Source organism: Pseudomonas sp. FSL W5-0299, from assembly GCF_005930655.1.
GTDB lineage: Bacteria > Pseudomonadota > Gammaproteobacteria > Pseudomonadales > Pseudomonadaceae > Aquipseudomonas > Aquipseudomonas mandelii.
Window position 1 is genome coordinate 166,380 of sequence record NZ_RXHX01000002.1, and the last position, 53,893, is coordinate 220,272.

Here is a 53,893-nt window from a genome sequence, read left to right on the forward strand (position 1 = left end):
TTGTGTCTGCGTTGCAACCTTTGCAATGCCTGTGATGGCTTCGGTCGCTTGAATCACCAGCGCTGCAATACCGGCCGAAAACTTCTTCGGCGTGATCATGGTGGTGTCGTCGACGCCCGAGTTTGTTTGCGCCTGAGTAGCGACTTTCGCCCAGCCGAACAGCGCTTCCGTCGCCTGACCCACTACCTTGGCGATGGCTTGAAATACCCGCAGCGGGGTCATAGGGAGTGTGTTGTCGGCGCCAGTTTCAGCCTGAAGCTGCGTCGGCAGCGTGATGCCATAACCGCCCAGCGTCGTTGGGCTGGTGGCCGCAATCACCCGGCCGTATTTGTCCACCGTCACGCTGGTGTAGGTTCCAACGGCCACTCCCGTGCGTCCAGCTGCCATCTCAAACACCAGGTCAGTGGTGCCCAGAACGATTGGGCCGTTGGTCACTAGTTGCCAGATGCTGTCTCCGAGTGTCGCGCCGCGTTCGACGTGCACCAGGAGTCCAGGCGTTACCTCGATACTGATGTCCGCGTCCTGGGCTCGTACCCAGACGCCGTTGCCGGCGACGTAAATGCCATTTTCCTTTGGCAGAGCCTGGTTTTTCACCAGCACTCGGGCACCTTCAGCAATGGACTCGCCGTCGATCGGCGGCAGGCCGTTTAGTGCAATCGGCGCGGTGGTGGCCACATAGACGGAAAACTTGAAATCCTGCTTGTTCAGCTCGTCGAGAACCTTTTGATCAACGTATGCCCGGGTTGCCAGAACAACGCTCGGATCGATCTTGAGTTCAACCGTGGCACTGTTGCTCACGACCAGGTTCATGCGAACAACCTGCGTGCGACCAGAGCCCTGCGTGAGCAGGGGCTTGAAGGAAGGTGCGCAGTTGGCAATGGCCACCAGATCGTTGTCGGCATCGTACAAGCCGATCTCTCGGATCCACCAGCCACCGACCTCGGCGGGGATGACCTGCTCGGCGATGATGACCGCGCTGTTGGCAGGGTCGACCTTAAGCTGATTCAGTGGAGCCCGACGTCGTTCATTGATCAGCGCTGTTTGCGTGGCTGAGGGGATTGGGTCCGCACCATTGGCGTCCCCTACACCCATTTGCGTGATCTTCCAAGGGATGCCCAGGGCATCGGCGTTCGCCTGCTTGGCGGCGCCGACGTTGGTGAGGATGGCGAAGAACTGCGAGGTCTGGTCGATCATGGGTAAATTTCCAGGGTGTCGATTGTGTGGTCACGCCCACCGCGTCCGATAACCCCTGAGACTTCGATATCTCGCGGCACTGGCGGGTAAACGTCGATTTCGTCGCCTTCATGCACCGCTGCGGCAAGGTGAAAGCCGCCCGAGGATTCCAGGCTGATGGCTAAACCTGTCAGGTGCCGGCTGACTGGTTTGGCGTCATCGATCAGCCGCTCCAGCTCTTGATACATTTCTTCGGTGATGCCCGTATCCAGCACACCCACTTTCAGCGCGAACGTGCCTGGTATGCCGTTTGGCGCGGTCTGCCACCACTCCAGGACATCGATCAGATAACCCAATGGCTCGACCACGCGCCTCAGCGCTCCGATCGTTCCCTTGCGTGAGTGGATGAAGTACGAGCCTTTAATGACTTGGCGCTTCGTTGATTCCGACCAGGTGCTGTCCCAGCGGTCGACGGAGAATGCCCAGGCCAGATAAGGCAGAAGCTGTACCGGGCATCGATCAGGGTTCAGCAGATCCCTGATCGGAACCGGCACGCGGTCGATTTGCGCGAGTGCCTCGGCCGCTAATCGCTCAAGCTGTTTGGCATTCGGCGGCAACAGGCTCGTCATGACAGTGCACCAACGGCCACGCTGTATCCGGTGCAATAGGCTGCCTCGGATTCGCTCGGGATGATGTCGGTCCAGTTGCTGAGCACCACCTTGCGCACGCCCTCGACATGCAGCGCGGCATGAATGGCCGACTCGGAAATCTCTACGCCGAGGCGTCGGCGCTGGGTGATGAACGTGACGAGGCGGGCTTGCGCCGCTTCGCGGATGGGCTCCGCCTCAGGCCCGGTTGTGGCGAGATAAATAACCGCGTCGACGTGGTACGGCAGGACAGTCGCCGATTGCACGGTTAGCCGATCGGCAACCGGACGACGGTCATCGTCGCTGAGATATCGGCTGACGACATCCAGCAACGCCTGGTCGACGCTTCCGTCCCCGACCAAACCCTGAACAGTGACGACGACCTCCGCCGGCGACGGGCTTTCAGCCGTTGCATCGGCGACGCGGCCGTCTGCGCTGCGCGCGTGCAGGATGTAGCTATTACGGGGCCCTGCCGTCGAGAGGCCTTCCCATGCCATCTGCGCTCGCTCGCGCAGCGAGTCGTCCGATTCCATTACCGCGACGATGGGCGGGACGGCTGCGCTGTTGCCCGGGGTCACGACCAGGCGCTCGACGTTGACGTTGCCGGCGAGTTGCTCGAGGTCTTTGCCCTTGGCTTTCGCCAGCATATTGGCCAGGGATGCTTCGTTCACGCGTTGGCGCAGCAGCATTTCGCGATAGGCATTCTCCTGCAGGAGCTTGGTCAGAGGCTCCGACTCGACGGCCAATGTCGCGGCGACAGCGGGTTGCTGCTCGACCGGCCAGAGGCTGACCGCGTAGGCCTTGCGTTCGGCGAGGATCTGCTCGTAGTCGATCTGCTCGACGACGTCAGGATCCGGAAGCTGAGCCAGGTCGATAGGGGTAAAGGTTTTCATGCTGTTGCTCCCAAGCTGAGAGGAACGCGCAGGCTCAATGGCTCGTTGGTGTCCACCAGGCTGCCTTCGATGTCGAGAATCGCCTGGCCGGCAATATCACCCAGGGTCAGCTGTACGCGACTCAGGCGAATCCGCGGTTCCCAACGCATCAGCGCGATGGCTGTGGCCGCATAAGCCTGCAGCCGGGTTGCGTTGTTGAGCGGCCAATCGATCAGGTCGGCAAGCTGACTGCCGTATTCGCGCCGCATAACGCGGGTTCCAATGGGTGTGGTCAGGATGTCGGCGATCGATTGCACCAGGTGCGCGTCGCCGTCGATGGTGCGGCCGGAGCTGCTGTTCATGCCGATCATGGGATTGGTCCCTGGGACGTGCCGTTACCTGCCTGAACGCCGGAGGTGCGGTGATTGACCAGGCTGATATTTTGCGGGCCTGCGACGACGTCCTGGGTGACTGTCACCAGGCCATCAATCACAACGTCACCGGTGACGTGAACCCCACCAGGTGCGATGAGATTGGCCTTGCCGCCATCTGGCAACGTGGCGCTCAGCGTGTGGGTTGCGGTGTCGTAGTCGACGATGGCGCCGTCACGGTACCGGCGCCGGCGGCGGGTTGGCACGTTGTCCGGAGCAGGGAACCGATCGCTGTACACACCGAAAATGACGAAGCCATGAGCCGGGTTGCCGGAAGGCGAGAGCACCAGGCACTGCTCGTCCACGCTTGGCGGGTCCCAGTCGCTGTCCTCGCCGGCACGCAGGGCGAAGAACGGCAGCCAGTCAGTCAGCAGGCCGCCGGTTTTCACACGGCAACGCGGCTTCACCGGGTCGAGCTCGGCGATGGTGCCGGCTCGGATCAGGTTTTCAAGGCGTCGGGTCAGTTCAGTAAGAGAGTCCATGCCGCCGATGTTGCAGGTCGCGCGTGCGAGCTGCATCGGCGGTGGGCTGTAGCGCGAGTGCGTACAGGTGACGGTCAGCCTGCGAGGTGATCGATGAGCAGATTCCGGATGTTGTCCAGCTCGTCGCCGCTGAATCCCAGCAGCTGACGTGTTTCGTATTGCACATCCGCTTGGCCACGTTCCGGCCGATCCTTGAGGCCGTACTGGTGAACCCGGGCGATACGGCTCACACGTCCTACGAACCCGACCGACATGCCGTTTGCTGTGCTTTCGGTGCGCAGATAACGGGCCGTTTTCAACTTGCCGAACATCTTGCTTTTGATCCGGCCTTTTTTTCCACGCAGGTCTTTGGGCTTGCGTGGTGCGAACGCTGAACCGTCGGGATTGCGTTGCGTCGTGATGCGTTTCGACTGGCTTCGACGTAGATCCCGGGCAACGGCGCCAAGCAACTTGCGGCGCTCGCCCTCGTCCAGTTTGGCCAGCAACACGGAGACCCATGTTTCCAGGGCTTGCAGGTCATTGCTCACGGTTTTTCCCACCGTGCAATGAACTCGCCGGCGGCCGTCCACAGCTCCAGCCCAGGCATGGTGAATGGATCATCATCGACCACAGGTTCCGGCGGATGATTGACGACCAGGTTGCCGTCGTCCTGGCGTTTGACGATCACACGTTCTGTGAGCGGCAATTTGATCGACAGGTCGACCTTGCTGTTGTCCAGGAGATCGGCTTCGAAGGCGACGGCCGTTTTGCTGCGGTCGACGTTCTCCATCAGCTCCCGTTGGTTCACCAGGATCCAGGCGAACAGGGGAATGGCGATGGCGTCGGGATGGCCAGCGTAATCCGTGAAGATCAGGTTCAGCGTGTAGCTGTATTCGAACGACAGACCAAAGGCAGCCGTGCTGCGCATGGTGCCTTTGTCGATGAATACCATCATGCGGTCGGGGTTCTTCTTTAACTCCGGTACCGAGGCGAGCAGGTGAGCGCGTAGCGATTCTGGTTTGTTCATGGTTTGCCCGCCTGGGCCTGCTGATGCTGGTAGACCATATCGACCTGCGCAGCGCATTGCGCCCAGTCGCTCTCGGTGACGTCCTGGTCGTTGAGCAGGGCGCCGTTCTTGTCTGGTTTAGTCGCCGACAGAGTGCAGGGCACCACGGCCGGACAACCAGTCGCGATAAGCAGCGGCTCCGGTGATGGCGGGGCGCTCGCGCATCCGGCGAGCAGCATCAGGGAGAGGCTGATCAGCCCAAAAGCGAAGTTCGGCATTCTCACGTTTCAAGTCCTCGATCGTTCGTTGGCGGGCGGCAAGCCCTTGGCGCAATTGGTTTTGCACGCTGCGCAATGCGGTCTGGGCGGTTCGTTCTTCCTGCAGAGATGCCTGGAGTGCAGCGGACGTCTCCTCGCTGCGCGTCGCCCGAGCAAGCGCAGCCTCAGCGGCATCTTGCGCCTGGCTTGTTTTTTGATCTGCGACCTCGATCCGCTGGCTCTGAGCCCAGATCAGCAGCGCGATCGAGGCGAGCAGGGCGAACCCGTACAGCGCCTGGCGCAGCGTGCTCACGCGCGGTACCAGCCGGCTGCATTCATCGCCGCCGTATCGAGCTTGCGCACGTCGCCGCAGACGACTACAGCCTTTACGCCAGGTTTCGCGACTGCGATCGCTTCACCGAGTGCCCGAGCCAGTTCAAAGGGAGAGCCCGCCGGCAGGAGAAAAACGTCGCCATCGATGGGGCTGAGCTTGCGGATCTGTTCTTGGTCAATCATGCGGCCTCCGGAATGGGGCAGCCTGCAGCGTGACGCTGATAGGCGCGCTCCAGCTTTGTGTCGTACAGGTTGCGAGCGTAGTTGGGGCCGTTATAGGCCTTGGCGAACGCCGCCCATTTCTTGCCCTTCAGCGCCTTGAGCAGCGCCGGGTCAGCTTCGATAAAACGCACGAAGGCTTCGAATTGCTCGTTCTCGCTCCGGGCCATCCGTTCGGTAAAGTCCGTCACGCTGGCGTATCCGAGGCGCACGGCGTGGTAACCCATCACCTGGAAGGCGCCCCAGCTGGCCGACTCCAACGCGCAAAGATCGTCAATCAGTCGGGCATTCGCCAGGCGCTGATGCTCTGCCGTTCCGCCGGCGTAACCACCTGCTTTCGGATTGACCAGGTTGGGTTGGAGAACAGCCAGTTGGTCGGCGTTGGCCTTCAAATCGTCTGGATCATCACCAGGTGCGCGCGGGGTGCTGAGCTGGCGATACATGATGTGGCGTTCGAAAAGAATCTTCGGCTTACCGTTGTCCAGGAAACCGCTGCCTTCGCTTTCGACTTCGTTGACCGCCATGACTGCCGCGAGCTCAACGCCAAGGCGCGCAGCGGCTTTCACCAACTGGGCGTGCTGCAGCAGGTTCGAGCAATCCGCGCCGGCCAGTGCCAGAGTGGTTTTCGAGCCGGCGATACCGTCAATTACCAGCCCAACCTTGCGTTGGTAATTACGCACCGCGGATTCGGTGGCATCTCCGAAATCGCCGTCCGGGTCCAGTCCAGCGCCGTGCAGGTTCAGGCGCTGTTGCAGTGTGCGGACCTCTTGCCCGCGATCGCCATGGCGCAAAACATTCATAGCTGATCCACCTTGCGGTTGAAGAATTGCTTGGCCAGGGCGCGGGTGCCCTCAACACCGAGCAGTCCGATCACACCGCCGAAGAACGGTCCGGTTGTCGCGGGAATTCCCAGCAGAAAGAGGCCGTGGCTTGCCGAAAGCGCAAGGGTGCCGCACAGCGGTGCCTCAAGAAGAACTCGGCGCCATGTGCCGCCGCCGTAGATGATCCGTAGCGCAGCGATCACACAGGCGAGTCCGCCCGAGTAGATGGCTGGCCAGTTCAGTTCGAGCCAGGCAGCGAACCAGGCCCATGTATCCGGTTTGTCAGGCATGCGCGTGATTCCGCTGTCCAAAGTTGAAGGTGGTGGAGCGTCTGTTTGGGTTGTTCGGGGGCTCAATCCCATAGGTTCACCATTTGCAGCTCGGGGGCTTGTGGTGCGATATCCGGAAGCGCCACCAGGGTGCCGTGCGGAATGATCGTGCCGAAATCTGATAGCCCCGGGTTTGCCTCTAGCACCGCCTCAGTGATGCCGGCGGTACGGCCGTAGATCCGCCAGCAAATGGCATCGACGGTGTCGCCCTGGGCGGCATACACGGAGGCCTTCATCAGATGAGCTCCACGGTGGAATGACCGACACCCAAAAGATCGCGAATGGCGAAGCGGGCGTCGCGGCGGTATTCATCGACCGAAGGCGTCAGTTCGTCCGCGTTCTTGTTGCCGTCGACGCTGGTGTCGTAGCTGCGATATCGCTCAGCAAGCTCAGCTCCAACGCTGCAATAGATCGAACGGCGGTAAAGGTGGATGAAGTGGCTTTCGCCATTGACTTCGAACGCCGGCACAGCCGCGATGGTGGTGTATCCGTTCGCCACATGATTCAGCTTCACCTTGGCCAGTTCGCCGTTCACCTGGATCAACGCGTTGACGGTCACGACTTCAATGCGTGCGTCAGTGATGCTGCCATCCAAGCGAATAGCGGATCGCAGGTGTACGACATCGATGTCAGGCCAGAACCCGTCATTGGTGATGACAAAAGGTTCTTCGGTGCTGCCGGTGGCAATAAATCCGCTCATGGTTCAGCCCTAAGTCGGCGGTGGCCGGGGCGTCACAGCAAGGAAAGGAGAGAAACCTGCTGTTCAGCCCCGGGCCGCCGGGGTTGCGGGGTACGCTCGGTCAGCTCCCTGGAGGGGGAGCAATCTTTTTCAGGAGGCGTTCGGCGCCTTCCAGATCCTTCTTGCCGCCGCAGCTGTTGTTCAGCTCGATGGCGCGTTTGAGCAGTTCAATACCTGCCATTACCTGACCGGGTTGGCCCGGGTTATCGGCACTCAGACCGGCCACGGTGGCGCGTCCTGTAGCGAGGTACAGCTTGGCCCTGGCTTCATCCGGCATGTCCTGTTCGGCAGTCAACTCCATCGTCCGGTGCAAGGTGGCCAGGTCGAATCCACCACCGGTTTTCTGTGAGCTCAACGCCGCTTCGGCGACTTCTTCGGCGACCAGGCAGCCGGTGGTCCGTTCGAAGCGATCGGGCATCAATAGGCTGTGCTGCAACACGTAGGCCGCGATGTCGAGCGCGCCGCTGTAATCGGAAGCATCGATCCGCCAGATCATGATGGTGGTGAGGACTTCGTCTTGAGCGCCGTTGCCCGTTGCCAGAACACCGTCGACGTAAGGCACGTAAGCCGGCAAAAGCTGCAACTTGAGGGCGGCTTTGCCTTCGTTCGACTGGATCTGTTTCAGGCGCAGACGATCCTGCAGCAGTTGGGCCAGTTGCATTTCGTAGGCCGTCCCGCCCGCCATCGAAACGGCGGGCGAAGCGGCAGCAGCCTCCTGCGAGGCAAGCGCCTGCAGCCGGTGACGTTGAGCGAGGGAGAGGGCCATTATTACGCGGCCTCTTCGATGTTTTCGACCAGGGCGCCGAGACCGAAGTCTTCGATCACGTAGTCCTCGTTCGACGATTGATAATCGGCGATGCGATCACGCTCCGGCTCGTCCTTGGTCATGCGACGACGGCTGCTGATCTGGAAGTAGATCGACAGGTTCTTCAGCGTGGTGATCATGATGCCGCCGTCAATGAAGAACGGTGCGTCTTCGATCGGCAGGCCGCCCAGTGTGCCGTTGGCAAGGATTCGCGCAGCTGCCAACTCGTTTTCGTTGTCGGCGGCGCCTTCGATGTTGGCCAGGAATTTCGCGTGCAGCAGGTTGCGATCGACCAGGACGACCAGATCCGGACGTTTGCGGTGCCATGGGTCCAGCAGTTGGATGGCGTCGTAAACCAGACCGTCGAGGGTCTTGTAGTCGCCGGTCGGGCCGATGGTGACTTTGCCGGCGACCTTACCGCTGCTCAGCACTCGCTCTGGCGCCTTGGTGCGGTATTTCTCCAGCCAGCCCACGTTTACGTCTTCCAGCAACGGATGTGCGGTCCGATCGGTAGTCGCCGCAACGCTGGTGCCGTTGAAGCCGATCATGATGCGGTCGAGCGCCTGACGCTCGACGATCGCGCCGGACAAGCGAGCCTGGAAGTCCGGAAATTTCGCCCAGGCATCCAACAGCGCGTAAGGGATCGCGGTGTCGAAGTCAGTTTTCTTGCAGCTGTAAGTGTCGTTCTTTAGCGAGCTCACGCCGCGAGGGTTTCGGGCGGCTTGGCTGGTGTCAGTACGGCCGGCAATGGTCGATCCGACCCCGAGAATCACGGCCTCGCCGTCTTTCTCGTCGACGCCCAGCACGTTGATTTTTTTCAGGAAGTCGCTGGATTCCTGAATAGCCGTTTCCAGCTTCTGCTGGACAGAAGGGGTGACGGTGAATTTTTCCGCCACCGACCCGACGGAGTTGATCGATGCAACTTGTTTGGTGAAGCCGTTGAAGGCAAGCCGTGTTTCGTTACGCATGGTGTTCTCCTGGGGAGCTTGTAAGGGGCGGTGTGATCAGTAGGCAGTCAGCACAGCGCCGTCGCCGCCAGGCATTGGTGGGCGGTTGGGCTGGCTGTGGTCCTGGGTTTCGCCCAGGCGCTTGATCAAGTCCGCGAAGTCGGAGGTCAGCTTTTCGTGTTTGCCAGTGAGGGACTTCAGCGCGTCATCGGCTGAGGCGACGACTTTGGCCTGATCGGCGGCGTGACCGGCCAAAGCCTCGACGGCTTCGTTCAATTCGGAAAACTGAGCTTCGTCCTTGCTAGCCTTGGCCTTGCTGCGGCCGAGCAATTCGGAAACGCGGGAGAACAGGCCATCAATCACGCTCGGGGTTTCAACGACTTCATCAAACTCCAGCTGCGCTTCGACGAGCTCCGAGAACAAGTTGTCCGGTTTGCTCTTGCGCGCCTTCAGCGGTGAGGCGTCAGGGTTTTGCGCGCTAAATGTGAGCATCTCGGTGCCCAGGCTCGCCGGCGAATCGGTGACAGCTAACCCGTCAAGGTAAGCGCGGCCGGTGTCGGCAAACTTCGGCGAGATCTCGATGCTGGTGTACAGCTTCTGGCGCGCCTTGTTCATGGCGATAAGGTCGTCGGTCGGCTCGATCTGAACGAATAGGGCCAGCTTCTTTGCACCGTTGACGTCGACTTCTTCAGTCTTCGCCGCAAGCACGTCGCCGTAAGCACGGAACGGGCTGTCCGGCAGGACGCTGCGGTAGTGCTCAACCCAGACGCGAGCGCCATAGGTGTTCGGGTTATAAGTTTCGGCAGCATCGACCAGCCATTGGCGCTCGATCTGACGGCCATCGGTAGTCGCACCTTCTACGGCGACGCGGAACCATTTGGAGCGAAACTTTTTCTTCATGGAGCGGATCCTCAAAGCGGTGCTGCTGGGTGCAGTTGCGTTGAGGTACATCGTCGGCAGTCGCGTGATTGCGGGCAATCAGCGCCAGTTGTAGACCCATGCGCTACATGGCACATCGCTACGCCTTCACGCGCGCGAGGCGTCAGCATCGCCGCCATGACTACAACCGACGCCACTCCCATCCGCGATAACCGCCGTCAGGCCAAGTTCCTTTACTGGACTGGTCTGCGGATCTGCGCGATCGCAGAAATGCTGGATGAAAAGGAAAAGACCGTTCATGCGTGGAAAACGCGTGATGAATGGGACCGGGCCGACAACGTCGAGCGCATAGGCGGTGCCCTGGAAGCACGCCTGGTGCAACTGATCCTCAAGGACGGCAAAACCGGCGGCGACTTCAAGGAGATCGACCTGCTGCATCGCCAGTTGGAACGGCAGGCGCGGATCGAGCGTTACAAGTCCGGCGGTACCGACACCGACCTCAACCCCAACCTGGCCAAACGCAACGACGGTCCGAAGAAGAAAGCGGCTCGCAACGAATTCAGCGAGGACCAGATCGAGCTGCTCACCGAGGCCTTTAAAGACGGTTGTTTTGGCTATCAGTTGGACTGGTACCGGGCGAGCAATCAGCGCACCAGGGCAATCCTGAAAAGCCGGCAGATCGGCGCCACCTACTACTTTGCCCGGGAAGCGTTCATTGATGCCCTGGTCACCGGGCGCAATCAGATATTCCTGTCCGCGTCGAAGAATCAGGCGCACATCTTCAAAGCCTACATTCAAGGCTTCGCCCGCGAGGTTTGCGGCGTCGAGCTCACCGGTGACCCTATCATTCTGGCCAATGGCGCCGAGCTGCATTTCCTCGGTACCAACGCCCGAACCGCTCAGGGTTACCACGGTAATTTCTACTTCGACGAATTCTTCTGGACGTTCAAGTTCAACGAGCTGAACAAGGTCGCCAGCGGCATGGCGATGCAGAAGCAATACCGCCGCACCTACTTCTCGACACCATCGAGCATGGCGCATGAGGCGTACACATTCTGGACCGGCGAGCGCTTCAACAAGGGCAAGCCGGTGGCGCAGCGGCTGAAACTCGACGTTTCGCACGACGCGCTGCAACAGGGCCGGCTGTGCGAGGACCGGATCTGGCGCCAGATCGTCACCATCCTGGATGCCGAGCAGCGCGGATGTGATCTGTTCGACCTGGAAGAGCTGCGCCTCGAGTACAACGCGGACGCCTTCGCGAACCTGCTCATGTGCCAGTTCGTCGACGACGGTGCGAGCATCTTTCCCCTCAATGTCCTGCAGCCCTGCATGGTCGACAGCTGGGTCGAATGGTCCGAGGACTACAAACCTTTCGCCGCGCGGCCGTTTGCCGATCGGCAGGTGTGGATTGGCTATGACCCAGCGGAAACCGGCGACAGCTCCGGTCTGGTGGTTGTGGCCCCGCCGGCTGTTCCAGGTGGCAAATTCCGCGTGCTCGAGCGCCACCAGTTCCGTGGTATGGACTTCGCCGCCCAGGCGGAGGCGATCCGCCTGGTCACGATGCGTTACTGGGTGACCTACATCGGAATCGACATCACTGGCATGGGCTCTGGCGTGGCGCAGCTGGTGCGCCAATTTTTCCCCAACGTGACGACCTTCAGCTATTCCCCCGAGGTCAAGACGCGCCTGGTGCTTAAGGCTTACGACGTTATCCACAAAGGGCGCCTGGAGTTCGATGCCGGCTGGATCGATATGGCCCAGTCGCTGATGGCGATCCGCAAAACCATTACGGCCAGTGGCCGGCAATTCACCTACACGGCAGGCCGCACCGACGAGACCGGGCACGCGGATCTCGCCTGGGCGCTGTTCCACGCACTGCAGAACGAACCGCTTGAGGGCCAAACATCAACGAATACCGGCTTCATGGAGATTTATTGATGAGCAACAGCCGCAGCGATACCACGCAGATGTCCACATCAGCCCCGGCTGCGATCGCGGACCAGGTGCTGCCGGCAACGGGCGGCAAGATGGAGGCGTTTACCTTCGGAGACCCGACGCCTGTGCTCGATGAGCGCGGAATTCTCGACTACCTGGAGTGCTGGCTGAACGGCCGGTGGTACGAGCCGCCGATGTCCCTTGATGGGCTGGCCAAGTCCTCCCGGGCCAGCGTGTTCCTGCAATCGGGTTTGAATTTCAAGCGCAACATGCTTGCCCGCACCTTTATCCCCCACAAGTTGCTGTCCCGTCAGACCTTTGAGCAATTTGCCCTGGACTTCCTGTGGTGCGGCAACGGCTATCTGGAAAAGCGCGAAAACATGCTGCGCAGCACGCTCGGCCTGCAACCCGCCCTGGGCAAGTACATGCGCCGTGGTGTGGATCTCGAAACCTATTACCAGGTGCGCGGCTGGCGAGACGAGTACGAATTCAAGCGCGGGACCGTTTACCACCAACGCGAAGCCGACATCAACCAAGAAATCTACGGCCTTCCTGAGTGGCTCCCTGCGTTGCAAAGCGCGCTGCTCAACGAGTCCGCGACTTTATTCCGGCGCAAGTACTACAACAACGGCAGCCACGCCGGTTTCATCATGTACATGACCGACACCGCGCAGAACGAAACGGACGTTGCCGCGTTGCGCAGCGCGCTCAAGTCGGCCAAAGGACCAGGAAATTTCCGAAACCTGTTCATGTACGCCCCGGGCGGCAAGAAGGATGGCATTCAGTTAATCCCCGTCAGTGAGGTCGCGGCGAAAGACGAATTCGGCTCGATCAAGAACATCAGCCGCGACGACATGCTCGCGGCGCTACGTATCCCCCCTCAGTTGATGGGCATCGTGCCGCAAAACGCAGGCGGTTTCGGCTCGATCAAAGAGGCCGCACAGATCTGGGCAATGAACGAGCTCGAGCCCATTCAGGCACGCCTGCAGCAGGTCAACGAATGGCTGGGCGAAGAGGTAATTCGCTGGAGGCCGCTGGAGCCAGTTTCCGACAAATGATCAGCCCCGGGCGGCCGTTTATCAGCGTTCCGCCCTTTATCAATCCGAAGTAAGGACGACCAATGCCTGCACCGATTTTCCCTTGGATGGGCGGCAAGCGCCGAATGGCGAAACACATCCTGCCGGAGTTTCCAGACCATGATTGCTACGTCGAACCGTTCTGTGGCGGGGCGGCTCTGTTCTTCATGAAGGAGCCCAGCCGGGTGGAGGTGATCAACGACTTTGATGGCGAGGTGGTGAATCTTTATCGGGTCGTTGCCAATCACCTGGAGGAGTTCGTGCGCCAGTTCAAATGGGCATTGGTGAGCCGCACCATGTTCGAATGGGCCAAAGAGCAGGCGCCGCGCACGCTGACCGATATCCAGCGCGCAGCGCGCTTTTTCTACCTGCAGAATCTATGTTTCGGCGGCAAGGCAAAGGGCCGGTCTTTCGGGACCGCGACCACCTCAGCGCCGAGGCTCAATCTGCTGCGTATCGAAGAAAAGCTCAGCGACGCCCATCTGCGCCTGGCGCGGACCACTGTCGAGCATCTCGACTGGAAGGAGTGCATTCGCCGATACGATCGGACCCACACGCTGTTTTATCTGGATCCGCCGTATTGGGAAACCGCCGGGTACGACGCTGGGGATTTTGGCTTTGAGCAGTTCGAAGCCATGGCGGATCTGGCGCGATCGATCCGGGGGAAGATGGTGATATCGGTGGGTGACCATCCGAAGGTCCGCGAGGTTTTTGCGGGCCTGCGGCTGAAGGAGGTGCCGTTCCGGCATACCGTGGGCGGCAACGGCGGCATTGAAGTGAACGAGCTCGTTTATTTCAATTGGTGAGATGGCCGAAAAACAAGCGGCGCCCCGAACTTTCGGCTTCGGCTTCGGCTTCGGGTTCAAGGTTTGGTCGACGAGGGTCCATGCTTAGGACTGATCCTCATCCAGGCTCGCAGGTGACCCCAAATGCGAACGACCAGGCTCCGACTATAAAATCTCTGCCCCGTGGCCACTTCGATGTACGCGCCCAGGGGCAGATGCACATTGCGGTTCATATAACCCTCACTCTGCGGCCTCAAATAAACAGCCGTAACATCTCTCGGGTCGATTCGTCGTTTAAGCGGATCCTCACGCAATAGTGATTGCCTTCCGCCTCGCGCTTTCACGGTCCCCATATCCACGACGGTCACGGCATGGGGGCTGTTATTTGTTAGCCACAAGTAATCGCCATCCTGATCGCAGGCGACATAAATACTGACGGAATTTCTATTTCTGGCGAGGGTATAGATCGAAAGGAGTAGTGCGGCTGTTGAGACTATTAAAGCCCCACCAGCAGTGGTGAATTCGAAATCAGCCATAAAATCCTTCCTCTACCTGCGCGAGTTCTTTCCTGGATGGGTGATTGATAACAGCCCGCCTGCTTTGGTGCAATACGCCCAGTGGCGCTATGCGCAACAACCTTCTCATGCAAAACTACTGTTCGCCCGTACAGTATTGGTTGTTTTTTATGGCTCGCCATCTGCCTCCATTCCGCCCTGTGACGAAAGCGGAACTGCGCTACTTCTGGAGCAATCATCCCGAAAGCCGGCGGCTGGTGCTCGAAATTGAGCGCTACCGTCGTGTGTTCGCAGAAATCGACGGCTTGTACAAGACCACGCACCAGGCGTGGCGCGATCACTTAGGCGGCAATCTGACTGCCTTGCATCTGCTCCAGCAGGTGATGACCGTGGAACGCGAGCGGCTACCTACGGAAGTCGCTGACAGGGATTGAACCCAATAAAAAGCCCCCACGCTCCGATAGAGGGTGGGGGCCGGGTGAATGTGACGGCGAATCAGCCCGGGGCATAACCGGAGCGTGCCAAGACATCCTGCAGTTTATCGAAAGCCTGTTTCATCAAGTGGGCCTCATCGTCGCCTAAAGCATTGCTGGTAAATTCGAACCATCCCACCCGCTTGGCGAATTGTGCGAGAGCCAAGGTTTCAGCGTCGGTCAAAAACTCGCTTTCGGTGGCACCTGCTGAGGTAGTGATGGTTAGTGTATTTCCGTCGCGGCTATCTGGTGTCTCACTCATGTTCGTAGTCCCCATGCTGTTAAGAAGTGAAAGCTATCGCCCTTACCTTCTGCTTACCAAGACGGTAAGGGCTGCCTTCACCTTATTGGGCCTGGATTTGGGCGACCTTCTTGAACACCCAGCACTTGGTCGTGGTTTTGCGAATGATGCTGTCCACCGCCTTTTGCCCCAAAAACTGTGGCTCGGTGCAGCGCTTCAACGCGTTGGTGACGTCGGTACCGATGATGGTCTGAATGCCATTAGCAGCGAGCAGTTCGATCAGGTGCGGCATGTTCAGCGCGATCAGTTGCGAGTCCTTGGAGTGGTTGTAGGCGATGCCCTTTGTGTCCAACTGCAGGAGCGCGCCCCAGAACTCTGCGACCACGTCAGCTTGTGGCGGCTCGACGGTTCCTATGGCGTCCAGATCCGGAACGGGCAGGCCCATGGCGTTAGATAGATGTGTGATCTCAATGCCGAGCATGTCCCGCATCGATCGATTACGGCTGCGCATCAACTCTTTCAGCAGCGTCAGGCGATGTTTCGAAAGGCTGATCTGCTGGGTGATGGTGATGGTGACAGCACCAGGTCGAACGGCCGCGCCTTGTGTCCAGTAGTTCCAAAGCACCTCGTCGCACTCTTCCTGGTATTGGATGATCTTGTCCCGCAGCTCGGGCGCTACCTTGTTCGGGCTGATTGAGTAGAGCCAGGCTGCAAGCTTACGCAATGGGATGCAGGTCATCGAGCGCAGCTTGCCATCTTCAGCAACGGTGGAGATTTCCTCCACAGTTGAACTGAACTTCTCCACCAGCTTTGTACGTTGACCGTTCCAGTCGATGCCCATGTTCGTGACGATGGGTTTCATCGCTACATATGGTTCGTTGTTCTGGCCAACTAGCACTACGGTGTCGCCGTGAAACGGAACAGGCATAAGTTGAGCGTTCATGTGCTTTCTCATATGGCACCGCCATGCGTTTCCAGAACGCGCACCTGGTGCATGTGATGGTTGTAGCGCTTGAGGCGGGTTGAGAGGGAGGAGTTAGCGTGCAGCGCGGCGAGAGCCATGCGGCGATGGGCAAGTGCACGGATTTTGGACGGAATGAAGGCGGTCATATGCAGTTCCTTTCTGAGTTGGAGCTGCGGCCTCGTCGCCAAACGAGGGTGGCAGCTGTACGCAGGTTGGCGAACCGGGGAAAGGTACCCGGCAGACCCTAAGGTCTCCCGCGCACAGCCGCCATAACACGGAACTGCGGGCACAAAAAAAGCGCCTGCTGTCGTGATGGGCGCTTGTGCGCCTTTCTATCCGGGTCGCCAAACCCGTTCGCTGAATTGGCAGCGACGACCACAATCTACTGGCGTACCGAATACTGGTCAACCATTTGTTTACAGGTATTCGAGCCGACACAACGAAGATGTGTCGCAGTGCGGCCGAAAATAACCCATCACAACATATCACTAGCCCCTAGTCCCGTCCATCAATCACTGCCCGACGACCCAGTAAACGCGGGGCGCGCGGGCCAGCGAAGGGGCGGTGTGGTCGCGCAGTGTCGATGACCTGGGCAGACCTCGAACGGGGCAGCAGACGCGCACCCTTTTGGGGCGGTGCCGGTCGGGCTGGGTGGGTCTTCACCTGGCGCGCGCCGTCGTCCCCCCGCCACGCCTGCGGGCTAAATCGGTCTCAATTTCTGCACCCCTGCACCCATCCTCCGGCAGCGCCTGCTGGGCCTCTCCTGAGCGAATAGAGGTCGAGAAAACCCTACAGAACCCTGCACGCACCCCTTGTTTTCCGAACAGCCGGGAGCGAGATCCGGAGGCCCTTTTTTCAGGTGACCCATGGGAAACAAGTAATTTAGGTATGAGCAGGTGAGGAATCGGCTGTAGCCCGCGTGCGATGCGGTTTTGAGCACTTACTTTGCAGTAGCTTTTCTGAGTAATTGGGGGAGTAATTTTTCTATAACTATATGATTTATATAGATATTTTATTTTCGATTTCTGACCTAGGTAAAAGGTAATGTTATTTCTATATATTACTTAAAACTTACCTAATCCAATAATCTAGAAGCCTTGTGGTTTAAGGCTTTCAGAGCGGTCCCGGAAAAACTTACCAAAAATACCGGTTTCCCATGGGTCAACATAAAAATCGAAATCGGCTATAGGGGGGGCGGCAGGTATTCGCGCGCTTTCCCGCTGCAGCTGTCGCACTCGCATGCACGCTCTACGGCAGCTGCGCATGCATTCGTAAACAGGCGCATTGCGCGCTTATTACGTCCCTTATTACGTCTAGGGCAAAAAACAAGGGCCTGCATCACTGCAAGCCCTTGATTTGTATGGTGCCGGCACCAGGAGTCGAACCCGGGACCTACTGATTACAAGTCAGTTGCTCTACCAACTGAGCTATACCGGCGTGTTAGGGCGACGATTATAGCGATTGGGTTGGTTCTGTAAACCCCTGAATTCAGACTATTTTTGCGCAGGTGTCAGGTCAGGCGCGAAGCAGGGTTTTCTTGAGTTTCTGAAGGGCTTTCCAGGTGCGGCTGTTTTGCATCGCACGTAGCTGTGCTGCGGCCTGTTCGGCGCGTTGCAGGGCGGCGGCGAGTTGGTGTTCGGCGTCGCTGACGGGGTGGCTGAAGTTGTGGCCTTTGCAGAACTGGAACTCGTCCAGGTTGCACGGCGGGATGTCGAAGGCGGGTTTGAGGTTCAGGTGTTCGTTGGCCAGGTAGTAGGTGTTGATGCCGTCGAACAGGATGGATTGATAGCCGGCGTCGGTGACGAGGGTTTCCCAGGCTTGGTCGCGGTCCCATGGGGTTTCGATGAGGATGACCCACGGTCGCCATTGGCTGAAGTCCATGCCGCGCAGGACGGTTTCTTCGTGGCCTTCGACGTCGATTTTCAGAAAGTGGATCTCGCGGCCCTGGGCGTGTTCTTCGCAGATGGAGGTCAGGGTGCGGGATTGGACGGTTTGGCTGCGCACGTCCATGCCGGCGTCTTTGTGCATTTGCGCCATGGTCGGGTCGAGGGTGGAGAGGCCGGTACCGGCGATGCCATAGAAAGTCAGGTCGTTGGCGCTTTCACCGGCCACGCATTGCAGGTTGGTGTCTTTGGCGCGTTCCTGGCACAGGGCTTCGTAATAATTGGGCATCGGTTCAACGTTGATGCCGGTCCAGCCACGGTCATAGAAAGCTTTGGTCACGGAGTCGTGAGTGGGGTGGTTGGCACCGACGTCGATATAGAAGCCGTTTTCGACGGTTTTGAGGGCGCGCCACAGGCGTATGTCTTCGAAATTCTGTGCGTAAGAAATGAACGTCACTGTGGCTTCCTGTCTGTCAGAGATTTCTTGTTCGTGGGCGCACTTTGGCGCTCTTGTCTGCCTGTATAACAAGGGTGATCGCGGCACGCAATTTTCCGCCGAGCGCGACCGGGTTTCGGCGGTTATGTCCTTTTCGTCGGACGCTTATGCACAACGGCCGCACTCAGGAGTGGCGCTCATGACTTTTTTGTGGACCCATTCTCATTTGTGCGCAAATGCCTGTTTTTCTCGGTTTTTTATCATGTGTACGAAAATTGAACAGTAGCGTTTCACCCCTGAAACAGGCGGTTATATTGGATCCATGATAATTCCATCAACAGAGTTATCCACAGGCTGTGGCTTTTTACGGACGTTCTGCCAGGAGCAGGAAATTGCGCGGCGTGAGCGGGGTTTTGCAGAAGGTGCCGAGGCGAACGGTGTAGCCCTGATCGGCCAGGAAAAGTGCCCGATCGAGCACCAGCCAAAGCTCCAACGGGCGTCGAAATAGGCCTCGCAGTAATTCCAGATTGCGCACTTCGGCAAGTCGCTGCCAGCCAGCGGCTTCGAGTGCTGACCAATCTTGCGGGCCGGTTGTGGATAACTCTTTCAACGCGGCCAAATGATGGCAGTAGTCGGCGAAGGATTTATCCAGCCAGGCACTCGGTAGGGAGGGAGTTGGCAGGTACTCGTCAACGCCACGCAGTTGTCTTTGCAGCAGGTCGAAGCCGAGGCGCCGGGCCATGGAAGTGTCGCGCTGACGTCTGACGCGAGCCCCGGCGGTGACGGTTTCGCTCATCGGCAACGAGAGATCGTCGAGGGAGAGTTGTAGGTCGGATCGCAAACCGGCCGGGGAAAGCGGTTGGTACGCAGTAAGGCTGATTCGGTTATAGCAGCAGGGCGCGATCGCCAATTGTTTGCAGCCTGCGGCGCTGGCCAATTGAATGAGCCGCACGTGCAGATCACCACAAGCATGCAGCGCAACGGGCGTGTGATCGGCATTCAACATCGCAATGGTATCCGCCGCGAGCACATCCTGTTCGACATGCAGCGCATGCAGGTGATGGCGTTGACTGAGCGCCTGGCCGCTGGCAACCAGCGCAGGGTCGTATTCCAGGCAGGTCAGTTGTTGGCCGTGTTGCAGCAACCGTCGACCCAAATGGCCCTTGCCTGAACACCAATCCAGCCAATGCCTGGGCGGCGAGGTAAACGACAAACGACTGGCGAACGCTTCAATCTGCTGCCACTTACGGCCCGGCACATCGACATTCAATCGATGCCCGGCCGCTTCCAATGCATGCGCCGGCAACTCGCCCACCGAATCCAGCTCAAGGGACAGCGCCGCCAACGCAGCAAATGGCTGCGGCGCATCCAGCAAACCGGGTTGGTTATGGCTGCTTTCCGCATCCTCCAGCGACCGGCCGCGTAGCCACGTTGCCAGTTCCGGGTAGGACGCTTCCCAAGGAAGTTGCAGATGAGTAAACGGACGAGGTTTCCACAACGCCTGATGCTTTATCAGAAAAGCATCCAGCGCCGTGAAACGGGCGAGCAGAGCCTCGCCCGTCAGCACAGGAGAATCAGCGCCCTTGGCAGGCATCGACGCGCAGCCAGCGCTCCAGCAGCTTGAAGCCACGCACCAGCACGTAAGCCATCAGCAGGTAGAACATGCCCGCGGCGAAGAAGATCTCCACCGGCAGGTAAGTCCGGGCAATGATGGTGCGGGCCATGCCGGTCAGCTCCAGCAGGGTCACGGTGCTGGCCAGCGCGCTGGCCTTGAGCATCAGGATCACTTCGTTGCTGTAGGCCGGCAGGCCGATGCGCGCGGCACGGGGCAGGATGATGTAGAACAGCGCTTTCGGTCGGGACATGCCCAGCGCCCGCGCGGCCTCGATCTCGCCCGGCGGGATCGCCTGAATTGCACCACGCAGGATTTCGGCGATGTAGGCCGCCGTGTGCAGGGTCATGGTCGCCGTGGCACACCAGAACGGATCGCGCAGGTACGGCCACATCGAGCTGTTACGGACCGCATCGAACTGCGCCAGGCCGTAATAGACCAGGAACAGCTGAACCAGCAACGGCGTGCCCCGGAAAAAGAAGATGTAGGCGTAGGGAAATGCCCGCACGTACCAGAGCCGCGATGAGCGCGCGATGCCCAGCGGAATGGCCAGCAGCAAACCCGCAATGACGGCGATGGCCACCAGTTCCAGGGTCAGTGTGGCGCCCTGGGCCAGCTTCGGCAGCCACTTGATGATGACTTCCCAGTTCATTGGGTGCTCCTCGCGAAGCCGCGAGCGGCGCGTTTTTCCATGAAGTACATGCCCGTCATGGCCAGAATGGTCAGGCCCAGGTACATGAACGCGGCCACCATATAGAAGGTGAACGGTTGCTTGGACACGGTCACGCCAATTTGCGCATGACGCATGATTTCTTCCAGGCCGATCACCGACACCAGTGCCGTGTCCTTCATCAGGATCATGAACAGGTTGCCCAGGCCGGGCAGGGCGATGCGCCACATCTGCGGCATGATCAACCGGGTGAAGATGCGAAACTTCGACAGGCCCAAGGCGACGCCGGCCTCACGGTGACCTTTGGGAATCGCCAGGATTGCACCGCGGAACACTTCCGTGGCGTAGGCGCCGAAGCACAGCCCCAGCGCAATCACCCCAGCGGCGAAGGCATTGAGTTCGAGGTCGGGATTGCCGAAAAACTCGCCCAGGGCACGCATCAGGTTGACCGTGCCGAAGTAGATCAGCAGCACCCACAGTAATTCCGGGATGCCGCGAACCAGTGTCGAATAAGTGCCGCCAAGCCATTGCAACGGCTTGTACGGGGAAGTCTTGGCCAAGGCGCCGAGCAGACCGAGCACCAGCCCCAGGCACAGGGCCGAGAGTGCCAGTTTCACAGTCATCAGCGCGCCAGCGGCGAGTGCCGGGCCGAATCCGTAGAGATCGATAGTCATGGATTTCTTTTCAATGTGCAGCAGGCAATGCCAAGGGCTGGCGCCGTCAAAGAACGGCGCCGGCCAGGCAAGTCAGAATCAATAGATGCTGAACGGGAAGTACTTGTCGTTGATCTTCTTGTAAGTGCCGTCTTCGACGATTTCTTTCAGGGCAAGGTTCAGCTTCGCGCGCAGGGTGTCGCCTTTACGTACAGCGATACCAATCTTGTCGCTTTCTTCCACCGGGTCGCCCTTGAATTCATACGAACGACCGGCGTCGCTTTTCAGCCATTCGTAGTTGACGTATTTGTCGGCCAGGATGCCGTCCAGGCGCCCGGAGGTCAGGTCCAGATAAGCGTTTTCCTGGGTGTCGTAGAGTTTGACTTCGACGTCTTTCATGTTGTCTTCCATCCAGGTGCCGGCGAGGGTCGCACGTTGTGCGCCGATCACTTTGCCTTTCAGGGAATCCTTGTCGGTTTTGAACTCTTTGTCTTTCGGCGCGATGAACTGCAGTTTGTTCGAGTAGTACGGCTCGGTGAAGTCGACCGCTTGCTTGCGCTCGTCGGTGATCGACATCGAGGAGATCAGGAAGTCGAACTTCTTGGCGTTCAGGGCCGGGATGATGCCGTCCCAGTCGGACGTGACCACGGTGCAATCGACTTTCATCTTGGCGCACAGGGCGTCGCCGATTTCCTTGTCGAAGCCGACGACATTGCCACTGGCATCTTTATTGTTGAACGGCGGGTAGGCCGCTTCGATGCCCATCTTCAGGGTTTCAGCCATGGCACCGGCGCTGAACGCCAGGGTGACGGCGGCAGCCAGGAAGACTTTTTTGAAGTTCTGCATGCGGGTAGCTCCGTTAGCGGTTGCTGGACATGAATTGTTTGCAGCGTGCTGAAAGCGGGTTTTCGAACACCTGCTGTGGCGATCCTTGCTCTTCTACCAAGCCCTGGTGGAGGAACACCACCTCGCTGGACACCTGACGGGCAAAGCCCATTTCGTGGGTGACCAGCAGCATGGTGCGGCCTTCTTCGGCCAGTGCGCGGATGACATTAAGTACTTCCTGGACCATTTCCGGGTCAAGGGCGGAGGTGGGTTCGTCGAACAGGATCACCTTGGGCTGCATGGCCAGCGTGCGGGCGATGGCCGCGCGTTGTTGCTGGCCACCGGACAGTTGCGCCGGATAGGCGTGACGCTTGTCAGCGATGCCGACCTTGGCCAGCAGGGCTTCGGCGACTTCGATGGCTTCGGCCTTGCTCTGGCCGAGCACCCGGCGCGGGGCTTCGATGATGTTGTCGAGCACGCTCATGTGCGGCCACAGATTAAAGTTTTGAAACACAAAACCAATCTCGCTGCGCAGACGGTTGATCTGCTTGCCGTCGGCAGCCACCAGTTCGCCGTTCTTGGCGGCTTTGAGCTTGAGTTCTTCACCGGCCACCAGGATCTGGCCCTGGTGCGGGTTTTCCAGCAGGTTGATGCAACGCAGGAATGTGGACTTGCCGGAACCGGAAGAACCCAGGATCGAGATCACGTCGCCGTCGCGGGCGGTCAGCGAGATGCCTTTGAGCACCTCGAGCTGTCCGTAGCGTTTGTGCAAGTTGCGAATTTCAAGCGCGGGCGTGGCCTCAGCCATGTGCGTTCCTCATAGTGTTTCGCTCCTGCTGTTGGTTGGCCTTCCTGGCGAGGCGGCCAAGCTAGCATAGCGTTCGAATGGCAGCCAACAGCGCTACGGGCGGTAAACGGGTGGCATGTGGCAGGTTGTCGCATCGGTACAGCAGACTGTCGCGCTGCTATCAACCGAACAGCCGTTTGAACCAGCTGCCCCGCGGGTGTCGCGTAAAAAAGGGCGCGATGTTGCCAGCTTTGACGGGGTGTTGGAAGCGCTAACCGGCCAAACGTTCCTGATCTGCACTTTTATTGTGCGTCGACACATTTTCAGGTGTGTTTCTGGTGCGTTGTTTCGTTCTCAAAGTGGGTCGCAGGGTAACGCTCTGGCGAATTGCCATTAATCTCAATGACTTGCGATGACTGTCTGGTCACGCCGCAGGCCCCGTGCTTCGGGAGTTTGAAACATTTTGGCGCAATTATTGCGTGCAGAATATGGAACGCCCTGTTGGTTTCTTTTTACGAGAAGGAACGCCGGACGGGATGGATGCAAATCGCTTTCCCTTACAAAGGTAGTTTCAATGAGCAGTACCCCAAGCTCCAATGGCCTCGAACAGGGGCTCAAACCGCGTCATGTGACCATGCTGTCGATCGCCGGGGTTATCGGCGCCGGCCTGTTCGTCGGCTCCGGCCACGCCATTGCTGCCGCAGGCCCGGCCGTGCTGTTGGCCTACGCCGCCGCCGGTGCTCTGGTGGTGCTGGTCATGCGCATGCTCGGCGAGATGGCTGTCGCCTCGCCAGACACGGGCTCCTTTTCGACCTACGCCGATCGCGCGATCGGTCACTGGGCCGGTTTCACCATCGGCTGGTTGTACTGGTGGTTCTGGGTATTGGTGATCCCGTTGGAGGCCAATGCCGCCGCGACCATCCTGCATGCCTGGTTTCCCAACGTGGCGATCTGGGCCTTCACTTTGGTCATCACTTTGCTGCTGACAGTGACCAACCTGTTCAGCGTGAAGAACTACGGTGAATTCGAATTCTGGTTCGCCCTGGTCAAAGTCATCGCGATCATCGGTTTCATCGCACTTGGCATCATGGCGATCTTCGGCTACCTGCCGAACAGCCAGGTCAGCGGCGTTTCGCATTTGTTCGACACCCAGGGCTTCCTGCCAAACGGCATGGGCGCGGTGTTGGGCGCTATTCTGACCACCATGTTTTCCTTCATGGGTACCGAGATCGTGACCATCGCGGCCGCGGAATCGAAGAACCCGGGCCAGCAAATCTCAAAGGCCACCAACTCGGTGATCTGGCGGATTGGTTTGTTCTACCTCGTGTCGATCTTCATCGTCGTGGCCCTGGTGCCATGGAATGATCCGGTACTGGCCGCTGTGGGTTCCTACCAGACTGTGCTTGAGCGTATGGGCATCCCGAATGCCAAGCTGATCGTCGACATCGTGGTGCTGGTCGCTGTGACCAGCTGCCTGAACTCGGCGCTCTATACCGCTTCGCGCATGATGTTCTCCCTGGGCAAGCGCGGTGATGCGCCGGCCGTTTCCCAACGCACCAACAAGAGCGGCACGCCGTACTGGGCCGTCATGTTGTCGACTGGCGCAGCGTTCCTTGCCGTGTTCGCCAACTACGTAGCCCCGGCTGCGGTGTTCGAATTCCTGCTGGCCAGTTCCGGCGCCATCGCGCTGCTGGTGTACCTGGTGATCGCGATTTCGCAGCTGCGTATGCGCAAACAACGTATGGCTCGCGGCGAAAAAATCGCCTTCAGCATGTGGCTGTTCCCGGTCCTGACCTATGCGGTGATCATCTTCATCGTCGCGGCCCTGACCATCATGCTGTTCCAGGAAGCCCACCGCGTCGAGATCCTCGCGACAGGTCTGCTGAGCTTGTTGGTCGTGGCTGCGGGCTTGTTCGTAGCGCGCCGTCGTCGCAACGAGCAGTTGATCGCAGCGGTTGCGCGCTGAGTGTTCTGACACTGTAGAAACACAGAAACGACCGCCATCAGAAATGATCGCGGTCGTTTTTGTTTTCATTCAGACGAGTGATCGGGCGTTTACCTGATGGACACAGTGATGGCTAGATAGTAGCCTTCTCGCCGAATGTGTATCTCGCTGTTGCGGGGTGCGATGGAGTTTCAGGACACGGATTGTTCGACGCCCCCAGCCTTCCTGGCTAAAGCCCCGACCCTTTCTTGCCTGCTCCCTCATCTGACGCGAGTCACAGATGCATTTGCGTGTGCTTGCCGTTTAAAGCGCTGCATGGAGAGCCCGGCCATCCAGCCAATCCATTGGGGCATCAAGGAGACAGGCATGGCGTTTACATCGGTTGTGTTCAAAAACCCTAACACCGGAGCCATGAAAGAAGCGCCAATCGGCTTCTCGTGGACCGTGTTTTTCTTTGGCTTTTTCCCGGCTTTGTTCCGTGGTGATTTCAAGTGGGCGGCGATCATGTTCGTCGTGGCCTGCTTCACGTTCAGCCTCAGCAACCTGGTGTTCATGTTCATCTACAACAAGCTGTACGTTAAGGACCTGATCGATGCCGGCTACAAGGCTCAGTCCATCGCCAAAGGCGAACTGGGTTATGCCAGCGCCAAGCTGGGTTTTGATATTCCGCGTCTGGAAGGTGTTGCTGCCTGATTGTTGTTTGAAGGTTTAAAAAAAACGGCCGCGGTCAGTGATGACAAGCGGCCGTTTTTGCTTTCAAGGGCGAGTATTTATTCGCTCTTTTCTTCCTGCGCATCCAGCGACTGACGATAGCTGTCCAGCGCATCGCCAAAATCAGTGATGAACTGCGGATCGGTCAGCCACGCCTGTGCGGCATCGCGGTCCATGCCATCGGTCCACATGCGGTAGTCGATCAGCATGTCGGCGGCCAGGTGAGTGGCGGCCATGGCTTCGTTGTCGGCGTTTTCCATGTCCAGCAGTTCTGGGTGGTCGCTGATGATTTCGGCGAGGTCCGACAGCAGGGCCTGCAGCATGTCGTTGCGGCTGATGGCTTCGGCGTCGCGCATTTTGCTGAACATCGCCAGGGTGTATTCCGGGATCGGCTCGCCGATTTCGCCCAGGTCATCGTCCAGTGCGGCGGGTTTGCGGCCATGGATGTTGATTTGTTTGGCTTTGATCTTGGCCCGCTTGGCGCGTTTTTGCTGTTTGTTCAGGGATGCCATTAAATTCAGTTCGCTTTCTGTTGGGTTTGGGCCGCAATGACGTCGGACGCCGCGACATAGTCAGCCTGGAAGGCTGGCGATTCGATCCACGCCAGGGCGCCGGCTTCATCGACTTCGGTGGACCATTGGCGATATTCGATCAGCGCTGCGAGGATGAAATCCATCGCACCTTCTTCGCCTTCCTGCTCGTACACCAGTTCCAGCAGCGGGTCTTCGAGGAAGGCCATGCACATTGCTTGCTGGCTGATTTTTTCGGCGTCGATCATTTTTTTGAACAGTTCGGTCAGGTCCACCGATTCGAAGTCGATGCGATCGTCATTCGGGTCCAGTTCCACCGGCGCGGCGGCCCGTTGGGTGCGGTTCTGCTTGGCCTTGGCTTTGGCGCGTGTGGCGCGTTTTTGCTGCTTGTTGGCGGAGGCCATGGGGGTCGTTCCGTATTTCGTTGAGTGGGCAAGTCCATCAGCTGCGTGGCACGCGCCGCCCGGGTGTGTCGGGGGCCAGTTCGCCGGTCCGCAGCCAGGACAATGCAATGGGCCATAGTGTGGCTTGGTATGCGCTGCGAAAAAAGGCGAAATGTCCGACTTCTTCTTCGCCGATGTCTTCGGGGGCGATTCGCAGGTGGGTATTTGTGCTGTGGGTGAAGTAGCCGAGCAGGCGCTCGATGGCGGCAATCGTACCGTATGGGTCGTCGCTGATGCTGATGGCCAGGGTTTTTGCGGTGACTGATGCAAAGGGAAGCCGGCCGGTTTTTGCGTGCATGAGGCGACCACTGGGCCGCGTTTCGTAGCGCGCAGTGGGAGTGCTCCAGTCGCGAACCACCGCAGCGGGCGTGTCCTCCAGCCAGCCGAGGCGTTTGCCGGGGAAGTAGCCGTAAAGCAGGGTCATCAACGGCATCACCACATGCCACTTGCCGAACATCCGCCAGCGATGGGCGGGCGCATAGTCGCGCCAGTAAGCGAATTGCGCGCCGACTGTCACCAAGTGCCGAATCAAATGCCCGGACGCTCCCAGACCCGCTGCACAGCCTCCAAAGCTGTGACCGACGACATCAATGGGCTGGCCTGGGAATTCGCGCTGCGCGCGCTTGAGCATCGCCTCGAAATCCAGCGCGCCCCAATCGGACCATGACGCCTGCAACCCTTTCAACGACGTTGGGCGCGACTCGCCGATGCCGCGGTAGTCATAGGTGATGACATCGAAATCGTTGGCGAACAAGTAGTCGGCGAAGCGCGAATAATGCCGGCAACGAACCGAGGTGGCCGCGTTGATGATGACGACCGGGCGCGCGCGGTCCTGAGAGGCGTGCCGCCAAGTGAGGCCGCCGAGGATGAAGGCGTCTGCGGCGGGCTCCTTGAACGGTTCGCCCGCAGTATCGGTGGTCAGCGACAATTCGATCTGAGTCGGTGCCAGTGAAGGCATGTCCTGCAAATTCATCGGCTTTGGACCTTTGCGGGTTAGTTGCCAACGATAGTCCTCACACCGCGTGTGAACAATCCGCCCGTATTTATCAGGGGATCAGATCAAGCAGTCGCTCCTCGATTGCCGCCCGTTCTCGATCCAGCTCAGCACGTAGTTCATCTTCGCTCGGCAGCACTAGTTTGTATTTGCTGGCGAACAGTTGGTCATTGCCCTGTAACACTGAGTAGCGCACCACTGACTCGTTTTTTTGAGCGCAGAGAATGATGCCGACGGTTGGACCATCTGCTTCCTTGCGCTTAAGGTCGTCGTACATGCGTACATACATGTCCATCTGTCCGACATCCTGATGGGTTAATTCGCCGCGCTTCAGGTCGAAGATGACGAAGCAATTGAGCAAGTAGTTGTAGAACACCAGATCGATATAGAAGTCTCTGCCTTCGGTGCTTATTCGTTGTTGTCGAGCGATAAATGCAAAACCTTTTCCCAGCTCAAGCAGGAAGCCCTGAAGTTGCTTGATGAGTGCTTGTTCAAGTTCGGTCTCCAGTATCACCCCGGTATCGGGCAAACCAAGAAACTCCAGCATCACGGGATCTCTAACGAACTCCCTGGGATTGTCGTTCATCGCGTGGATATTCGTAATGGCTTCTGTCATGACGGCAGACTTGTCCCGACTCATAAGCAGGCGTTCGTAGTAGAGGGTGCTGATTTGGCGTTCCAGGGCGCGGCTTGACCAGTTTTGGTTGGCAGATTCGTCCATGTACCACTTGCGCGCCTTATCGCTGTCGACTCGCAGCAGCCTGCGGTAGTGGGTCCAGCTCAATTCGAGACGCAGTGCGTCTCGAATTGGAAACGCCTGATAAAACAGGCGCATTTTTCGCAAATTGGTTTCGTCAAAGCCTTTCCCGAACTCCGCTGTCAGTACCTTCGCCAGCGTAGACAGCAGCTGTTTGCCATAACCCGCCCGCCGAGCCCCCTCCTGCTCAAACTCGACAATATGCCTTCCAATCTGCCAGCAGGTTTGCACCTGAACGGTATCGACCGCTCGCAACACCTTCTGGCGTGCCTGACGTTCAGTTCCCCAAGGTTTCCCACCAGAGAGGCGAGTTGGGGATCTTTAGTGATTTCGGTTTTGACGATGCTCATGAAGTCTTCCGCGGCTTGGAGAAACAGGCGAAAGAGCATGCCAAGAGAAGGCAGGGCGGTGATGCAGGGCGCGGCTGGAAAGGAAGAAGGAAATGCCGGATTCGTTTTGCAGGAGCAATCCGACTGAAATGCGTGCTTGAGGAATACAACGTGTAGTCCATTTCGCAGTGAGCCCAAGTACCAATCAATCTAAAACTTGAGCATCCAGCGAGAAATCCAAAAGGAGTAACGATTGGGTTCCGTGGAACCCGGGAGCCACCATCATGAAGTCCATCCATTCCCTCATGTTTTCCATCGCCACCATCGGTGTGCTGATGTTTCCCGCCATGTCAGAGGCCGCCAGCCTCGATCCCATCGACAGCACAGGCGTGCAGATTCAGCGCCAGGAACAGAACGGGATTACCTATCTGTCCGGCGGTATTGGCGAGGATGAAGCGAAGGCCATTCAGCAAGCGACCGGCTACAATCTGCACATGACCTTTTCCATTGGGCCGGAGGGCAAATATGTACCGGATGTTGAATTGGTTATCCAGAGTGCTCAAGGTCAATCAGTGCTGACACTCAGTCAGGCAGGGCCTCTGGTTTACGTCCAGTTACCGGCCGGCAAGTACACCGTGGTCGCCACCCGTAATGGTGAGGAAAAGCGTGACACGACAGATGTCGGCAGCGCTGGGGTGCGTAATCTGGTGTTCAACTGGAAGGGTGATGAGTGACGGTGGCAGTCCTTCGAGACTGCCCCTCGCCAGTTGATCAGGCTTGCGTCGTCTGGCCACGCAGGATCAGTTGTTTACGCTGCTCTTCAGGCAAGTCGTTGATGCAGTAGTTCACGTAAAAAATGTTCAGGAAGAAGGTATAGAACCCGTTCATGCGCAGGTCGATTTTGTGCTCGTTGAGGGCGTATTCCGACAGTGCGTTTTTTGCCTTGAAGGCCCATACGATGTACAGCGCGTTCAATGCGATCAGCAAAATGCCGGAAAGCGAGTCGAACAACACGTCGCCCAGGTTCGACAACGCGCCGCTCCAGCCAAGGCAGACGGCGACCCAGATGACGTAGGTGTCGTCGACCACTTTGATTTTCGTGGTTTCGTTGATCTTCTGGTTGCTCTTGTACAACCACAACAGCAAGTAGATCCCGGCGGTCGCAATCGACAGCAGGACCATGTTCAAGGTTTTGGTGTTGATCTTGTCTTTCAGTTCATTGATGTCAGACATAACTGTTCCATGTTCAGGACTTTCGAGAAGGGAGCGTGCCTGGAAGGCTGGCTTCGTGTCGTCGAACAGGGGAGGGCAGTGTTTTGCGGGGAGGGGTGAAATGCACGCACTCCTTGCGCTGTCTCTCTCCTGTATCGGCTGATTCGGATGCGGGGCATCGGGATCAATGTCGGCTTTATTCCATGCACGGGGAAAATAATAGCATGGTGCCATCATCGAGGCGGCGTACTAAAGCGTGATTGTTTTCCGGCAGCTGTGCTGCGGTGGATTGTCGTTATCAAATCCCAGGCATAAAAAAACCCTGAATCTTGCGATTCAGGGTTTTCGGTATTTGGTGCCCAGAGACGGAATCGAACCGCCGACACGGGGATTTTCAATCCCCTGCTCTACCGACTGAGCTATCTGGGCAACGGGGCGCATTAAACGGGTTTTTCAGGGGGTCGTCAAGCAAGTTTTCAAAAAAAATTTAACTATTACCGTCGCTTACGTTCCGACCCCCGATAAATCGGGATTATTCCGCCGGCGGAACGTAGCCGTCAGCCTTGGCGTATTCCTCGCCAGAGAAGTACTTGTCCATCTCGCCCTGAAGGTATTTGCGGTCTTCGGCGTTCATCATGTTCAGGCGTTTTTCGTTGATCAGCAGGGTCTGGTGTTTCTGCCAGTCGGCCCAGGCCTTGGCCGAGACATGGTCAAAAATGTCCTGACCTTTGGCGCCCGGGAATGGAGCGCGCTCCAGGGCGGGCAATTCTTCTTTGTACTTGCGGCACATGATGGTGCGGGTCATGACAACTCTCCTGCGTTCAATACGGCGGCCGCGCGTTCGAGCAAGGTTTTGACCGGGGCGGCAAGGCCCAGGCGCGGCGGGGTGGCGAGGTTATACCAGAGCCAGTCGGCCTCGGCCACGTGATGGCCAGCCTCCTGGACCTGAACCAGCCAGGGTTCGATGGACAACTGGAAGTGGCTGAAGGTGTGGACCAGACTCGGCAGCGCTTGTTGCGTGCCCAGTTCCAGCGAGTGCTGCGAGGCCAGATGTTGCAGGTCGTCGAGGTCATCGAGTTCCGGCAGGCTCCACAAACCGCCCCACAAGCCCGTAGAAGGCCGGCGGTAAAGCAGAATCGCGCCTTCGCCGTTGGCGAGCATCGGCATCAACGTGCGCTTCTGTGGCACGGTCTTGCGCGGCTTCGGGATCGGGTAGCGGGTTTCCAGGCCAAGCATGTGCGCTTCGCAGCCCTTTTCCAGCGGGCAGAGCAGGCAACTCGGTTTGCTGCGGGTGCAGAGCGTGGCGCCCAGATCCATCATCGCCTGGGTGTAGGCGTTGACCCGATCATGCGGCGTGAAGCGCTCAGCGTTCGCCCACAGCTGTTTGGCGACCTTCGGCTCGCCCGGATATCCCTCTTGCGCGGTAAAGCGCGCCAGCACCCGTTTGACGTTGCCATCGAGGATCGGCGCCCGCAGGCCCATGCTCAGGCTGGCGATGGCGCCAGCCGTGGACAGGCCGATGCCCGGCAACTCGACAAGCTTTTCGACATCTCGCGGAAACTCGCCGCCGTACTCGGCCACAACGATCTTTGCGGTTTTCTGCAAATTGCGTGCGCGAGTGTAGTAACCCAGGCCGGTCCACAGGTGCAGCACTTCGTCTTCCGGCGCGGCGGCCAGGGCCTCGACCGTCGGCAGCGAAGCCATGAAACGGTCGAAGTAATTCAGCACGGTGCTGACCTGGGTCTGTTGCAGCATGATCTCCGAGACCCACACCCGATACGGCGTGATGCCTTGTTGCCAGGGCAAATCGTGGCGGCCGTGGCGGTCGTACCAGTCCAGCACCGCCGTTGAAAACTGCTCGGCTCTCATCGCTTGAACAGCCCCTTCAACGCATTTTTCAGTTCAGGGCTGACCTTGTCGCCAAGCTTCTCGTCGATTTTTTCACTGATCCGCTCGCCCGCCAGTTTGCTGGCGACCTCGCCCATGCGTTCATTATCGAGACGGCACGCCTTGGCGCCCAGTTCCAGCGGGCCACGGCAGCGCAGCGGCCACTCGATGCCGACAAACTTCTCGCCGACCTGGCAGGCCGGGTCCGGCATGTCGCTCTTATCGCCTTCGACGATCACGCCCACGCGATAATCCATGCCCAGTACTCGCAGGTCGACGTCGCCGTCACCTTTGACGGTCATGCCCGGGATGCGCACTTTCAGGTCCGGGTTGCTGGCCACGCCGTTACGGAAGGTCAGGTTACCGTTGAGTTCCTGGAACGGTGTGTCCTTGCCCCGTGGCTCGCCGCTGAGGCTTTTGCGGTTGAGTGTGGCGATGCCTTTGCACAGTTGTTGTTCAAGGTTGGCGTTGAGCAGCACGCCGTTGTTGATGACGAAACTGGCGTTGCCGTTGAGCGTCTCGATCAGCGCTTGCTGGCTGTTGCCGCTGCCGGTCAGCGCGCTGTTGAGCGTCACCAGGCCGTTGACCGGTGGATTCTTCCCTTGGCTTTCAAGGATTTTTTCCACGGGCACTTTGGTGATGCGCGTCTGCATGTTCAGCGCCGGTACTTCCGGGCGCACGTCCAGGGTGCCCTTGGCTTCGAAGTTGCCACCGTACAGGTCGCCGCGCAGTTCCTCCAGAGTCAGCAGGCCGCCTTGGCCAGCGGCCTTGAGCGTTGCGTTCTGAATCGGCAGTTTGTCGAGGGTCAACTGGCCGAAGGTCAGGTCGGCCTGCACGTCGAGTTTGCGCAAGCGTTCTACCGGCAACAGGCGTTCAGTACTCCACGCAGTTTTGGTCGGTGCGGCGGGCAACGGTGTGCTGCCGGCGCCGGCCATGGCGTCGGCTTCGGTGCTGGCGACTTCGGCCTGACGCACTTGCGTCGCGCTACTGGCTTCGGCGGACTTGGGTGGCAGATAGCGGTCAACGTTGAAGGTGTCGGCCTTGAGGGTTGCGCGCAGCGATTGCTTGGCGAAGTCCTCGACGGCGATGCGGCCACTGAAGCTGCTGTCGTCGACTTTCAGGTTGATGTTGTCGAGCGACAGGCTCGCAGGCGTGCCCGCCAGACGGCTGACCAGCTCGACCTTGCTCAGGCTGCCTTCGGCCATGGCCGGGAGTGTCTGGCCGATGCTGTCGACGAATTTCGCCAGGTCGAACTGAGCAATCGAAATGCCGCCGCTGATTTGCGGCGTCTTGTCGAGGTCGTTGACCTTCAACTCGCCCAGTGCGCGCAATTGGTTGGCAGAGATCTTGATACCGGTCCATTCGGCGACGTTCGCGGCTTTATCCAGCAGCAACTGACCTTGGGCGGCAAAGGTCATGGTCTTGCCTTGCAGCGGATCGCCGGCGACTTCGCCGGAGAGCTTCATGTCCTCGAATTTGTAGCGCTGCAAGGCGCGTTCGAAACGCAACTCGCCATTGAGCTCGGTGCGTACCCGCAGGACCGGCTGATTGGTGCCGAGGAACGCGGTGAGTTTGACCGGAATGTTGGTCGAGTCGTGGACCGGGCCGGTGCTCAGCTGGATGCTTTCGGCGCTGAACTGCTTGCCTGTCTTCTCGTCGTTGTATTCAACGCGGGCGTTGTTGACGGTCAGGCTGTCGATGTCCAGGCGAATCGGTTGGGCCGGTTTTTCCGCCTGGGCGGTGGTGGTCGGCGCAGGCGCAGGTTCGCCAGCAGTAGCGGCTGGCGTGGCCGGGGTGACTGGCGCCGGGGCCTTGCCGATGTCTTCCCAGTTGCCGTGGCCGTCCTTGTCGCGGTTCAGGCGCAGGTTAAGGCCTTCGACGCGCACGTCACTCATCTGCACTTCGCGGCGCAGCAGCGGCAGCACGCGCACGGACAGACCCAGCATCTGCAAGTCGGCGAACGGTTCGGTGGGTTTGGCCAGGGTCGCGACACTGGCTTCGTGCAATTCCAGGCCAAGCCACGGGAACAGGCTCCAGCCGATATCGCCATTGAGCGTCAGCTCGATGTGGGCCTTGTCGCGGGCAATCTGGCGAATCTCGTCTTTATAGTCGTTGGGATCGAAGAGGTGGGTCAGGGCAAAGCCCAGCGCCACAATGATCAGCAACAGCCCGAGAAGCACCAGACCCAGGATTTTGCCGAACGCTTTCATGGGCGAGTCCTTGTAGTTAGTCGAATTCGAAATTTAGCCGGGGAGTATAGCGCTCCGAAGCGGACGACCGGTCAGCGATCACGTCGGCAGCACATCCAGCGGCACTTTCAGCTTGGCGGCCAGTGCCTGAGCTTCGAGATGCCCGGCAGGTGCCAGCAGACGCAAGGTCACGCCCGATTGCGAAGCCATTTTCCGCGCTTCGTCCACCATTCGTTCGGCAACGCCACGGCGACGGGTAATTTTTCGCACGCAGATTTGGGACAAGTGCCAAACGTCGTGGTTTCGTTGCAAGCGAGCCGCGCCGAGCAGCCGATCATTGAAGCGTCCGGCGATCAGCGAACCGTCTTCCAGGCAGCTTTCGATCAGCTGCAAACCCCCTGAAAACGGGGCGAACAGCCAGTCCGGAGCGTCGCGGTAAATTTTTTGCAGGTCTTGCTGATCCTGATAAGTGGCTTCGTGCAGCAGCTCGACAATGATCGGCATGGCGGTTCCTTCAGTGGTACGAGAACAGATGACTTACACAAAGGTGATATCACTTTGGTTTTTCTGTCACGTACAGATGGTAACCTCTGCCGGTTCGTCCGTCCTTCTGCGACGTGATGTCGCACCAAAATGGAGCTTCACCCTGAAAAAGACAGTCATGCGTGCGCATAAGGCTGGGGGCGAAGAGTGGCTGGCGAACCATACTAATAATTGGGGGATACACAATGACCACGAGTATCACGGCGGATGGCTTTACAGCCAATCAGCCCGGGTTCCTGTCCAAGGAACGCATCATCGCCAAGCCCGGTTTCAACCGCTGGCTGGTACCACCGGCCGCACTGGCCATCCACCTGTGCATCGGCATGGCTTACGGCTTCTCGGTGTTCTGGTTGCCACTGTCCAAAGCCCTGGGCGTGACCAAGCCGGTAGCCTGCGCGCCGGACATGAGCTTCATCTCGCAAGTTTTCTCGTCGCAATGTGACTGGCCGATCTCGATGCTCGGCTGGATCTACACCCTGTTCTTCATCTTCCTCGGCTGCTCGGCAGCGATCTGGGGCGGCTGGCTGGAACACGCCGGGCCTCGCAAGGCTGGCGTTGTATCGGCACTGTGCTGGTGTGGTGGTCTGCTGATTTCGGCGCTGGGGATTTATACCCACCAGATCTGGCTGATGTGGATCGGCTCCGGGGTCATTGGCGGTATCGGCCTGGGGTTGGGTTACATCTCGCCGGTGTCGACCCTGATCAAGTGGTTCCCGGACAAGCGCGGCATGGCGACCGGCATGGCGATCATGGGCTTCGGTGGTGGTGCGATGGTCGGTGCTCCGCTGGCCGCAGCCCTGATGGGCCACTTCGCTTCGGCAGACAGCGTCGGTGTGTGGCAGAGCTTTCTGGTGATGGCCGCGATCTACTTCGTGTTCATGATCGGCGGTGCACTGTCCTACCGCGTGCCGCCAACCGGCTGGAAACCTGAAGGCTGGACTGCTCCGGCGAAGAAAGCTTCGAACGCGATGATCACTCACCGTCACGTCCACGTGAATGTGGCGTGGAAAACCCCGCAATTCCGTCTGGTGTGGCTGGTGCTGTGCCTGAACGTGTCGGCGGGTATCGGCATCCTGGGCATGGCTTCGCCGCTGTTGCAGGAAGTGTTCGGCGGTAAATTGATCGGTGTTGACCTGCCGTTCGGTCAGTTGGACGCCGGGCAACTGGCTTCTATCGCGGCGATTGCGGCCGGTTTCACCGGTTTGCTGAGCCTGTTCAACATTGGTGGTCGGTTCTTCTGGGCGTCGTTCTCGGATTACCTGGGCCGTAAAAACACCTATTTCGTGTTCTTCGCCCTGGGCTTTGCCCTGTACGCGCTGATCCCGAACCTCGGTCACCTGGGTAACGTTGCGCTGTTCGTGGCGGCGTTCTGCATCATCCTGTCGATGTACGGCGGTGGTTTTGCGACCGTGCCGGCTTACCTGGCGGACCTGTTCGGTACGCAAATGGTTGGCGCGATCCACGGTCGTCTGCTGACGGCGTGGGCGGCGGCGGGCGTGTTGGGTCCGGTGTTGGTGAACTACATTCGTGAGTATCAGTTGAGCATCGGCGTTGAGCGCGCCGCGGCTTACGACATCACCTTGTACATCCTCGCGGGCTTGCTGGTGCTGGGTTTCCTGTGCAACCTGATGGTTCGCCCGGTGGCCGACAAGTACTTCATGACTGACGCCGAACTGGCTGCCGAACAGGCGCTGGGCCATGACAAGGGCGCTGACGCCAGCACTGTGCTGGAGTGGAAAGCGGCGCCGGGCACCAAGCCGTTGGCGATTGCTGCGTGGCTGGTGGTGGGGATTCCGTTGGCGTGGGGTGTCTGGGTGACCCTGCAGAAGACGGCGGTTCTGTTCCACTAAGTAAAACGCACTGCCCCTGTGGGAGCGAGCCTGTTCGTGAATGCGGTCTGACAGTCGACAGAGATGTTGAATGTGAAGGCCCTTTCGCGAGCAGGCTCGCTCCCACATTTGTTTGAGGCGCCATCAAATCCGCTTGTATGGACATGTCTATCCCCGATACTCCCGGATTCACTCCGTCAGTGATATCACCTCCCGTGTTTCTGTTTCGCGCCCGCGCCCCTATAATGGTTGCCTTTTTCGCCCAATGATTTTGCGGAGCTGGTGATGGCCGAACGTAAGGCGTCAGTCGAGCGCGACACTCTGGAAACCCAGATCAAAGCCTCGATCAACCTGGATGGCACCGGAAAGGCCCGATTTGATATCGGTGTCCCTTTTCTTGAGCACATGCTGGACCAGATCGCCCGTCACGGGCTGATCGACCTGGATATTGTCAGCAAAGGCGACCTGCATATCGACGACCACCACACGGTGGAAGACGTTGGTATCACTTTGGGTCAGGCCTTCGCCAAAGCCATCGGCGACAAAAAAGGCATCCGTCGCTACGGCCACGCCTATGTTCCGCTCGATGAAGCCCTATCGCGTGTGGTGATCGACTTCTCCGGCCGTCCTGGCCTGCAGATGCATGTTCCCTACACCCGCGCCACCGTTGGCGGCTTCGACGTTGACTTGTTCCAGGAATTCTTCCAGGGCTTCGTCAACCATGCGCTGGTCAGCCTGCACATCGACAACCTGCGTGGCACCAACACCCACCACCAGATCGAAACCGTGTTCAAGGCATTCGGCCGCGCCCTGCGCATGGCCGTAGAGCTTGATGACCGCATGGCCGGTCAGATGCCGTCGACCAAAGGCGTTCTGTAATGCAGACGGTCGCGGTTATCGATTACGGCATGGGCAACCTGCACTCGGTGGCCAAGGCCCTCGAGCACGTCGGTGCCGGCAAGGTCCTGATCACCAGCGATGCCGATGTGATTCGCGAAGCCGACCGGGTGGTTTTCCCCGGCGTCGGCGCGATTCGCGATTGCATGGCGGAGATCCGTCGCCTGGGCTTCGACTCGCTGGTGCGCGAAGTCAGCCAGGACCGTCCGTTTCTCGGCATCTGTGTCGGCATGCAAGCCTTGCTCGACAGCAGTGAAGAGAACGACGGCGTCGATTGCATCGGTCTGTTTCCAGGCCAGGTGAAGTTCTTCGGCAAGGACCTGCACGAAGACGGCGAACACCTGAAAGTCCCGCACATGGGCTGGAACGAAGTGAAGCAGACGGTGAGTCACCCGCTGTGGCACAACATTCCGGACCTGGCGCGTTTCTACTTCGTGCACAGCTACTACATCGCCGCCGGCAATGCGCGGCAGGTGGTGGGTGGCGGTCATTACGGTGTCGATTTCGCCGCGGCGCTGGCCGATGGCTCGCGTTTCGCCGTGCAGTTCCACCCGGAGAAGAGCCATACCCATGGCCTGCAATTGCTGCAGAACTTCGCCGCGTGGGATGGTCGCTGGTAAATGGCTGCCAAGAAGAAGCCGCCGATCCTGACCCTCACTCCCGAGCAGGAGAACGAGGCCAATCACAAGATCAAACGCTTCATGGAAGATCGCTTCGAACTGGACCTGGGTTCGTTCGAAGCGGCTGAAATCCTTGAGCTGTTTACTCGCGAAATTGCGCCGCACTATTACAACAGGGCGATTTTCGATGTGCAGACGCACCTCAAAGAGAGGTTCGAAAGCATCGAAAGCGACTTGTGGGCGCTCGAGAAAGCATAGGAGCAGCTGCAAGCTTTAAGCTGCAAGCTGCAAGAAGTAGAAACGCGTGCGTGCTTGCAGCTTATAGCTTGCAGCTTGCAGCTCTTTGGACGAAGGAAAAAGCATGCTGATTATTCCCGCTATCGATCTTAAAGACGGTGCCTGTGTTCGTCTGCGCCAGGGCCGCATGGAAGATTCCACGGTGTTCTCCGATGACCCGGTGAGCATGGCTGCCAAGTGGGTGGAGGGCGGTTGCCGTCGTCTGCATCTGGTCGACCTGAACGGCGCCTTCGAAGGCCAGCCGGTCAACGGCGAAGTGGTCACAGCCATTGCCAAGCGCTACCCGAACCTTCCGATCCAGATCGGTGGCGGTATCCGTTCCCTGGAAACCATCGAGCACTACGTCAAAGCAGGCGTGAGCTACGTGATTATCGGCACCAAAGCCGTGAAAGATCCGGCCTTCGTCGCTGAAGCGTGCCGTGCGTTCCCGGGCAAAGTGATCGTCGGTCTGGACGCCAAAGACGGTTTCGTCGCCACTGACGGTTGGGCGGAAATCAGCACCATTCAGGTGATCGACCTGGCCAAGCAGTTCGAAGCCGATGGCGTGTCCGCGATCGTTTATACCGACATCGCCAAAGACGGCATGATGCAGGGTTGCAACGTACCGTTCACCGCTGCCCTGGCCGCTGCCACGCGCATTCCGGTCATCGCTTCCGGCGGCATTCACAACCTCGGTGACATCAAGTCGCTGCTCGACGCCAAGGCGCCAGGCATCATCGGCGCCATCACCGGCCGGGCGATCTACGAAGGCACCCTCGATGTCGCTGAAGCGCAAGCTTTCTGCGATTCGTACAAAGGCTGAGGACTGACCATGGCGCTGGCCAAACGCATCATCCCTTGCCTGGACGTGGACAACGGCCGGGTGGTCAAGGGCGTCAAGTTCGAGAACATTCGTGATGCCGGCGATCCGGTGGAAATCGCCCGTCGCTACGACGAGCAGGGCGCTGACGAGATTACCTTTCTCGACATCACCGCCAGCGTCGATGGCCGCGACACCACGCTGCACACCGTCGAGCGCATGGCCAGCCAGGTGTTCATCCCGCTGACGGTGGGCGGTGGTGTGCGCACGGTGCAGGACATTCGCAACTTGCTGAATGCCGGTGCGGACAAGGTTTCGATCAACACCGCAGCGGTATTCAACCCGGAATTCGTCGGCGAAGCGGCCCAGCATTTCGGCTCGCAGTGCATCGTCGTCGCTATCGACGCCAAGAAAGTCTCCGGTCCGGGCGAAACCCCGCGCTGGGAGATTTTCACCCACGGCGGGCGCAAGCCAACCGGCCTCGACGCCGTTGAGTGGGCGAAGAAGATGGAAGGCCTGGGTGCCGGTGAAATCCTGCTGACCAGCATGGACCAGGACGGCATGAAAAATGGTTTCGACCTGGGCGTCACCCGCGCCATCAGCGATGCGCTGGGTATCCCGGTGATTGCCTCCGGCGGCGTCGGCAACCTGCAGCATCTGGCCGACGGCATCATCGAAGGCCACGCCAGCGCCGTATTGGCGGCGAGTATTTTCCACTTCGGCGAATACACGGTGCAGGAAGCCAAGGCCTACATGGCGCATCGCGGAATCGTCATGCGCTAAACAAATCCATGCAGGCCAGTGGACAGCATGGCGGGCTCAAGGCACTCTTGGGCACGCCATGGATTTCGGTAGCCCAACATGATCAAACGCCTGCTTCTTGTCCTCGCCAGCGCTTCTCTGTTGCTCATCAATGGAGCCCACGCTGAAGAAAGTCCCGACACCGACCTGGTGTTACTGACGGAAAATTTCCCGCCATACAACATGGCGAAGAACGGCAAGAACTTCGCTCAGGACGAGAACATCAATGGCATTGCCGTGGACATCGTCCGCGAGATGTTCAAACGTGCGGACGTCACCTACAGCCTCACACTGCGCTTCCCTTGGGAGCGAATCTACAAGCTCGCCCTCGAGAAACCCGGTTACGGCGTGTTCGTGATGGCGCGCTTGCCGGACCGCGAAAAGCTGTTCAAGTGGGTCGGCCCGATTGGCCCGGACGACTGGATCATGCTGGCCAAGGCTGACAGCAAGATCAGCCTGGAGACGCTGGATCAGGCGCGCAAATACAAGATCGGCGCATACAAGGGCGATGCGATTGCCGAGACGCTGGCCAAGCAAGGGTTGAAGCCCATTGTCGTGCTGCGCGATCAGGACAACGCAAAGAAGCTGGTGAGTGGTCAGATAGATTTGTGGGCCACGGGCGATCCGGCCGGGCGCTATCTGGCGCGTCAGGAGGGCGTTAACGGTCTCAAGACGGTGTTGCGGTTCAATAGCGCCGAACTCTATCTGGCGTTGAACAAAGACGTTCCAGATGACGTGGTGGCCAAGCTGCAAGCCGCGCTGGATCAGCTGCGCAAAGAAGGCGTGGTGGACGACATCATGGCGCGGTATCTCTGATACCACCGTGTTCAAGTGTGGGGGCGAGCCTGCTCGCGATGAGGCAGTGTCAGTCAACATCACTGTTGGCTGATTCACCGCCATCGCGAGCAGGCTCGCTCCCACAGTGGTTTTGTGTCGTTGCGGATTAGCGGTACACGCCATCCTTTCCATGCGCAGCCGTCGCGCGATTGCTGCGCACGCTGATCATCTGCTTGATGTCGATCCACTCAATGCCCTGAGCCTTGAGCTTGGGCAGTTCCCTCTCCAGCACCGCCAGCGTTTGCGGATACGGATGCCCGATCATCACCGCCGAGCCTTGCTTGTGCGCCAAATTAATCGCCGTCTGCAACTGCGTGAAAATCGCCGCTTCGGTGCGCTCGTCATCCAGAAACACATCCCGCGAAACGCTTGCCAACCCAATCTTCTGTGCCTCCGCCGCCGCGACGGTCTGTGCGCTGGTGCGGCTGTCGACGAAGAGCTTGTGCCGGCGCTGCAAGTCCGCCATCAACCAGGCCATGGCCGGTTGCTGAGCGGTCATGCGACTGCCCATATGGTTGTTGATGCCGGCGGTGTAAGGCACGACCTTGAACGCCGCGCTCAGGCGTTTCTCAAGTTCGTCGATGGGCAAATCGGGATGCCAGGCAAACGGGCCGGTGGCCGGGTCCATGGGCATGTGCAGGATGACGATCTTGCCGGCGCGATGGGCCTCGCGGGCGAATTCGGTGGCGTGGGGCGTGTCGGGCATGATCGCCGCTGTTACCGGGCCGGGCAGGGCCAGCACGCGACGATCCCGGGGCAGGTTCTGCCCCAGGTCATCGATGATCAACGTGAGATAGGCTTTCTGCGGCGCAGCGGTAGCGGGCGTTGCGTGGGCAACGCCCGCCAGACAGCACAGCAGACCGATCAGCAGCCGCAGGCGCACCTCAGCGACCGGAGGTGATGCTCAGCCCTTTGAGCAGGCTCAGCGCCTGGGCCAGTTGGTAGTCGTCATCCTGCGGCATTGCCTTGGCCTTGCTGCTGGAACCGCTCGGTTTGTCGGCGCCGCCGTTGCCATTGCCCAAGTGACCCTGCAGATCGGCTTCCTTGAAGTATTCGCTGTCCTGCTCGTTGGTGATCTTGGCCCTGCGCACTTCGATGTCCGGGACGATGCCCTGGGCCTGGATTGAGCGGCCGTTCGGCGTGTAGTACAGCGCCGTGGTGATCTTCAGCGCGCGGTCGTTGTTCAGTGGCAGCACGGTTTGTACCGAGCCTTTGCCGAAACTGGTGGTGCCCATGACCACCGCGCGTTTCTGATCCTGCAAGGCGCCGGCGACAATTTCCGAGGCCGAGGCGCTGCCGCCGTTGATCAGCGTAACCATTGGCACGGCTTCGCTTTCGTCTTTGCCGGTGGCCGAGAAGCGCAGTTCAGAGTTGGCGATGCGGCCCTTGGTGTAAACGATCAGGCCCTTGGTGATGAAGTGGTCGACCACTTCCACTGCCGATTGCAGCACGCCGCCCGGGTTGTTGCGCAGGTCGAGAATGATGCCGTTGAGCTTCTTGCCGTTGTCCTTGCGCAACTTGGCCAGGGCTTTGGACACTTCTTCGCCGGTCTTGACCTGGAACTGAGTGATGCGGATGTAGCCGTAGCCCGACTCCAGCAGCTGCGCCTTGACGCTCTTCACCTGAATGATGGCGCGGGTCAGGGTCACGTCGAACGGCGTACCGCCGTCGCGCACCAGGGTCAGGGTGATTTTCTGGCCGATCTTGCCGCGCATCTTGTCGACGGCTTCGGTCATGCTCTGGCCGCGAGTCGGCTGGCCGTTGATCTTCACGATGAAGTCGCCAGCCTGAATGCCAGCCTTGGACGCCGGGGTGTCATCGATGGGCGAAACCACTTTGATGAAACCGTCTTCAGCGCCGACTTCGATGCCCAGGCCGCCGAATTCGCCGCTGGTGCTTTCCTGCAATTCAGCGAAGTCTTCCGGGCCCAGATAGGCGGAGTGCGGATCGAGGTTGCTGAGCATGCCTTTGATGGCGTTTTCCAGCAGGGTCTTGTCGTCCACCGGTTCGACATAGGCGGCCTTGATCCGATCCATGACCTCGGCAAAGGTGCGCAACTCTTCCAGAGGCAACGGCGCCTTGGTGGTCGCAGCAGTGCCCGCAGGCGCGACCGCCGGGGCCGGTTGAGCGGCAAACGCCAGAGGCGCGCCGATCACCAGGGCGATCGTCAGGGCCAGCGAGGTAAGGCGGGACAAATGCAGCATGTCTAACGAACTCCTGAAGTAGATGGCGTACTTATCCTTGCGCACGACACCATTGCGCCGGATCACTCGGGTGACCCTGCTGACGAATAGCGAAATACAGCGCTGGTGTGTCCTGCCCGCCACTGTTACCGACAGTGGAGATGGACTCACCGGCTTTTACTACGTCACCCGCAGACTTGAGCAGCGTCTGGTTGTGACCATAAAGACTCAGAAAACCGTTGCCATGGTCGAGAATCACCAGCAGCCCGGCGCCACGCAACCAGTCGGCGAATACCACGCGACCGCCATGCACGGCGTGCACCTGGCTGCCGGCGGAGGCGCTGATCATCACGCCGTCCCACTTGGTTCGGGCGTCGTCGCCACGGGATTCACCGAAGCGTGCCAGCAGTCGACCATCAACCGGCCACGGAAGTCTTCCCCGGCTTGAAGCAAAAGGGCCGCCAAAGGTCTCGCCTGAACTGGAAACCAATGCGCCAGGGTTCGACTTGACCGGTTTGCGTGGGGCGTCAGTGGCATTCGCCTGCTCCTGAGCCTCACGTAAACGCTTTTTTTCGGCTTCCTGCTGGGCGATGAGCGCTTTTTGTCGCGCCTCTTCAGCCTCTCGTGCCTGGCGGGCCAGGGTTTCCTCGATGGTTTTAAGGACTTTAGACAGGTCTGCCTGATCCTGCTCGCGGGCGGCCAGCTTCTGGTCGCGCGCCTTCACGTCGTCGCTCAACTTGGCCAGGACTTGCTGGCGCTCCTTGCGAACCTTGTCGAGTTCGTCGCGCTGGCTGTCGAGGCTGCTCTTCTGCACCAGCAATTGTGCCTGTTGCAGGGCGATGTCTTTTTCGACGTTGGCCAGTTGGCGCAAGGTTTCGTTGAAATTCTTCAGCTGCTCCAGGCGGGCCTGGCTCAGGTAGTCGTAATAGGTGAGGGTTCGGGCGAATTTTTCCGGATTCTGCTGGTTCAGCAGGAGTTTCAAGTACTCCTGACGGCCGTTCTGATAGGCCGCACGGGCCTGAATGGCGATCAGTCGTTGCTGTTCAGTGCGCGCGCTCTGGAGTTTTTTTTTCTCAGCATCGAGTCGCTGCAGCTCGGATTCGCTTTTCTTCAGCTCTTTTTGCAGGGCTTCGACCTGCTTCTCGAGCTTGCCCATCTCGGTCTCGGTGCCTTTGAGGTCTTTCTGCACACCGGATTTTTCTTCCTGCAGCTTGCCCAGCAGTTTTTTCAGCTCGGCAATATCCTGACGCGTGGCGTCCAACTGTTGTTGGGTTTGCGCGCGCTCATCAGCGAAGGCCGGTTGGAGCAGGCAAGTCAGGGCAAGGGCTATCAGGACGCGAAGCATAGAGGCGGGCGACACCAGGGAAAGGGACGGCCTAGTATGCCCGCCAAGCGCCGCAAAAAAAACGCCCAATTGGGGTTGTGTGATAACCGGAGCAGCGTTGCCTCTGAAAACACTCCAAAACCACTGTGGGAGCGAGCCTGCTCGCGATGGCGCCCTGACATTCAACAATGATGTTGGCTGTCAGATTGCTATCGCGAGCAGGCTCGCTCCCACAGGGTTTGGCGTCGTCAGATGGATCTGGTTACACCAGAATAGACGTGCCGGTCATTTCAGATGGTTTTTCCATCCCCAGCAGCATCAGCATCGTCGGCGCGACATCCGCCAGCACGCCGCCATCACGCACCTTGAAGTTCCGCTTGCCGACATAGATGAACGGCACTGGCTCGGTGGTGTGAGCGGTGTGTGCCTGGCCGGTGGAGGCATCGGACATTTGCTCGACGTTGCCGTGGTCGGCCGTAATTAGCGCTTCACCGCCAACCTTGTCCAGCGCTTCGACGATACGGCCGACGCACAGGTCCAGGCATTCAACGGCTTTCACCGCCGCATCAAACACGCCGCTGTGGCCAACCATGTCGCCGTTGGCGTAGTTGACCACGATCACGTCGTAACGCTGGTTTTCGATGGCCTCGACGATGCGGTCGGTGACTTCCGGGGCACTCATCTCGGGCTGCAAGTCGTAGGTGGCGACTTTCGGCGACGGAATCAGGATGCGTTCTTCGCCCGGGAACGGTTCTTCGCGACCGCCGGAGAAGAAGAAGGTCACGTGGGCGTATTTTTCGGTTTCGGCGATGCGCAGCTGGGTCTTGCCGTTTTTCGCCAGGTAATCACCCAACACATTGTCCAGGCTGCCGGCGGCAAAGGCCGATGGCGCAGGGATGCTGGCGGCGTATTGGGTCAGCATCACGAAACCGGCCAGTTTCGGCTGGCGCGCACGCTCGAATTCCTTGAAATCGTCTTCGACGAACACGCGGGTCAGCTCACGGGCGCGGTCGGCGCGGAAGTTCATGAAGACCACGGCGTCGCCGTCTTCGACTTTCACCGGCTCGCCGATGGAGGTGGCTTTGACGAATTCGTCGCTCTCGCCACGCTCATAGGCAGCTTGCAGCCCTTCCTGTGCGGTGGCGGCGTTGAATTCGCCGTTGCCGTCGACAATCAGGTTGTAGGCCTGGGATACGCGGTCCCAACGGTTGTCACGGTCCATGGCGAAATAACGGCCGATGATGCTGGCGATCCGGCCTTTGCCCAACGCCTGGAAAGTCGCGTCGAGCAGTTCGATGGACGACTGGGCGCTTTTCGGCGGGGTGTCGCGGCCATCGAGGAAGGCGTGCAGGTAGATTTTTTCGGCGCCGCGCTTGTAAGCCAGTTCGGCCATGGCGACCAGGTGATCCTGATGGCTGTGAACGCCGCCATCGGACAGCAGGCCCATGAAGTGCACGGCTTTGCCGGCAGCAACGGCTTTATCCACAGCCGCGCAGATGGTCGGGTTTTCGAAAAACTCGCCGTCGCGGATCGATTTGGTCACGCGAGTAAAGTCTTGATACACCACGCGACCGGCACCCAGGTTCATGTGGCCGACTTCGGAGTTGCCCATCTGGCCGTCCGGCAGACCGACATCCATGCCGCTGCCCGAGATCAGGCCGTTTGGCACAGTGGCCCACAAGCGGTCCAGTACGGGCTTCTTCGCCGCAAACACGGCGTTGGATTCAGGGCTCTCACTGTGACCGAAGCCGTCGAGAATAATCAGGACCAAAGGTTTAGGCGTGGTAGTCATGGATTCCACTCGTGGCTGAATTAAAAGAGGGCGATGGAAAAGGGAGTGGCAGTTTAAAGCGAAGTTCCTGCGCCGTCACCGCCGGACGGGGTTTGGCCCACCATAGTGGCTGTGTATACTGGCCGACATTTTAACGCCCTGGAACCTCCTTCGATGGTTGCTAACCTGATTCAATTCGCCACTAACCACTATCTGCTCGTCGGTATCTTCGTCGTACTGCTGGCGTTGCTGATCGCTTATCAGATGCAAGGCGGCGGCCGCAGCCTGAGCACCGGTGAACTGACCGGCTTGGTCAACAAGGACGCGGGCGTTGTAATCGACATCCGTCCGGTCAAGGATTTCGCCGCCGGTCACATTGTTGGCGCGTTGAACATTCCTCACGACAAGCTGACCGCTCGCATTGCCGAACTGGAAAAGCACAAGGCCAAGACCATCATCCTGGTCGATGCCATGGGCCAGACCGCCGGCACCCATGCCCGCGAACTGATGAAATCCGGCTACACCGCCGCCAAGCTGTCCGGCGGTATTTCCAGCTGGAAAGGCGATAACCTGCCGCTGGTGAAGTGATATGAGCAACGTCGTCGTCTATTCCAGCGATTACTGCCCTTACTGTTCGCGAGCCAAATACCTGCTCGAGAACAAAGGCGTGGCCTTCGAAGAGATCAAGGTCGATGGCAAGCCGCAGGTGCGCGCCGCCATGGCCCAGAAGGCCGGACGTACGTCCGTGCCGCAGATCTGGATCGGCGAGCGCCACATTGGTGGCTGTGATGATTTGTTTGCCCTTGAGCGCGCCGGCAAGCTCGACGCCATGCTCAAGGCCTGAACGCCTTCCCTATAAGACCCCAAGATCAGAAAGGATCTGAGATGACTGACCAACAGAACACTGCAGCTAGCGAAGAAGAAACCGCACCGCAATTCTCCTTGCAGCGCATCTACGTACGTGACTTGTCGTTCGAAGCCCCGAAAAGCCCGGCGATCTTCCGCCAGCAGTGGGAGCCAAGCGTCGGTCTGGATCTGAACACTCGTCAAAAGGCCCTGGAAGGCGACTTCCACGAAGTCGTGCTGACCTTGTCCGTGACCGTGAAAAACGGTGACGAAGTGGCGTTCATCGCTGAAGTGCAACAGGCCGGGATCTTCCTGATCAAGAACCTGGACGACGCTTCGATGAGCCACACCCTCGGCGCGTTCTGCCCGAACATCCTGTTCCCGTATGCTCGCGAGACCCTGGACAGCCTGGTGACCCGCGGCTCGTTCCCGGCCCTGATGCTGGCGCCGGTGAACTTCGACGCGCTGTACGCACAAGAACTGCAACGCATGCAGGCGGCTGGCGAGACTCCGACCGTTCAGTAAGCGGTTCAGCAACACCCATGTGGGAGCGAGCCTGCTCGCGAAAGCGGTGTTTCAGTCGGTATTGATGTCGACTGACACGCCCTCTTCGCGAGCAGGCTCGCTCCCACATTTGTTATGGGTGTTACTTGAAACCGAGCTGACGCCAGCCTTCGTAGACGGCGACCGCCACGGTGTTCGACAGGTTCAGGCTGCGGCAGCCTTCGCGCATCGGCAAGCGCAGGCGTTGTTCGCCGGGCAGGGCATCGAGCACTTCCGCCGGTAAGCCACGGCTTTCAGGGCCGAACAGGAACGCGTCGCCCTCGGCGAAGCTGGCATCGTGGAACGGGCGCGAGCCCTTGGTGGTGAACGCGAACAGCCGTGGATGACCAAGACTTTCCAGGCAACTGGCGAGGTCCGCGTGGCGTTGCAGGGTGGCATACTCGTGGTAGTCGAGGCCGGCCCGGCGCAGGCGTTTGTCGTCCATCTCGAAGCCCAGCGGTTCGATCAAATGCAGGTGGCAGCCACTGTTGGCGCACAGCCTGATAACGTTGCCGGTATTCGGCGGAATTTCTGGTTGAAAGAGGATGACGTGAAACATGCACGGCTCCGAAGGTAAAGATGAGCGGCATTCTACGCCGCCCATCGATCCACGTTCGAAACTATTACCGCGGGTGATGGGTTCGCTGGCGATTGTCGGACTGATGGTGGGGCTGATGATCGGTCGCCTGACCACGCCTGACCCCAGCGAATTGCAACAGATCGAGGTGACGGACGATGGGCTGGTGGTGTGGTTCAACAACGAACCCAAATCCCATGGCGAATTCGTGGACGGCAGCCTCGCGCTGCTGTTCGAGGCGCAAGGCAAGGCGCAGAAAGGTCAGCTCAAGCTCAACGATAAGGTCGTGAACTGGCGGACGCGCTTGAGTGATGGGGGGTTGTTGCTGACGGTAGTAGCGGCCCGGCCACTGCTCGGCGAGTGGACCGGTAGCGAGGTCGATGACCGCTGGCGGCTGGAGATCCATCTCCGGGAGCAATAAAAGAGGGAATCCCCGGCCTGCCTGTACCAAGGTTCCCAAAACGGCAGGGCTCGCGCATGGTGTCGAGCCCGGTGTAAAGAAGGAACCCTTGACCTGCCTGTATCAAGGGCCCCAAAACTGGGGGGCTCGTCGCGAGTGCGGTATGAGCCCGATGTAAAGAGGGGAATCCCCGGCCTGCCTGTACCAAGGTCCCCGAAACCGGGTAGTGAACTGAATCACTGAATGGACTATTGCAGGGGGCGTGCCAGGTTTTAACAAGTTGAAACAGAAAGCTGCGCTGGAATGCCGAAAGCCCCGTATTGCGGGGCTTTCGTGTTTTTTCGATAGGGGTTCAATTGCGAAAACCGGCGGGGTTCTGGATTTGTTTTTGTGCGCGATTGCGGTTCACGGTGCATTCAGTCGGTGCACGTTGGCCCCAAAAGCTTCGCGGGCAAGCCTCGCTCCTACAGGGTTTGCGCCATTTCAAGATTAGCGCGTGACCTGTAGGAGCGAGGCTTGCCCGCGAATGGATGTAACTGTCAGCGAAGAGCTAGAGGCTGCTTAGCCTTCTTCCCCCTCATCATCATCCCCGCCATCAACCTTCATCCCCAATTCCTTGATCTTGCGCGTCAGGGTATTACGTCCCCAACCCAGCAACACCGCCGCATCGCGACGTCGCCCGGCGGTGTGTTTCAGGGCGGTCTCGATCATGATCCGCTCGAACGCCGGTACCGCGCTGTCGAGCAAACTCGATTGACCGCGGGCCAACGCCTGATCAGCCCATTGACGCAGCGCTTGCTCCCAATTGGTCACAGGCGCCGAATCCTGCGGCAGGCTCAGCAGTTCCGGCGGCAGGTCGCTGATGTGCACCTCGCGACCCGAAGCCATCACCGTGATCCAGCGGCAGGTATTCTCCAGCTGACGCACATTGCCGCCCCACGGCAGGTTCTTCAGGTATTCCTCGGTTTCGCTTTTCAGCAGCTTCGGTTCCACCGCCAGTTCTTGCGCAGCACGGCTGAGGAAGTGCTTGGCCAGGGTCGGGATGTCTTCGCGACGGTCCGACAGCCGTGGAATGTGGATGCGGATCACGTTGAGGCGGTGAAACAAGTCCTCACGAAATTTCCCGGCGTGCACCAGGGTTTCCAGGTTCTGGTGCGTCGCAGCGATGATGCGCACATCGACCTTTACCGGCGTATGACCGCCGACGCGATAGAACTCGCCGTCGGCCAGTACGCGTAGCAAACGGGTCTGGGTGTCGGCCGGCATGTCGCCGATTTCATCGAGGAACAGCGTGCCGCCGTCCGCCTGCTCAAAGCGCCCGCGACGCAAGTTGGCTGCGCCGGTGAACGCGCCTTTCTCATGGCCGAACAACTCGGATTCCATTAGGTCTTTCGGGATCGCCGCCATGTTCAACGCGATGAACGGCGACGCAGCCCGTGGACTATGGCGGTGCAGGGCGTGGGCTACCAATTCTTTACCGGTACCGGATTCACCGTTGATCAGCACGGTGATGTTGGAGTGGCTCAAGCGCCCGATGGCGCGAAACACTTCCTGCATCGCCGGCGCTTCGCCGATGATTTCCGGGGTGCGGGTCAAGGCGACCGGGACTTCCAGGCCTTGCTGTTCCTGGGCGTGCTGGTTGGCGCGTTTGACCAACGACACCGCTTCGTCGACGTCGAATGGTTTTGGCAGGTACTCAAACGCGCCGCCCTGATAGGACGCGACAGCGCTGTCCAGATCGGAGTGCGCAGTCATGATGATCACTGGCAACCGTGGGTGTTGCTCGCGAATCCGCGCCAGCAGGTCCAGGCCACTGGCACCCGGCATGCGGATGTCGGAGATGATCACGTCCGGCTGCTGGCGCGCCAGGCGGCTCATCACGCCATCGGCGCTGTCGAAGCTTTGCGTGGTCATGCCTTCCTGCTGCAAGGCTTTTTCCAGGACCCAACGGATAGAACGGTCGTCATCGACGATCCACACGGTTTCACTACGGCTCATGTCGATGTGGCTCCTTGTTCCAGGGGCAGAAAGATCGAGAAAGTGGTGTGGCCTGGGTGGCTGTCACATTCGATCAGGCCCTGGTGCTGGCTGATGATGTTCTGGGTGATGGCCAGGCCCAGCCCGGTACCGTCCGGGCGGCCGCTGACCATGGGAAAGAAGATGGTTTCTTGCAGGTCCGCGGGAATGCCGGGACCGTTGTCGATGATTTCGATCTTGGTCACCAGGCGATGGCGCACGTGGCCAATGGTGAACTGGCGCATGGCGCGGGTGCGCAGGCTGATGCGGCCCAGGCGCAGCTCGTTCTGGCTGCTGATGGCCTGCATTGCGTTGCGCACGATGTTCAACACGGCCTGGATCATTTGTTCTCGGTCGATCAAGACGTCGGGAATGCTTGGGTCGTAGTCGCGCACCAAAGTGATGCAGCCCTGACTTTCGGCCTCGACCAGATGGCAAACGCGTTCCAGAACTTCGTGGACGTTGCACATGGCCAGCGACGGCAATTTGTTGGAGCCGAGCATGCGATCCACGAGGTTTCGCAGGCGGTCGGCTTCTTCAATGATGACGTTGGTGTAATCGCGCAGGCTTTCCTCCGGCAGTTCACGGGCGAGCAACTGCGCCGCGCCGCGAATCCCGCCCAGCGGGTTCTTTATTTCGTGAGCGAGACCGCGCACCAGCATTTTGCTGGTTTCCTGTTTCGACAGTTGCGCCTCTTCCTTGGTGATCCGCAGCAAGCGGTCACGGGGGTGGACTTCCAGCAGCAGCATCGTGGCGCCGTTGGCCAGGATCGGTGTCACTGCGTAGTCGACGGTCAGCGTCTGGCCGGTGAGGGCGGTGAGCATCGCTTCGCGTTTGGTAAACGGGTGCGCCTGCTCGACCGCCTGGCGCAAGGAATTCAGCGCTTCGGTGGATTCGGTGAACAACTCGCTGATGAACTGCCCATGGCTACGCTGACCGCTGATGGCCAGGAGCATCTCCGCCGCCGGGTTCATGTACTCGAGGCGCAATTCGGCATCGAGCAAAATGGTAGCGGTGGTCAGATTGTCGAGAAGCAGACGATGGAGTGCGTCACTGATGGTCATTTAGGACCTCTTTTGGAGCAGGGCATGCGCGCGAATAACGCGCCGATATGAGGAAAATGCAAAAACCAAACCAAGGCTCCGAAAAGAAGCGTTTAAAGCCTGAAACGGGCGTTTGACGCTCGTTTGCGTGGCGTTCTGCCAGCTTTTGCGGGTACTTTCGAACCAAAATGGGTTGAGATGTGGGTACGGTGCACCCTATTGCACCAATATAGTGCGCAAAGCTGAGCGGCGTTAGAAGAAACGCAGGAAGGGATTTTTTTCTTCTTCGGGTTTGTCTTTGAGCGGACATTCCGGCCGTTGGCCATAGTCGGTGAGAGCGCAAGGTTTGACTTTGCGCTTCTGTGCGAGGGAGATGCGCAGCATCTGGAAGGGTTGATTGGCCGTGCGTTCGACGGTGCGACCCTGTTCGTCGAGGATTTCCACGGACAGGTTGTGGCGGCCGCGGTCGATGTTGCTCAGGGCAAACACCGGACTGAGGCCCGGCTCGGCGGTGGGTTGGCCGTCGAGCAGCAATCGGTAGCGGTGCCCTCGTTGCAGGCCTGGTTCATTGGTGACACTGACGATCAGCTCACCGGCATTGCTACGGACCGTAGCGTCCGGTTCCGGGACCAGCACGCGGAGCATGTCGTAGTGGAACAAGGGTTTGTCTTCGGTTTTTTGCGTAGCGGTCACCGGCGCGGCCCCGCTGGGGTTGGCAGACATGCGATTGCTCGTCGCCAGCGGCACACGCTTGGCGTTGCCTGAGCCTGGCTGGTCGGTGTAGACCCGGTTGCCCTGGGCGTCGACGTAAGTGAACACCTCGGCCGTGACCGGCAGCGCGATCAGGCAGGCGATCAGCAGCCACATCCTCATCGCTTGTGCACCCGTTGCACGGTAAATGTCTGCGTCGGGCTTTGCTGGATGATGTGCTCGCCATCGATCACCTGCACCGCCAGGCTGTGTTCGCCACGATCGATGTTCACCAGTTGCAGGATCGGCACGTTGCTCGATTGCCCATAGGGTTGGCCATCAAGCAACAACCTGAGCAGATGCGGCGCTTGCAGGCGCGGTTTGATCAGGACGCTGACTGTGAACGTGCCGTTGTTGGCGCGCAGGGCTTCGTCGGTGGGCAAACCGGTCAACTCCAGCACCTCATAGGCGCTGCGCGGCGGCTCGCGGTTGCTGGCTTCGGCAGCGGGTGCGGGAGGTGCCTGAGGCGCAACGCTGTTGAGCGGTGGCAACTCGACCGGCTGCGCCTTGACGCCATCGGGTGGCTGATTGCTGTAGGCGGTGTTGCCGGAGGCGTCAGTGTACTTATAGATCTGCGCTGCGGCGGGCAGGGCGATCAGCAGCCACATCAGAAGAAAACCACGACCCATAAAATCGACCAGAAACAAAAGCGTTGGGGTGCAGCATAGGTCAGGGGTGGCGGTTGACCCAATTCAAAAACATCCGGGCATGATTTACAGGGATCTCCCAAACGCAACAAAACCCTGTGGGAGTGAGCCTGCTCGCGATAACGGTGGATCAGCCAGCATCAATATTGAATGAAAAAATGCCATCGCCGGGAAGCCGGTCTCACTCCCACAGGGTTTTTCAGCGCTTGTTGAATCGCGGGCATAAAAAAGACCTCCCGAAGGAGGCCTCTTTTTTGTCACGCCGCTTGCGCAGGCGCTACCGGATCAGCAGCTGTAGTACAGCTCATATTCCAGTGGGTGTACGAAGGTGCGGACCTTGATTTCTTCTTCGCTTTTCAGAGCGATGTAAGCGTCGATGAAGTCATCGGAGAACACGCCGCCTTTGGTCAGGAACGCGCGACCTTTGTCCAGCTCTTCCAGGGCTTCTTTCAGGCTGCCGCAAACTTGTGGGATCTCTTTCGCCTCTTCAGGCGGCAGGTCGTACAGGTTTTTGTCAGCTGCGTCGCCAGGGTGGATCTTGTTCTGGATGCCGTCCAGGCCAGCCATCAACAGTGCAGCGAAGCCCAGGTACGGGTTGGCTGCTGGATCCGGGAAGCGGGCTTCGATACGGCGAGCGCGAGGGCTGGACACGTAAGGAATACGGATCGAAGCGGAACGGTTACGAGCCGAGTAGGCCAGCATTACCGGCGCTTCGAAACCTGGGACCAGACGCTTGTAGGAGTTGGTCGACGGGTTGGTGAAGCCGTTCAGGGCCTTACCGTGCTTGATGATGCCGCCGATGAAGTACAGGGCGGTGTCGGACAGGCCGGCATAGCCTTCGCCAGCGAAGGTGTTCTTGCCATCTTTGGCGATGGACAGGTGAACGTGCATACCCGAACCGTTATCGCCGTACAGCGGCTTAGGCATGAAGGTCGCGGTGCGGCCGTAGGCATCAGCCACGTTGTGTACGCAGTACTTCAGGGTCTGAACTTCGTCAGCCTTGGCCACCAGGGTGTTGAACTTCACACCGATTTCGTTCTGGCCGGCAGTGGCCACTTCGTGGTGGTGAACTTCGATAACCAGGCCCATCTCTTCCATGGCGTTGCACATGGAGGTACGGATTTCATGGTCGTGGTCGAACGGCGGAACCGGGAAGTAGCCGCCTTTGACGCCTGGACGGTGGCCTTTGTTGCCGCCTTCCACGTCCTGGTCGGACATCCACGAACCTTGTTCGGAGTAGATCTTGAACATCGAACCGGAGATGTCGGACTTGAACTTCACTTCGTCGAAGATGAAGAATTCTGGCTCTGGACCTACGAATACGGTGTCGCCGATACCGGTCGACTTCAGGTATTCCTCGGCACGCTTGGCGATCGCACGTGGGTCACGGTCGTAGCCT

At 59.3% G+C, this 53,893-nt stretch carries 62 protein-coding genes, 2 tRNA genes and 1 pseudogene (2 of these 65 only partly in view); 18 read left to right on the forward strand and 47 right to left on the reverse strand.

Annotated elements, in window-relative coordinates:
• The 17 genes from FHL16_RS04470 to FHL16_RS04550 all read right to left on the reverse strand — a co-directional run.
• A protein-coding gene (locus tag FHL16_RS04470; protein WP_077747559.1) for a phage tail protein crosses the window boundary here: on the reverse strand, positions 1 to 1,194 show its 5' portion. It extends 489 nt beyond the left edge of the window; the window shows 1,194 of its 1,683 coding nt (coding positions 1-1,194); it begins with the start codon at positions 1,192 to 1,194; its stop codon lies beyond the left edge, outside the window.
• Positions 1,191 to 1,802: a phage tail protein I gene (locus tag FHL16_RS04475; protein WP_077747560.1), complete on the reverse strand. Its 612-nt coding sequence runs from the start codon at positions 1,800 to 1,802 to the stop codon at positions 1,191 to 1,193. Before FHL16_RS04475 ends, FHL16_RS04470 begins: the two co-directional genes overlap by 4 nt.
• Entirely contained in the window at positions 1,799 to 2,713 is a 915-nt protein-coding gene (locus tag FHL16_RS04480) for a baseplate J/gp47 family protein (protein WP_077747561.1), read from the reverse strand. Before FHL16_RS04480 ends, FHL16_RS04475 begins: the two co-directional genes overlap by 4 nt.
• On the reverse strand, positions 2,710 to 3,063 hold the full coding sequence (locus FHL16_RS04485) for a GPW/gp25 family protein (RefSeq protein ID WP_077747562.1): 354 nt from the start codon (positions 3,061 to 3,063) through the stop codon (positions 2,710 to 2,712). Before FHL16_RS04485 ends, FHL16_RS04480 begins: the two co-directional genes overlap by 4 nt.
• On the reverse strand, positions 3,060 to 3,641 hold the full coding sequence (locus FHL16_RS04490) for a phage baseplate assembly protein V (protein WP_077747563.1): 582 nt from the start codon (positions 3,639 to 3,641) through the stop codon (positions 3,060 to 3,062). Before FHL16_RS04490 ends, FHL16_RS04485 begins: the two co-directional genes overlap by 4 nt.
• A gap of 38 nt (positions 3,642 to 3,679) precedes the next feature.
• Positions 3,680 to 4,132: a phage virion morphogenesis protein gene (locus FHL16_RS04495; protein WP_077747564.1), complete on the reverse strand. Its 453-nt coding sequence runs from the start codon at positions 4,130 to 4,132 to the stop codon at positions 3,680 to 3,682.
• Entirely contained in the window at positions 4,129 to 4,611 is a 483-nt protein-coding gene (locus FHL16_RS04500; protein ID WP_033039934.1) for a phage tail protein, read from the reverse strand. Before FHL16_RS04500 ends, FHL16_RS04495 begins: the two co-directional genes overlap by 4 nt.
• Positions 4,608 to 4,829 (reverse strand): Rz1-like lysis system protein LysC, encoded by a 222-nt coding sequence (gene lysC, locus FHL16_RS04505; protein ID WP_077747565.1) that lies wholly within the window; start codon positions 4,827 to 4,829, stop codon positions 4,608 to 4,610. Before lysC ends, FHL16_RS04500 begins: the two co-directional genes overlap by 4 nt.
• The gene (lysB, locus tag FHL16_RS04510) at positions 4,729 to 5,160 is read right to left on the reverse strand and encodes an Rz-like lysis system protein LysB (RefSeq protein ID WP_077747566.1); all 432 of its coding nucleotides are present in this window, start codon (positions 5,158 to 5,160) and stop codon (positions 4,729 to 4,731) included. Before lysB ends, lysC begins: the two co-directional genes overlap by 101 nt.
• Entirely contained in the window at positions 5,157 to 5,363 is a 207-nt protein-coding gene (locus FHL16_RS04515; protein WP_077747567.1) for a hypothetical protein, read from the reverse strand. Before FHL16_RS04515 ends, lysB begins: the two co-directional genes overlap by 4 nt.
• Positions 5,360 to 6,199 carry an N-acetylmuramidase domain-containing protein gene (locus FHL16_RS04520; RefSeq protein ID WP_077747568.1) on the reverse strand — a complete coding sequence of 280 codons (840 nt, stop codon included), beginning with the start codon at positions 6,197 to 6,199 and terminating at the stop codon, positions 5,360 to 5,362. Before FHL16_RS04520 ends, FHL16_RS04515 begins: the two co-directional genes overlap by 4 nt.
• Positions 6,196 to 6,510 carry a phage holin, lambda family gene (locus tag FHL16_RS04525; RefSeq protein WP_033039923.1) on the reverse strand — a complete coding sequence of 105 codons (315 nt, stop codon included), beginning with the start codon at positions 6,508 to 6,510 and terminating at the stop codon, positions 6,196 to 6,198. Before FHL16_RS04525 ends, FHL16_RS04520 begins: the two co-directional genes overlap by 4 nt.
• Before the next feature lie 62 nt (positions 6,511 to 6,572).
• Positions 6,573 to 6,785, reverse strand: coding sequence for a tail protein X (locus FHL16_RS04530; RefSeq protein ID WP_077747569.1), 213 nt, complete (start codon positions 6,783 to 6,785; stop codon positions 6,573 to 6,575).
• A complete protein-coding gene (locus FHL16_RS04535; RefSeq protein ID WP_077747570.1) occupies positions 6,785 to 7,249 on the reverse strand; it encodes a head completion/stabilization protein in 465 nt (154 codons plus the stop codon). The genes FHL16_RS04530 and FHL16_RS04535 overlap by 1 nt, the downstream gene beginning before the upstream one ends.
• Positions 7,250 to 7,349: 100 nt before the next feature.
• A complete protein-coding gene (locus tag FHL16_RS04540; RefSeq protein WP_077747571.1) occupies positions 7,350 to 8,054 on the reverse strand; it encodes a phage terminase small subunit in 705 nt (234 codons plus the stop codon).
• A gap of 2 nt (positions 8,055 to 8,056) precedes the next feature.
• Positions 8,057 to 9,061, reverse strand: coding sequence for a phage major capsid protein, P2 family (locus FHL16_RS04545; RefSeq protein WP_077747572.1), 1,005 nt, complete (start codon positions 9,059 to 9,061; stop codon positions 8,057 to 8,059).
• Positions 9,062 to 9,097: 36 nt separating this feature from the next.
• Entirely contained in the window at positions 9,098 to 9,940 is an 843-nt protein-coding gene (locus tag FHL16_RS04550; RefSeq protein ID WP_077747573.1) for a GPO family capsid scaffolding protein, read from the reverse strand.
• A gap of 156 nt (positions 9,941 to 10,096) precedes the next feature.
• Here FHL16_RS04550 and FHL16_RS04555 point away from each other — a divergent pair, with 156 nt between their 5' ends.
• From FHL16_RS04555 to FHL16_RS04570, 4 genes are all read left to right on the forward strand, one after another.
• The gene (locus FHL16_RS04555; protein ID WP_077747574.1) at positions 10,097 to 11,857 is read left to right on the forward strand and encodes a terminase ATPase subunit family protein; all 1,761 of its coding nucleotides are present in this window, start codon (positions 10,097 to 10,099) and stop codon (positions 11,855 to 11,857) included.
• Positions 11,857 to 12,912, forward strand: coding sequence for a phage portal protein (locus tag FHL16_RS04560; protein WP_077747575.1), 1,056 nt, complete (start codon positions 11,857 to 11,859; stop codon positions 12,910 to 12,912). Before FHL16_RS04555 ends, FHL16_RS04560 begins: the two co-directional genes overlap by 1 nt.
• Positions 12,913 to 12,974: 62 nt before the next feature.
• Positions 12,975 to 13,736 carry a DNA adenine methylase gene (locus FHL16_RS04565; RefSeq protein ID WP_077747576.1) on the forward strand — a complete coding sequence of 254 codons (762 nt, stop codon included), beginning with the start codon at positions 12,975 to 12,977 and terminating at the stop codon, positions 13,734 to 13,736.
• Positions 13,737 to 14,340: 604 nt separating this feature from the next.
• Positions 14,341 to 14,664 (forward strand): hypothetical protein, encoded by a 324-nt coding sequence (locus tag FHL16_RS04570; protein ID WP_238706150.1) that lies wholly within the window; start codon positions 14,341 to 14,343, stop codon positions 14,662 to 14,664.
• A 61-nt stretch (positions 14,665 to 14,725) separates the two neighbouring features.
• On the opposite strand, the gene FHL16_RS04575 is transcribed toward FHL16_RS04570, so the two are convergent.
• From FHL16_RS04575 to FHL16_RS04615, 10 genes are all read right to left on the reverse strand, one after another.
• Complete coding sequence (locus FHL16_RS04575; RefSeq protein ID WP_238706151.1) at positions 14,726 to 14,965, reverse strand: DUF7706 family protein; 240 nt, start codon at positions 14,963 to 14,965, stop codon at positions 14,726 to 14,728.
• A gap of 82 nt (positions 14,966 to 15,047) precedes the next feature.
• Positions 15,048 to 15,887: a phage antirepressor N-terminal domain-containing protein gene (locus tag FHL16_RS04580; RefSeq protein WP_077747578.1), complete on the reverse strand. Its 840-nt coding sequence runs from the start codon at positions 15,885 to 15,887 to the stop codon at positions 15,048 to 15,050.
• Positions 15,888 to 15,895: 8 nt separating this feature from the next.
• On the reverse strand, positions 15,896 to 16,054 hold the full coding sequence (locus FHL16_RS33990) for a hypothetical protein (RefSeq protein ID WP_177346222.1): 159 nt from the start codon (positions 16,052 to 16,054) through the stop codon (positions 15,896 to 15,898).
• Between the two features lie 1,215 nt (positions 16,055 to 17,269).
• Positions 17,270 to 17,345 (reverse strand) — tRNA-Thr (locus FHL16_RS04585).
• A 78-nt stretch (positions 17,346 to 17,423) separates the two neighbouring features.
• Positions 17,424 to 18,248: an FkbM family methyltransferase gene (locus FHL16_RS04590; RefSeq protein ID WP_077747579.1), complete on the reverse strand. Its 825-nt coding sequence runs from the start codon at positions 18,246 to 18,248 to the stop codon at positions 17,424 to 17,426.
• A gap of 343 nt (positions 18,249 to 18,591) precedes the next feature.
• Positions 18,592 to 19,821: a methyltransferase gene (locus tag FHL16_RS04595; protein ID WP_077747580.1), complete on the reverse strand. Its 1,230-nt coding sequence runs from the start codon at positions 19,819 to 19,821 to the stop codon at positions 18,592 to 18,594.
• Positions 19,802 to 20,491: an ABC transporter permease gene (locus FHL16_RS04600; protein WP_010464640.1), complete on the reverse strand. Its 690-nt coding sequence runs from the start codon at positions 20,489 to 20,491 to the stop codon at positions 19,802 to 19,804. The genes FHL16_RS04595 and FHL16_RS04600 overlap by 20 nt, the downstream gene beginning before the upstream one ends.
• Positions 20,488 to 21,183 (reverse strand): ABC transporter permease, encoded by a 696-nt coding sequence (locus FHL16_RS04605; RefSeq protein WP_010464638.1) that lies wholly within the window; start codon positions 21,181 to 21,183, stop codon positions 20,488 to 20,490. The genes FHL16_RS04600 and FHL16_RS04605 overlap by 4 nt, the downstream gene beginning before the upstream one ends.
• A gap of 78 nt (positions 21,184 to 21,261) precedes the next feature.
• Positions 21,262 to 22,008: an ABC transporter substrate-binding protein gene (locus FHL16_RS04610; protein WP_010464636.1), complete on the reverse strand. Its 747-nt coding sequence runs from the start codon at positions 22,006 to 22,008 to the stop codon at positions 21,262 to 21,264.
• 13 nt (positions 22,009 to 22,021) lie between these two features.
• A complete protein-coding gene (locus tag FHL16_RS04615) occupies positions 22,022 to 22,795 on the reverse strand; it encodes an ABC transporter ATP-binding protein (protein WP_007897462.1) in 774 nt (257 codons plus the stop codon).
• A 553-nt stretch (positions 22,796 to 23,348) separates the two neighbouring features.
• Between FHL16_RS04615 and gabP the strand changes: the two genes are divergently transcribed.
• Together gabP and FHL16_RS04625 are read left to right on the forward strand one after the other, a co-directional pair.
• Positions 23,349 to 24,740 (forward strand): GABA permease, encoded by a 1,392-nt coding sequence (gabP, locus tag FHL16_RS04620; RefSeq protein ID WP_077747581.1) that lies wholly within the window; start codon positions 23,349 to 23,351, stop codon positions 24,738 to 24,740.
• A 345-nt stretch (positions 24,741 to 25,085) separates the two neighbouring features.
• The gene (locus FHL16_RS04625) at positions 25,086 to 25,412 is read left to right on the forward strand and encodes a hypothetical protein (RefSeq protein WP_010464627.1); all 327 of its coding nucleotides are present in this window, start codon (positions 25,086 to 25,088) and stop codon (positions 25,410 to 25,412) included.
• A gap of 77 nt (positions 25,413 to 25,489) precedes the next feature.
• Here the strand turns inward: FHL16_RS04625 and FHL16_RS04630 are convergent, their stop codons facing one another.
• The 4 genes and pseudogenes from FHL16_RS04630 to FHL16_RS04645 all read right to left on the reverse strand — a co-directional run bounded on the left by FHL16_RS04630 (position 25,490) and on the right by FHL16_RS04645 (position 28,504).
• Complete coding sequence (locus FHL16_RS04630) at positions 25,490 to 25,942, reverse strand: hypothetical protein (RefSeq protein ID WP_077747582.1); 453 nt, start codon at positions 25,940 to 25,942, stop codon at positions 25,490 to 25,492.
• 5 nt (positions 25,943 to 25,947) lie between these two features.
• Complete coding sequence (locus FHL16_RS04635) at positions 25,948 to 26,364, reverse strand: hypothetical protein (RefSeq protein WP_010464618.1); 417 nt, start codon at positions 26,362 to 26,364, stop codon at positions 25,948 to 25,950.
• Positions 26,365 to 26,401: 37 nt separating this feature from the next.
• Positions 26,402 to 27,376 carry an alpha/beta hydrolase family protein gene (locus tag FHL16_RS04640; protein ID WP_077747583.1) on the reverse strand — a complete coding sequence of 325 codons (975 nt, stop codon included), beginning with the start codon at positions 27,374 to 27,376 and terminating at the stop codon, positions 26,402 to 26,404.
• Between the two features lie 73 nt (positions 27,377 to 27,449).
• Positions 27,450 to 28,504 (reverse strand): annotated as a pseudogene (locus FHL16_RS04645) (PDDEXK nuclease domain-containing protein).
• A gap of 263 nt (positions 28,505 to 28,767) precedes the next feature.
• Here FHL16_RS04645 and FHL16_RS04650 point away from each other — a divergent pair.
• A complete protein-coding gene (locus tag FHL16_RS04650; protein WP_077747584.1) occupies positions 28,768 to 29,217 on the forward strand; it encodes a hypothetical protein in 450 nt (149 codons plus the stop codon).
• Between the two features lie 37 nt (positions 29,218 to 29,254).
• On the opposite strand, the gene FHL16_RS04655 is transcribed toward FHL16_RS04650, so the two are convergent.
• The 6 genes from FHL16_RS04655 to FHL16_RS04680 all read right to left on the reverse strand — a co-directional run bounded on the left by FHL16_RS04655 (position 29,255) and on the right by FHL16_RS04680 (position 34,275).
• Complete coding sequence (locus FHL16_RS04655; protein WP_077747585.1) at positions 29,255 to 29,716, reverse strand: DUF4234 domain-containing protein; 462 nt, start codon at positions 29,714 to 29,716, stop codon at positions 29,255 to 29,257.
• Between the two features lie 332 nt (positions 29,717 to 30,048).
• Positions 30,049 to 30,124 (reverse strand) — tRNA-Phe (locus tag FHL16_RS04660).
• A gap of 103 nt (positions 30,125 to 30,227) precedes the next feature.
• Positions 30,228 to 30,500: an oxidative damage protection protein gene (locus FHL16_RS04665; RefSeq protein ID WP_010464608.1), complete on the reverse strand. Its 273-nt coding sequence runs from the start codon at positions 30,498 to 30,500 to the stop codon at positions 30,228 to 30,230.
• Positions 30,497 to 31,564: an A/G-specific adenine glycosylase gene (gene mutY / locus FHL16_RS04670; RefSeq protein ID WP_077747586.1), complete on the reverse strand. Its 1,068-nt coding sequence runs from the start codon at positions 31,562 to 31,564 to the stop codon at positions 30,497 to 30,499. The genes FHL16_RS04665 and mutY overlap by 4 nt, the downstream gene beginning before the upstream one ends.
• Complete coding sequence (locus tag FHL16_RS04675) at positions 31,561 to 33,792, reverse strand: AsmA family protein (RefSeq protein ID WP_077747587.1); 2,232 nt, start codon at positions 33,790 to 33,792, stop codon at positions 31,561 to 31,563. The genes mutY and FHL16_RS04675 overlap by 4 nt, the downstream gene beginning before the upstream one ends.
• Before the next feature lie 78 nt (positions 33,793 to 33,870).
• Positions 33,871 to 34,275 (reverse strand): acetyl-CoA sensor PanZ family protein, encoded by a 405-nt coding sequence (locus FHL16_RS04680; protein ID WP_077747588.1) that lies wholly within the window; start codon positions 34,273 to 34,275, stop codon positions 33,871 to 33,873.
• 224 nt (positions 34,276 to 34,499) lie between these two features.
• Here FHL16_RS04680 and FHL16_RS04685 point away from each other — a divergent pair, with 224 nt between their 5' ends.
• The 7 genes from FHL16_RS04685 (at position 34,500) to FHL16_RS04715 (ending at position 40,373) form a co-directional block, all read left to right on the forward strand.
• The gene (locus FHL16_RS04685) at positions 34,500 to 36,164 is read left to right on the forward strand and encodes an OFA family MFS transporter (RefSeq protein WP_010464600.1); all 1,665 of its coding nucleotides are present in this window, start codon (positions 34,500 to 34,502) and stop codon (positions 36,162 to 36,164) included.
• 264 nt (positions 36,165 to 36,428) lie between these two features.
• The gene (gene hisB, locus FHL16_RS04690; protein ID WP_003218037.1) at positions 36,429 to 37,022 is read left to right on the forward strand and encodes an imidazoleglycerol-phosphate dehydratase HisB; all 594 of its coding nucleotides are present in this window, start codon (positions 36,429 to 36,431) and stop codon (positions 37,020 to 37,022) included.
• On the forward strand, positions 37,022 to 37,660 hold the full coding sequence (gene hisH, locus FHL16_RS04695) for an imidazole glycerol phosphate synthase subunit HisH (RefSeq protein WP_010464592.1): 639 nt from the start codon (positions 37,022 to 37,024) through the stop codon (positions 37,658 to 37,660). Before hisB ends, hisH begins: the two co-directional genes overlap by 1 nt.
• Positions 37,661 to 37,918 (forward strand): DUF2164 domain-containing protein, encoded by a 258-nt coding sequence (locus tag FHL16_RS04700; RefSeq protein WP_010464590.1) that lies wholly within the window; start codon positions 37,661 to 37,663, stop codon positions 37,916 to 37,918.
• 103 nt (positions 37,919 to 38,021) lie between these two features.
• A complete protein-coding gene (gene hisA, locus FHL16_RS04705; RefSeq protein WP_010464588.1) occupies positions 38,022 to 38,759 on the forward strand; it encodes a 1-(5-phosphoribosyl)-5-[(5-phosphoribosylamino)methylideneamino]imidazole-4-carboxamide isomerase in 738 nt (245 codons plus the stop codon).
• A 9-nt stretch (positions 38,760 to 38,768) separates the two neighbouring features.
• Positions 38,769 to 39,539 carry an imidazole glycerol phosphate synthase subunit HisF gene (hisF, locus tag FHL16_RS04710; RefSeq protein ID WP_007972752.1) on the forward strand — a complete coding sequence of 257 codons (771 nt, stop codon included), beginning with the start codon at positions 38,769 to 38,771 and terminating at the stop codon, positions 39,537 to 39,539.
• Between the two features lie 78 nt (positions 39,540 to 39,617).
• On the forward strand, positions 39,618 to 40,373 hold the full coding sequence (locus FHL16_RS04715) for a substrate-binding periplasmic protein (RefSeq protein ID WP_010464581.1): 756 nt from the start codon (positions 39,618 to 39,620) through the stop codon (positions 40,371 to 40,373).
• A 127-nt stretch (positions 40,374 to 40,500) separates the two neighbouring features.
• On the opposite strand, the gene FHL16_RS04720 is transcribed toward FHL16_RS04715, so the two are convergent.
• From FHL16_RS04720 to gpmI, 4 genes are all read right to left on the reverse strand, one after another.
• Complete coding sequence (locus FHL16_RS04720) at positions 40,501 to 41,277, reverse strand: divergent polysaccharide deacetylase family protein (RefSeq protein ID WP_077747589.1); 777 nt, start codon at positions 41,275 to 41,277, stop codon at positions 40,501 to 40,503.
• Between the two features lies 1 nt (position 41,278).
• Positions 41,279 to 42,598, reverse strand: coding sequence for a S41 family peptidase (locus FHL16_RS04725; RefSeq protein WP_010464576.1), 1,320 nt, complete (start codon positions 42,596 to 42,598; stop codon positions 41,279 to 41,281).
• 31 nt (positions 42,599 to 42,629) lie between these two features.
• On the reverse strand, positions 42,630 to 43,922 hold the full coding sequence (locus tag FHL16_RS04730) for a murein hydrolase activator EnvC family protein (RefSeq protein ID WP_010464574.1): 1,293 nt from the start codon (positions 43,920 to 43,922) through the stop codon (positions 42,630 to 42,632).
• 241 nt (positions 43,923 to 44,163) lie between these two features.
• The gene (gene gpmI, locus FHL16_RS04740) at positions 44,164 to 45,693 is read right to left on the reverse strand and encodes a 2,3-bisphosphoglycerate-independent phosphoglycerate mutase (RefSeq protein ID WP_010464572.1); all 1,530 of its coding nucleotides are present in this window, start codon (positions 45,691 to 45,693) and stop codon (positions 44,164 to 44,166) included.
• Between the two features lie 153 nt (positions 45,694 to 45,846).
• Here gpmI and FHL16_RS04745 point away from each other — a divergent pair, with 153 nt between their 5' ends.
• Genes FHL16_RS04745 through secB form a run of 3 tightly spaced genes read left to right on the forward strand, consistent with a single transcriptional unit; the run spans position 45,847 to position 47,043 of the window.
• On the forward strand, positions 45,847 to 46,260 hold the full coding sequence (locus FHL16_RS04745; protein ID WP_010464571.1) for a rhodanese-like domain-containing protein: 414 nt from the start codon (positions 45,847 to 45,849) through the stop codon (positions 46,258 to 46,260).
• 1 nt (position 46,261) lies between these two features.
• Complete coding sequence (gene grxC / locus FHL16_RS04750; RefSeq protein WP_010464569.1) at positions 46,262 to 46,516, forward strand: glutaredoxin 3; 255 nt, start codon at positions 46,262 to 46,264, stop codon at positions 46,514 to 46,516.
• A 41-nt stretch (positions 46,517 to 46,557) separates the two neighbouring features.
• Positions 46,558 to 47,043 (forward strand): protein-export chaperone SecB, encoded by a 486-nt coding sequence (gene secB, locus FHL16_RS04755; RefSeq protein ID WP_007949026.1) that lies wholly within the window; start codon positions 46,558 to 46,560, stop codon positions 47,041 to 47,043.
• Between the two features lie 121 nt (positions 47,044 to 47,164).
• Here secB and FHL16_RS04760 read toward each other — a convergent pair whose 3' ends face one another.
• The gene (locus tag FHL16_RS04760; protein ID WP_007949025.1) at positions 47,165 to 47,620 is read right to left on the reverse strand and encodes a tRNA (cytidine(34)-2'-O)-methyltransferase; all 456 of its coding nucleotides are present in this window, start codon (positions 47,618 to 47,620) and stop codon (positions 47,165 to 47,167) included.
• Here FHL16_RS04760 and FHL16_RS04765 point away from each other — a divergent pair.
• A complete protein-coding gene (locus FHL16_RS04765) occupies positions 47,619 to 48,059 on the forward strand; it encodes a hypothetical protein (protein WP_010464565.1) in 441 nt (146 codons plus the stop codon). The two genes, FHL16_RS04760 and FHL16_RS04765, sit on opposite strands and share 2 nt — an antisense overlap.
• Positions 48,060 to 48,599: 540 nt before the next feature.
• On the opposite strand, the gene ntrC is transcribed toward FHL16_RS04765, so the two are convergent.
• From ntrC to glnA, 5 genes are all read right to left on the reverse strand, one after another.
• Positions 48,600 to 50,036, reverse strand: a complete 1,437-nt coding sequence (gene ntrC / locus FHL16_RS04770; RefSeq protein ID WP_010464563.1) for a nitrogen regulation protein NR(I) — start codon at positions 50,034 to 50,036, stop codon at positions 48,600 to 48,602.
• Entirely contained in the window at positions 50,033 to 51,118 is a 1,086-nt protein-coding gene (gene glnL / locus FHL16_RS04775) for a nitrogen regulation protein NR(II) (RefSeq protein ID WP_010464561.1), read from the reverse strand. Before glnL ends, ntrC begins: the two co-directional genes overlap by 4 nt.
• A gap of 231 nt (positions 51,119 to 51,349) precedes the next feature.
• Positions 51,350 to 51,970, reverse strand: coding sequence for a DUF4124 domain-containing protein (locus FHL16_RS04780; protein ID WP_077747590.1), 621 nt, complete (start codon positions 51,968 to 51,970; stop codon positions 51,350 to 51,352).
• Positions 51,967 to 52,476: a DUF4124 domain-containing protein gene (locus FHL16_RS04785; protein WP_077747591.1), complete on the reverse strand. Its 510-nt coding sequence runs from the start codon at positions 52,474 to 52,476 to the stop codon at positions 51,967 to 51,969. The genes FHL16_RS04780 and FHL16_RS04785 overlap by 4 nt, the downstream gene beginning before the upstream one ends.
• 303 nt (positions 52,477 to 52,779) lie before the next feature.
• Positions 52,780 to 53,893, reverse strand: the 3' portion of a protein-coding gene (gene glnA, locus FHL16_RS04790) for a glutamate--ammonia ligase (RefSeq protein WP_010464555.1). The gene runs 293 nt beyond the window's last position; only the last 1,114 of its 1,407 coding nucleotides appear in the window; its start codon lies beyond the right edge, outside the window; it ends in the stop codon at positions 52,780 to 52,782.

Coding starts and splice junctions, on each gene's coding strand:
- FHL16_RS04475 (WP_077747560.1), bottom strand. CDS start 1,802: ATGACGAGCCTGTTGCCGCCGAATGCCAAACAGCTTGAGCGATTAGCG.
- FHL16_RS04480 (WP_077747561.1), bottom strand. CDS start 2,713: ATGAAAACCTTTACCCCTATCGACCTGGCTCAGCTTCCGGATCCTGAC.
- FHL16_RS04485 (WP_077747562.1), bottom strand. CDS start 3,063: ATGATCGGCATGAACAGCAGCTCCGGCCGCACCATCGACGGCGACGCG.
- FHL16_RS04490 (WP_077747563.1), bottom strand. CDS start 3,641: ATGCAGCTCGCACGCGCGACCTGCAACATCGGCGGCATGGACTCTCTT.
- FHL16_RS04500 (WP_033039934.1), bottom strand. CDS start 4,611: ATGAACAAACCAGAATCGCTACGCGCTCACCTGCTCGCCTCGGTACCG.
- lysC (WP_077747565.1), bottom strand. CDS start 4,829: ATGCTGCTCGCCGGATGCGCGAGCGCCCCGCCATCACCGGAGCCGCTG.
- FHL16_RS04515 (WP_077747567.1), bottom strand. CDS start 5,363: ATGATTGACCAAGAACAGATCCGCAAGCTCAGCCCCATCGATGGCGAC.
- FHL16_RS04520 (WP_077747568.1), bottom strand. CDS start 6,199: ATGAATGTTTTGCGCCATGGCGATCGCGGGCAAGAGGTCCGCACACTG.
- FHL16_RS04525 (WP_033039923.1), bottom strand. CDS start 6,510: ATGCCTGACAAACCGGATACATGGGCCTGGTTCGCTGCCTGGCTCGAA.
- FHL16_RS04530 (WP_077747569.1), bottom strand. CDS start 6,785: ATGAAGGCCTCCGTGTATGCCGCCCAGGGCGACACCGTCGATGCCATT.
- FHL16_RS04535 (WP_077747570.1), bottom strand. CDS start 7,249: ATGAGCGGATTTATTGCCACCGGCAGCACCGAAGAACCTTTTGTCATC.
- FHL16_RS04540 (WP_077747571.1), bottom strand. CDS start 8,054: ATGGCCCTCTCCCTCGCTCAACGTCACCGGCTGCAGGCGCTTGCCTCG.
- FHL16_RS04545 (WP_077747572.1), bottom strand. CDS start 9,061: ATGCGTAACGAAACACGGCTTGCCTTCAACGGCTTCACCAAACAAGTT.
- FHL16_RS04550 (WP_077747573.1), bottom strand. CDS start 9,940: ATGAAGAAAAAGTTTCGCTCCAAATGGTTCCGCGTCGCCGTAGAAGGT.
- FHL16_RS04555 (WP_077747574.1), top strand. CDS start 10,097: ATGACTACAACCGACGCCACTCCCATCCGCGATAACCGCCGTCAGGCC.
- FHL16_RS04560 (WP_077747575.1), top strand. CDS start 11,857: ATGAGCAACAGCCGCAGCGATACCACGCAGATGTCCACATCAGCCCCG.
- FHL16_RS04565 (WP_077747576.1), top strand. CDS start 12,975: ATGCCTGCACCGATTTTCCCTTGGATGGGCGGCAAGCGCCGAATGGCG.
- FHL16_RS04570 (WP_238706150.1), top strand. CDS start 14,341: ATGCGCAACAACCTTCTCATGCAAAACTACTGTTCGCCCGTACAGTAT.
- FHL16_RS04575 (WP_238706151.1), bottom strand. CDS start 14,965: ATGAGTGAGACACCAGATAGCCGCGACGGAAATACACTAACCATCACT.
- FHL16_RS04580 (WP_077747578.1), bottom strand. CDS start 15,887: ATGAACGCTCAACTTATGCCTGTTCCGTTTCACGGCGACACCGTAGTG.
- FHL16_RS33990 (WP_177346222.1), bottom strand. CDS start 16,054: ATGACCGCCTTCATTCCGTCCAAAATCCGTGCACTTGCCCATCGCCGC.
- FHL16_RS04595 (WP_077747580.1), bottom strand. CDS start 19,821: ATGCCTGCCAAGGGCGCTGATTCTCCTGTGCTGACGGGCGAGGCTCTG.
- FHL16_RS04600 (WP_010464640.1), bottom strand. CDS start 20,491: ATGAACTGGGAAGTCATCATCAAGTGGCTGCCGAAGCTGGCCCAGGGC.
- FHL16_RS04605 (WP_010464638.1), bottom strand. CDS start 21,183: ATGACTATCGATCTCTACGGATTCGGCCCGGCACTCGCCGCTGGCGCG.
- FHL16_RS04610 (WP_010464636.1), bottom strand. CDS start 22,008: ATGCAGAACTTCAAAAAAGTCTTCCTGGCTGCCGCCGTCACCCTGGCG.
- FHL16_RS04615 (WP_007897462.1), bottom strand. CDS start 22,795: ATGGCTGAGGCCACGCCCGCGCTTGAAATTCGCAACTTGCACAAACGC.
- gabP (WP_077747581.1), top strand. CDS start 23,349: ATGAGCAGTACCCCAAGCTCCAATGGCCTCGAACAGGGGCTCAAACCG.
- FHL16_RS04625 (WP_010464627.1), top strand. CDS start 25,086: ATGGCGTTTACATCGGTTGTGTTCAAAAACCCTAACACCGGAGCCATG.
- FHL16_RS04630 (WP_077747582.1), bottom strand. CDS start 25,942: ATGGCATCCCTGAACAAACAGCAAAAACGCGCCAAGCGGGCCAAGATC.
- FHL16_RS04635 (WP_010464618.1), bottom strand. CDS start 26,364: ATGGCCTCCGCCAACAAGCAGCAAAAACGCGCCACACGCGCCAAAGCC.
- FHL16_RS04640 (WP_077747583.1), bottom strand. CDS start 27,376: ATGAATTTGCAGGACATGCCTTCACTGGCACCGACTCAGATCGAATTG.
- FHL16_RS04650 (WP_077747584.1), top strand. CDS start 28,768: ATGAAGTCCATCCATTCCCTCATGTTTTCCATCGCCACCATCGGTGTG.
- FHL16_RS04655 (WP_077747585.1), bottom strand. CDS start 29,716: ATGTCTGACATCAATGAACTGAAAGACAAGATCAACACCAAAACCTTG.
- FHL16_RS04665 (WP_010464608.1), bottom strand. CDS start 30,500: ATGACCCGCACCATCATGTGCCGCAAGTACAAAGAAGAATTGCCCGCC.
- mutY (WP_077747586.1), bottom strand. CDS start 31,564: ATGAGAGCCGAGCAGTTTTCAACGGCGGTGCTGGACTGGTACGACCGC.
- FHL16_RS04675 (WP_077747587.1), bottom strand. CDS start 33,792: ATGAAAGCGTTCGGCAAAATCCTGGGTCTGGTGCTTCTCGGGCTGTTG.
- FHL16_RS04680 (WP_077747588.1), bottom strand. CDS start 34,275: ATGCCGATCATTGTCGAGCTGCTGCACGAAGCCACTTATCAGGATCAG.
- FHL16_RS04685 (WP_010464600.1), top strand. CDS start 34,500: ATGACCACGAGTATCACGGCGGATGGCTTTACAGCCAATCAGCCCGGG.
- hisB (WP_003218037.1), top strand. CDS start 36,429: ATGGCCGAACGTAAGGCGTCAGTCGAGCGCGACACTCTGGAAACCCAG.
- hisH (WP_010464592.1), top strand. CDS start 37,022: ATGCAGACGGTCGCGGTTATCGATTACGGCATGGGCAACCTGCACTCG.
- FHL16_RS04700 (WP_010464590.1), top strand. CDS start 37,661: ATGGCTGCCAAGAAGAAGCCGCCGATCCTGACCCTCACTCCCGAGCAG.
- hisA (WP_010464588.1), top strand. CDS start 38,022: ATGCTGATTATTCCCGCTATCGATCTTAAAGACGGTGCCTGTGTTCGT.
- hisF (WP_007972752.1), top strand. CDS start 38,769: ATGGCGCTGGCCAAACGCATCATCCCTTGCCTGGACGTGGACAACGGC.
- FHL16_RS04715 (WP_010464581.1), top strand. CDS start 39,618: ATGATCAAACGCCTGCTTCTTGTCCTCGCCAGCGCTTCTCTGTTGCTC.
- FHL16_RS04725 (WP_010464576.1), bottom strand. CDS start 42,598: ATGCTGCATTTGTCCCGCCTTACCTCGCTGGCCCTGACGATCGCCCTG.
- FHL16_RS04730 (WP_010464574.1), bottom strand. CDS start 43,922: ATGCTTCGCGTCCTGATAGCCCTTGCCCTGACTTGCCTGCTCCAACCG.
- gpmI (WP_010464572.1), bottom strand. CDS start 45,693: ATGACTACCACGCCTAAACCTTTGGTCCTGATTATTCTCGACGGCTTC.
- FHL16_RS04745 (WP_010464571.1), top strand. CDS start 45,847: ATGGTTGCTAACCTGATTCAATTCGCCACTAACCACTATCTGCTCGTC.
- grxC (WP_010464569.1), top strand. CDS start 46,262: ATGAGCAACGTCGTCGTCTATTCCAGCGATTACTGCCCTTACTGTTCG.
- secB (WP_007949026.1), top strand. CDS start 46,558: ATGACTGACCAACAGAACACTGCAGCTAGCGAAGAAGAAACCGCACCG.
- FHL16_RS04765 (WP_010464565.1), top strand. CDS start 47,619: ATGCACGGCTCCGAAGGTAAAGATGAGCGGCATTCTACGCCGCCCATC.
- FHL16_RS04760 (WP_007949025.1), bottom strand. CDS start 47,620: ATGTTTCACGTCATCCTCTTTCAACCAGAAATTCCGCCGAATACCGGC.
- ntrC (WP_010464563.1), bottom strand. CDS start 50,036: ATGAGCCGTAGTGAAACCGTGTGGATCGTCGATGACGACCGTTCTATC.
- glnL (WP_010464561.1), bottom strand. CDS start 51,118: ATGACCATCAGTGACGCACTCCATCGTCTGCTTCTCGACAATCTGACC.
- FHL16_RS04780 (WP_077747590.1), bottom strand. CDS start 51,970: ATGAGGATGTGGCTGCTGATCGCCTGCCTGATCGCGCTGCCGGTCACG.
- FHL16_RS04785 (WP_077747591.1), bottom strand. CDS start 52,476: ATGGGTCGTGGTTTTCTTCTGATGTGGCTGCTGATCGCCCTGCCCGCC.